This window comes from Pseudomonas sp. GL-R-26 (assembly GCF_019947365.1).
GTDB lineage: Bacteria > Pseudomonadota > Gammaproteobacteria > Pseudomonadales > Pseudomonadaceae > Aquipseudomonas.
Genome location: NZ_JAGYGI010000008.1, coordinates 169,285 through 212,836, shown reverse-complemented (window position 1 = coordinate 212,836; position 43,552 = coordinate 169,285). Strand labels below are relative to the sequence as shown.

The 43,552-nt window shown below is 60.5% G+C and carries 43 protein-coding genes (1 of these 43 cut by a window edge); 19 read left to right on the top strand and 24 right to left on the bottom strand.

The window, feature by feature from the left end; all coding sequences use genetic code 11:
- Positions 1-637 (top strand): GntR family transcriptional regulator (locus KGA96_RS11205; RefSeq protein ID WP_223512819.1); only part of this gene is annotated, 637 nt, incomplete at its 5' end.
- A 93-nt stretch (positions 638-730) separates the two neighbouring features.
- Here KGA96_RS11205 and yjiA read toward each other — a convergent pair.
- The 3 genes from yjiA to KGA96_RS11190 form a co-directional block, all read right to left on the bottom strand.
- Positions 731-1,705 (bottom strand): GTPase, encoded by a 975-nt coding sequence (gene yjiA, locus KGA96_RS11200; protein WP_223512818.1) that lies wholly within the window; start codon positions 1,703-1,705, stop codon positions 731-733.
- Between the two features lie 162 nt (positions 1,706-1,867).
- A complete protein-coding gene (locus tag KGA96_RS11195; protein ID WP_007895266.1) occupies positions 1,868-2,065 on the bottom strand; it encodes a YbdD/YjiX family protein in 198 nt (65 codons plus the stop codon).
- A gap of 15 nt (positions 2,066-2,080) precedes the next feature.
- Complete coding sequence (locus tag KGA96_RS11190; protein ID WP_046041755.1) at positions 2,081-4,147, bottom strand: carbon starvation CstA family protein; 2,067 nt, start codon at positions 4,145-4,147, stop codon at positions 2,081-2,083.
- A 160-nt stretch (positions 4,148-4,307) separates the two neighbouring features.
- Here KGA96_RS11190 and KGA96_RS11185 point away from each other — a divergent pair, with 160 nt between their 5' ends.
- Entirely contained in the window at positions 4,308-4,676 is a 369-nt protein-coding gene (locus KGA96_RS11185) for a PilZ domain-containing protein (RefSeq protein WP_223512817.1), read from the top strand.
- Positions 4,677-4,715: 39 nt separating this feature from the next.
- Here KGA96_RS11185 and radA read toward each other — a convergent pair whose 3' ends face one another.
- The gene (gene radA / locus KGA96_RS11180; RefSeq protein WP_057400505.1) at positions 4,716-6,083 is read right to left on the bottom strand and encodes a DNA repair protein RadA; all 1,368 of its coding nucleotides are present in this window, start codon (positions 6,081-6,083) and stop codon (positions 4,716-4,718) included.
- A gap of 640 nt (positions 6,084-6,723) precedes the next feature.
- On the opposite strand from radA, the gene mscL reads away from it, so the two are divergent.
- Positions 6,724-7,137 (top strand): large-conductance mechanosensitive channel protein MscL, encoded by a 414-nt coding sequence (gene mscL / locus KGA96_RS11175; RefSeq protein WP_046041752.1) that lies wholly within the window; start codon positions 6,724-6,726, stop codon positions 7,135-7,137.
- A 42-nt stretch (positions 7,138-7,179) separates the two neighbouring features.
- On the opposite strand, the gene KGA96_RS11170 is transcribed toward mscL, so the two are convergent.
- Entirely contained in the window at positions 7,180-7,956 is a 777-nt protein-coding gene (locus tag KGA96_RS11170) for a ferredoxin--NADP reductase (protein ID WP_223512815.1), read from the bottom strand.
- A 302-nt stretch (positions 7,957-8,258) separates the two neighbouring features.
- Here KGA96_RS11170 and KGA96_RS11165 point away from each other — a divergent pair, with 302 nt between their 5' ends.
- Both KGA96_RS11165 and KGA96_RS11160 read left to right on the top strand, forming a co-directional pair.
- Positions 8,259-8,972 (top strand): helix-turn-helix transcriptional regulator, encoded by a 714-nt coding sequence (locus KGA96_RS11165; protein WP_046041750.1) that lies wholly within the window; start codon positions 8,259-8,261, stop codon positions 8,970-8,972.
- Positions 8,973-9,147: 175 nt separating this feature from the next.
- Positions 9,148-10,272: a methyltransferase gene (locus KGA96_RS11160; RefSeq protein WP_046041749.1), complete on the top strand. Its 1,125-nt coding sequence runs from the start codon at positions 9,148-9,150 to the stop codon at positions 10,270-10,272.
- Positions 10,273-10,336: 64 nt separating this feature from the next.
- On the opposite strand, the gene KGA96_RS11155 is transcribed toward KGA96_RS11160, so the two are convergent.
- The 3 genes from KGA96_RS11155 to KGA96_RS11145 form a co-directional block, all read right to left on the bottom strand.
- The gene (locus KGA96_RS11155; RefSeq protein WP_080925332.1) at positions 10,337-10,504 is read right to left on the bottom strand and encodes a DUF2474 domain-containing protein; all 168 of its coding nucleotides are present in this window, start codon (positions 10,502-10,504) and stop codon (positions 10,337-10,339) included.
- Between the two features lie 88 nt (positions 10,505-10,592).
- Positions 10,593-11,600: a cytochrome d ubiquinol oxidase subunit II gene (gene cydB / locus KGA96_RS11150; RefSeq protein ID WP_046041748.1), complete on the bottom strand. Its 1,008-nt coding sequence runs from the start codon at positions 11,598-11,600 to the stop codon at positions 10,593-10,595.
- Between the two features lie 3 nt (positions 11,601-11,603).
- Positions 11,604-13,040, bottom strand: coding sequence for a cytochrome ubiquinol oxidase subunit I (locus KGA96_RS11145; protein WP_223512812.1), 1,437 nt, complete (start codon positions 13,038-13,040; stop codon positions 11,604-11,606).
- Between the two features lie 548 nt (positions 13,041-13,588).
- Between KGA96_RS11145 and KGA96_RS11140 the strand changes: the two genes are divergently transcribed.
- The gene (locus KGA96_RS11140; RefSeq protein WP_046041746.1) at positions 13,589-14,839 is read left to right on the top strand and encodes an MFS transporter; all 1,251 of its coding nucleotides are present in this window, start codon (positions 13,589-13,591) and stop codon (positions 14,837-14,839) included.
- A 12-nt stretch (positions 14,840-14,851) separates the two neighbouring features.
- On the opposite strand, the gene KGA96_RS11135 is transcribed toward KGA96_RS11140, so the two are convergent.
- Both KGA96_RS11135 and KGA96_RS11130 read right to left on the bottom strand, forming a co-directional pair.
- Positions 14,852-15,403 (bottom strand): DJ-1 family glyoxalase III, encoded by a 552-nt coding sequence (locus KGA96_RS11135; protein WP_046041745.1) that lies wholly within the window; start codon positions 15,401-15,403, stop codon positions 14,852-14,854.
- Between the two features lie 68 nt (positions 15,404-15,471).
- Entirely contained in the window at positions 15,472-15,918 is a 447-nt protein-coding gene (locus KGA96_RS11130; protein ID WP_046041836.1) for a DUF4879 domain-containing protein, read from the bottom strand.
- Between the two features lie 222 nt (positions 15,919-16,140).
- Here KGA96_RS11130 and KGA96_RS11125 point away from each other — a divergent pair, with 222 nt between their 5' ends.
- Complete coding sequence (locus KGA96_RS11125; protein ID WP_046041744.1) at positions 16,141-17,436, top strand: NCS2 family permease; 1,296 nt, start codon at positions 16,141-16,143, stop codon at positions 17,434-17,436.
- On the top strand, positions 17,433-18,512 hold the full coding sequence (gene trmA, locus KGA96_RS11120; RefSeq protein ID WP_102672598.1) for a tRNA (uridine(54)-C5)-methyltransferase TrmA: 1,080 nt from the start codon (positions 17,433-17,435) through the stop codon (positions 18,510-18,512). The genes KGA96_RS11125 and trmA overlap by 4 nt, the downstream gene beginning before the upstream one ends.
- Before the next feature lie 54 nt (positions 18,513-18,566).
- Here trmA and KGA96_RS11115 read toward each other — a convergent pair whose 3' ends face one another.
- The gene (locus KGA96_RS11115; RefSeq protein ID WP_046041742.1) at positions 18,567-19,013 is read right to left on the bottom strand and encodes a DUF2442 domain-containing protein; all 447 of its coding nucleotides are present in this window, start codon (positions 19,011-19,013) and stop codon (positions 18,567-18,569) included.
- Positions 19,010-19,438 (bottom strand): DUF4160 domain-containing protein, encoded by a 429-nt coding sequence (locus KGA96_RS11110; protein WP_223512810.1) that lies wholly within the window; start codon positions 19,436-19,438, stop codon positions 19,010-19,012. The genes KGA96_RS11115 and KGA96_RS11110 overlap by 4 nt, the downstream gene beginning before the upstream one ends.
- A 226-nt stretch (positions 19,439-19,664) precedes the next feature.
- On the opposite strand from KGA96_RS11110, the gene KGA96_RS11105 reads away from it, so the two are divergent.
- The 3 genes from KGA96_RS11105 to KGA96_RS11095 all read left to right on the top strand — a co-directional run bounded on the left by KGA96_RS11105 (position 19,665) and on the right by KGA96_RS11095 (position 22,017).
- Positions 19,665-20,576 (top strand): LysR family transcriptional regulator, encoded by a 912-nt coding sequence (locus KGA96_RS11105; RefSeq protein ID WP_046041740.1) that lies wholly within the window; start codon positions 19,665-19,667, stop codon positions 20,574-20,576.
- Between the two features lie 140 nt (positions 20,577-20,716).
- A complete protein-coding gene (aroQ, locus tag KGA96_RS11100; RefSeq protein ID WP_046041739.1) occupies positions 20,717-21,166 on the top strand; it encodes a type II 3-dehydroquinate dehydratase in 450 nt (149 codons plus the stop codon).
- Positions 21,163-22,017: a shikimate dehydrogenase gene (locus tag KGA96_RS11095; protein ID WP_223512807.1), complete on the top strand. Its 855-nt coding sequence runs from the start codon at positions 21,163-21,165 to the stop codon at positions 22,015-22,017. The genes aroQ and KGA96_RS11095 overlap by 4 nt, the downstream gene beginning before the upstream one ends.
- A 36-nt stretch (positions 22,018-22,053) precedes the next feature.
- Here the strand turns inward: KGA96_RS11095 and KGA96_RS11090 are convergent, their stop codons facing one another.
- Positions 22,054-22,731: a TetR family transcriptional regulator gene (locus KGA96_RS11090; protein WP_046041738.1), complete on the bottom strand. Its 678-nt coding sequence runs from the start codon at positions 22,729-22,731 to the stop codon at positions 22,054-22,056.
- A 102-nt stretch (positions 22,732-22,833) separates the two neighbouring features.
- Positions 22,834-24,735, bottom strand: coding sequence for a 3-dehydroshikimate dehydratase QuiC (gene quiC, locus KGA96_RS11085; RefSeq protein WP_223466833.1), 1,902 nt, complete (start codon positions 24,733-24,735; stop codon positions 22,834-22,836).
- A gap of 270 nt (positions 24,736-25,005) precedes the next feature.
- Here quiC and KGA96_RS11080 point away from each other — a divergent pair, with 270 nt between their 5' ends.
- The gene (locus KGA96_RS11080; RefSeq protein WP_223512804.1) at positions 25,006-26,343 is read left to right on the top strand and encodes an MFS transporter; all 1,338 of its coding nucleotides are present in this window, start codon (positions 25,006-25,008) and stop codon (positions 26,341-26,343) included.
- A gap of 63 nt (positions 26,344-26,406) precedes the next feature.
- Here the strand turns inward: KGA96_RS11080 and KGA96_RS11075 are convergent, their stop codons facing one another.
- From KGA96_RS11075 to KGA96_RS11060, 4 genes are all read right to left on the bottom strand, one after another.
- Positions 26,407-27,285 carry a DMT family transporter gene (locus KGA96_RS11075; protein WP_046041735.1) on the bottom strand — a complete coding sequence of 293 codons (879 nt, stop codon included), beginning with the start codon at positions 27,283-27,285 and terminating at the stop codon, positions 26,407-26,409.
- Between the two features lie 109 nt (positions 27,286-27,394).
- Positions 27,395-28,210, bottom strand: coding sequence for a sugar phosphate isomerase/epimerase family protein (locus KGA96_RS11070; protein ID WP_223512801.1), 816 nt, complete (start codon positions 28,208-28,210; stop codon positions 27,395-27,397).
- Between the two features lie 2 nt (positions 28,211-28,212).
- Positions 28,213-29,268, bottom strand: coding sequence for a Gfo/Idh/MocA family protein (locus KGA96_RS11065; protein WP_223466830.1), 1,056 nt, complete (start codon positions 29,266-29,268; stop codon positions 28,213-28,215).
- Between the two features lie 161 nt (positions 29,269-29,429).
- A complete protein-coding gene (locus KGA96_RS11060; protein WP_223512798.1) occupies positions 29,430-30,206 on the bottom strand; it encodes an IclR family transcriptional regulator in 777 nt (258 codons plus the stop codon).
- Between the two features lie 172 nt (positions 30,207-30,378).
- Between KGA96_RS11060 and KGA96_RS11055 the strand changes: the two genes are divergently transcribed.
- From KGA96_RS11055 to KGA96_RS11040, 4 genes are all read left to right on the top strand, one after another.
- Positions 30,379-32,127 carry an FAD-dependent oxidoreductase gene (locus KGA96_RS11055; protein ID WP_046041731.1) on the top strand — a complete coding sequence of 583 codons (1,749 nt, stop codon included), beginning with the start codon at positions 30,379-30,381 and terminating at the stop codon, positions 32,125-32,127.
- Positions 32,111-32,944 carry an aldo/keto reductase gene (locus tag KGA96_RS11050; RefSeq protein WP_046041730.1) on the top strand — a complete coding sequence of 278 codons (834 nt, stop codon included), beginning with the start codon at positions 32,111-32,113 and terminating at the stop codon, positions 32,942-32,944. Before KGA96_RS11055 ends, KGA96_RS11050 begins: the two co-directional genes overlap by 17 nt.
- 226 nt (positions 32,945-33,170) lie before the next feature.
- Complete coding sequence (locus tag KGA96_RS11045; protein ID WP_046041729.1) at positions 33,171-34,064, top strand: neutral zinc metallopeptidase; 894 nt, start codon at positions 33,171-33,173, stop codon at positions 34,062-34,064.
- Positions 34,065-35,024 (top strand): alpha/beta hydrolase, encoded by a 960-nt coding sequence (locus KGA96_RS11040; RefSeq protein ID WP_046041728.1) that lies wholly within the window; start codon positions 34,065-34,067, stop codon positions 35,022-35,024.
- A gap of 142 nt (positions 35,025-35,166) precedes the next feature.
- Here KGA96_RS11040 and KGA96_RS11035 read toward each other — a convergent pair whose 3' ends face one another.
- From KGA96_RS11035 to KGA96_RS11025, 3 genes are all read right to left on the bottom strand, one after another.
- A complete protein-coding gene (locus tag KGA96_RS11035; RefSeq protein WP_046041727.1) occupies positions 35,167-35,760 on the bottom strand; it encodes an HAD family hydrolase in 594 nt (197 codons plus the stop codon).
- Positions 35,757-36,626, bottom strand: a complete 870-nt coding sequence (gene tesB, locus KGA96_RS11030) for an acyl-CoA thioesterase II (RefSeq protein ID WP_046041726.1) — start codon at positions 36,624-36,626, stop codon at positions 35,757-35,759. Before tesB ends, KGA96_RS11035 begins: the two co-directional genes overlap by 4 nt.
- Positions 36,627-36,730: 104 nt before the next feature.
- Positions 36,731-37,300: a GNAT family N-acetyltransferase gene (locus KGA96_RS11025; protein ID WP_046041725.1), complete on the bottom strand. Its 570-nt coding sequence runs from the start codon at positions 37,298-37,300 to the stop codon at positions 36,731-36,733.
- Between the two features lie 79 nt (positions 37,301-37,379).
- Here KGA96_RS11025 and KGA96_RS11020 point away from each other — a divergent pair, with 79 nt between their 5' ends.
- Positions 37,380-38,300 (top strand): histone deacetylase, encoded by a 921-nt coding sequence (locus KGA96_RS11020; RefSeq protein ID WP_223512795.1) that lies wholly within the window; start codon positions 37,380-37,382, stop codon positions 38,298-38,300.
- Positions 38,301-38,580: 280 nt separating this feature from the next.
- Positions 38,581-39,822, top strand: coding sequence for a TIGR03862 family flavoprotein (locus KGA96_RS11015; RefSeq protein ID WP_223512792.1), 1,242 nt, complete (start codon positions 38,581-38,583; stop codon positions 39,820-39,822).
- A gap of 117 nt (positions 39,823-39,939) precedes the next feature.
- On the opposite strand, the gene KGA96_RS11010 is transcribed toward KGA96_RS11015, so the two are convergent.
- Together KGA96_RS11010 and yedA are read right to left on the bottom strand one after the other, a co-directional pair.
- Positions 39,940-41,280 (bottom strand): DEAD/DEAH box helicase, encoded by a 1,341-nt coding sequence (locus KGA96_RS11010; protein ID WP_046041722.1) that lies wholly within the window; start codon positions 41,278-41,280, stop codon positions 39,940-39,942.
- A gap of 78 nt (positions 41,281-41,358) precedes the next feature.
- Positions 41,359-42,291 carry a drug/metabolite exporter YedA gene (gene yedA / locus KGA96_RS11005; RefSeq protein WP_046041721.1) on the bottom strand — a complete coding sequence of 311 codons (933 nt, stop codon included), beginning with the start codon at positions 42,289-42,291 and terminating at the stop codon, positions 41,359-41,361.
- A 164-nt stretch (positions 42,292-42,455) separates the two neighbouring features.
- On the opposite strand from yedA, the gene KGA96_RS11000 reads away from it, so the two are divergent.
- Positions 42,456-42,908, top strand: coding sequence for an Lrp/AsnC family transcriptional regulator (locus KGA96_RS11000; protein ID WP_046041720.1), 453 nt, complete (start codon positions 42,456-42,458; stop codon positions 42,906-42,908).
- A 133-nt stretch (positions 42,909-43,041) separates the two neighbouring features.
- Here the strand turns inward: KGA96_RS11000 and KGA96_RS10995 are convergent, their stop codons facing one another.
- Positions 43,042-43,552: the 3' portion of a PolC-type DNA polymerase III gene (locus KGA96_RS10995; protein ID WP_046041719.1), read on the bottom strand. It continues 95 nt past the right edge of the window; the window shows 511 of its 606 coding nt (coding positions 96-606); its start codon lies off the right edge, out of view — the gene reads right to left on this strand; it ends in the stop codon at positions 43,042-43,044.

Sequence of the window (43,552 nt, the reverse complement as noted above, 5' to 3'; positions counted from 1 at the left end):
CCCGTCGGTGGATGATCTGTATTCGCGGGTCCTCGACGCCATTTTCGAACAGCGCATCCATTCGGCCAGTCGCTTTACCGAAGAAAGCCTGGCGCAGATGTTCGGTGCAAGGCGCAGCGACATGCGTGATGTGCTGACGCGACTGTCCCATCAGCAGGTCATCATCCTTCGGGTCAACCATCGTCCCCGCGTCGCCGAGCTTGATGTCGAGCAGACCCGGCAGACACTGCATGCCCGGCGCCTGGCCGAGATCATGTTGGTGCGGCTGGCCTGTCAACGACCCTGCGCGCAAGACCTGAAGCACCTGCGGACACTGGTCGAAAACGAGCGTCAATGCGTCGAGCGTGGCCGGGCGATTCGATTGTCGGGAGAGTTTCATCTGCAGTTGGCACAAATGGCGGGGAATGCACCGCTAGCGCATTTTCTTGAGAGCCTGGTTCCGCTGACTTCCTTGGCGATTGCGCAGTTTGATCTGCAGCAGAAGGATTATTGCGTGGAGCACATGGAGATTCTGGATGCGCTGGAACGAGGAGATGCCGCGACGGCGCAAGTCGCGCTCAACCGGCATCTGGATTATCTGGAAGATTTGTTGCTGAGCCCTGCATCGGCAATGGGCCAAAACTGTGCCGCAGGTTAGATCGCTTTCGCGAGCAGGCTCGCTCCCACAGGGGGAGTGCACTTCAGCGAGTCTGCTCGCGATGCGGCTCAAGGCTCGCTGCAACTTCTGACGTTACTCCGCCGCCACCCGCGCAAACCCCTCGCGAATCTTTTCTTCCGGCAAATCATCGGCAATGAACACGATCACGCTCTCGCGCACGTCGTCCTCCGCCCACTCGGTATCCCAGTCGAAACCATAAAGCTTCAGCACCCCCTGAAACACCATGCGACGGGATTCGCCGAGGATATTCAACACGCCTTTGTAGCGCAGCAATTGCTTGCCATGCTCCTCCAGCAGCTCGTTCATGAACTCACTGAGCTTGTCGATATCCAGCGGTTTTTCAGTGCGCAGCACCAGGCTGGAAATGCGGTCCATGGATGGAGCTGCCTGGCTGACCGGGCGCAAACTCACGCCACCACCGAGGTCGGCGTTGAGGTTGAAGCCGCGCACATCGAGCAACTCGGCCAGGTCGATCTTGCCGTGGTCAACCACGCGGATCGGGGCGCGGCGGTTGATGCGGGTCAGGCGCTCGCTCAACGCGGTGAAGGTCGCTTCGTCCACCAGGTCACGCTTGCTCACCAGCAAGCGGTCGGCGAATCCGATCTGCGCCTGGGCGATGGTCTGGGTCAGGTGCAAGTCGGCATGCGCGGCGTCGACCAGCGTGATGATGCCGTCGAGGATATAGCGCTCACGCAACTCTTCGTCGATGAAAAAGGTTTGTGCCACGGGCGCCGGATCGGCCAGGCCGGTGCATTCGATCACCAGGCGGTCGAAGGCGATGTCGCCCTGGTCCAGACGCTCGAGCAACAGATAAAGCGCTTTGGTCAGGTCGGTGTGGATGGTGCAGCAGACGCAGCCATTGGACAGTGTCATCACCTGTACCGGCTCATCGCCCAACAACTGGGTATCGATACCGGCGTCGCTGAATTCGTTTTCGATCACGGCGATTTTCAGACCGTGCTCGGCCTTGAGCAGGTGACGCAACAGGGTGGTCTTGCCAGCGCCGAGGAAGCCGCTGAGGATCGTGACCGGGATGGGAGAGGACAAACTGGATCTCCTTTTTCACACAGTGAAAAAACAACACAAAACAAATGTGGGAGCGAGCCTGCTCGCGAAGGGGCCGTCAGCTTCAACAAATATGCTGACTGATACACCGCTTTCGCGAGCAGGCTCGCTCCCACAGGTTTTGCTGTTAACCCGCAATCCGGATCAACAGCACTTCGGCCCACCCTTGCCACCGTAACGGGCTTCCTGACGCTCCCGGAAGAACATCTCATAGCTCATCACCGGTTTGTCCGGGTGCTTGGTCTGCATATGCTCGACGTAGTTGTCGTAGTCGGGCATGCCAACCATCAGGCGCGCGGCCTGACCGAGGTATTTACCGAGGCGACTCAAGTCATTGAACATGCTGCAATCCTCTGGTCACGCTTCCGGCAGCGCCTGGAATGGCGATTCTTTATCCGTACGTTCTTTGCTGCCCCAGGCGGAAATACCGACCTTGAGCGCATAGAACAGGATGCTGAACACCACGAACAGGAACAGTGCGGTCAGCGTTGCGTTGGTGTAGGCGTTGAAGATCACGTGCTGCATCTGGGTGATGTCCTTGGCCGGGGCGAGGATCTGGCCGTTGGCCAAGGCATCGCTGTATTTCTTGGCCAGCGACAGGAAGCCGATCGCCGGGTTGGCATCGAACAGCTTGATGAAGCCAGCTGTCGTGGTGCAGATCAACAGCCACACCGCCGGCAACATGGTGACCCAGACATAACGCTGGCGTTTCATCTTGATCAACACGACGGTGCCGAGCATCAGCGCGATACCGGCCAGCATCTGGTTGGAGATGCCGAACAGCGGCCACAGGGTGTTGATGCCACCCAATGGATCGATCACGCCCTGGTACAGCAACCAGCCCCACATGGCCACACAACCGCCAGTGGCGATCAGGTTGGCAGTCCAGGATTCGGTGCGACGCAGGGCCGGCACGAACGAGCCGAGCAAGTCCTGAAGCATGAAGCGACCGGCACGGGTACCGGCGTCGACTGCGGTCAGGATGAACAGTGCTTCGAACAGGATCGCGAAGTGGTACCAGAACGCCATGGTGTTTTCACCCGGCAGAACACTGTGCAGGATCTGCGCGATACCGACCGCCAGGGTTGGCGCGCCGCCAGCACGGGCCAGGATGGTGGTTTCACCGATGTCGTGGGCCACCGCTTGCAGGGCTTCCGGGGTAATGGCGAAGCCCCAGTTGCTGACGGCTGTCGCAACGGCCACCACATCACCGCCGACCACGGCCGCCGGGCTGTTCATGGCGAAGTACACGCCCGGCTCGATCACGGAAGCGGCAACCATGGCCATGATCGCCACGAACGATTCCATCAGCATGCCGCCGTAACCGATGTAGCGGGCGTTGGTTTCGTTATCCAGCAGTTTCGGCGTGGTGCCGGAGGAAATCAGTGCGTGGAATCCCGAGACCGCGCCACAGGCGATGGTGATGAACAGGAACGGGAACAGACCGCCCTTCCATACTGGGCCGGTGCCGTCGATGAACTGGGTCAGCGCCGGCATTTTCAGCTCGGGCATGGTCACCAGAATGCCGATGGCCAAAGCGACGATGGTGCCGATTTTCAGGAAGGTCGACAGATAGTCGCGGGGCGCCAGGATCAGCCACACCGGCAATACCGCTGCGACAAAACCGTAACCGATCAGCATCCAGGTGATCTGGATACCGGTAAAGCTGAATGCCTTGGCCCACACCGGATCAGCAGCGATCTGCCCGCCGAGCCAGATAGAACCCAGCAACAGCAGCACACCGATCACCGAAATCTCACCGATGCGACCCGGGCGGATGTAGCGCATGTAGATGCCCATGAACATCGCGATCGGGATGGTCGCCATCACCGTGAAAATCCCCCATGGGCTCTCGGCCAGGGCTTTCACCACGATCAGCGCCAGCACCGCGAGGATGATGATCATGATCAGGAAACAGCCGAACAGCGCGATAGTCCCTGGAATACGACCCATTTCCTCGCGGACCATGTCGCCCAGGGAGCGGCCGTTGCGGCGGGTGGACATGAACAGGACCATGAAGTCCTGAACCGCACCGGCCAGCACCACGCCGGCGATCAGCCACAGCGTGCCGGGCAGGTAGCCCATCTGCGCCGCCAATACCGGACCGACCAGAGGACCTGCACCAGCGATGGCGGCGAAGTGGTGACCAAAAAGAATGTGTTTGTTGGTTGGAACGTAGTCCAGACCGTCATTGTTGAGCACAGCGGGAGTGGCCCGTCGCGCATCGAGTTGCATGACATTGTTAGCGATGAACAGACTGTAGTAGCGGTAGGCGACCAAATAGATGGCCACGGCAGCGACCACAATCCACAAGGCGTTGATTGCCTCGCCTCGGCGCAATGCCACGACACCCAGGGCGCACGCACCTACGATTGCCAGCACCAGCCAAGGCAAATGGCGTAGCGGGCTATTATTATTTTTCATTTTATTATTCCAGCCAGAGTGGACAAGAAAGACAGCCACCCCGAGTTTAGCGCTCCTGACGGCAAAGACCATACCCCGACATTGGTCTAGACACCTGCACGCGCTGGCAGCCCTTGATCATGCGGGTCTATAGTCAGCGTACATTTCCGAGGATCGCGCCATGAGCGAGCACCCTGCCGAACGTCGCCGCTTCAAACGTATTGCGTTCGATGCCCGAACCGAGCTGAGTCAGGGCGAGTCCACTTGGCCGGTGAAGTTGATTGACCTGTCGCTCAAGGGGTTGTTGATCGAGCGACCCGAGCACTGGCAGGGCGATCGCCAGCAGGATTTTTCAGTGGATATTCATCTGAGCGATGAAATCGACATTGAAATGGATGTGCAACTGACCCACGAAGACCACGGCCAGCTCGGTTTCGTCTGCCGGCACATCAGCCTGGAGTCCATTGAGCGCTTGCGGCGATTGATTGAGCTCAACCTGGCTGATGAGGTCGAGCTCGAGCGAGAGCTGGGCGCCCTGATCGAGATCTAGCCATCCCCTCTCCCGCAGGGTTGTGCATTCACCTGAATGCTATTCGAACAACGCATCCAACGCCTGTTCCAGCCGCGTCACGGCAATGATCTGCAACCCTGCCGGCGCCTCTTTCGGCGCATTGCCCTTGGGCACGATGGCGCGCTTGAAGCCGTGCTTGGCAGCTTCCTTCAAACGCTCCTGACCGCTCGGCACCGGACGCACCTCACCGGAAAGCCCCACCTCACCAAACACCAGCAGGTCGTGAGGCAGCGGCCGGTTGCGCAAACTGGACATCACCGCCGCCATCAACGCCAGATCGGACGCTGTTTCCAGCACCTTGACCCCGCCGACCACGTTGAGAAACACATCCTGATCGTGGGTCGGAATGCCGCCATGACGGTGCAGCACCGCCAGCAACATCGCCAATCGGTTCTGATCCAGCCCCAACGTAACCCGACGCGGGTTGGCCAGGTGACTGTCGTCCACCAGCGCCTGAACCTCCACCAGCATCGGCCGCGTGCCTTCCCACGTCGCCATCACCACGCTGCCCGGGACCTCTTCCTGAGCACGGGTCAGAAAAATCGCCGAAGGGTTGGAGACTTCTTTCAGGCCCTTGTCGGTCATGCCGAACACGCCCAGTTCATTGACTGCACCGAAACGGTTCTTCACCGCCCGCAGCAGCCGCAGGCGCCCGTCGGACTCGCCCTCGAAATACAGCACGGTATCGACCATGTGCTCCAGCACCCGAGGCCCAGCCAGTGCGCCTTCCTTGGTGACGTGGCCGACCAGGAAAATCGCCGTGCCGCTCTGTTTGGCATAACGCACCAGCAACGCCGCGCTTTCACGCACCTGGGACACGCCGCCCGGGGCCGATTGCAGTTGCTCGGTAAAGATCGTCTGGATCGAGTCGATCACCATCACCCTGGGCTTTTCCTGACGAGCCGTGGCAATGATGGCTTCGATACAGGTTTCGGTCATCACCCGCAGCTGATCCTGAGGCAACCCCAGGCGTCGCGCGCGCATGGCCACTTGCTGCTGGGATTCCTCACCGGTGACGTACAGCGCCGGCATGCTCTTGGCGAGGTTGCACAAGGTTTGCAGCAGAATGGTCGACTTGCCGATGCCGGGGTCACCACCGATCAGCACCACCGAACCGTCGACCAGCCCGCCACCCAGAACCCGGTCGAGCTCGCTGGATGCGGTGGAGAAGCGCGGAATTTCTTCGACACTGACTTCAGCCAGGGTCTTGATCTGCGCCTGCTGGCCGGCCCAGCCGGTACGACCGCTGGGGGCGGCTGCCCCGCCGCTTTCCACCATGGTTTCGGTAAGCGTGTTCCAGGCCCCGCACTCACCGCACTGGCCGGCCCATTTGGGGAAGGTTGAACCGCACTCGGTGCAGCCGTACATGCGCTTGGCCTTGGCCATCGGAACTCCCGGAAAAAAACGCGATGATAGCTCAGCTGAAGCGCGCGAGTGCGACCAGATACTTCGCAGCCCTTTTGATAATTTTAAACAGCCCCATTAAACTCAGACATATTGATACACACTCACTTACAGGCCTTGTATAAGTTTTTTGTTCCACATAACCAATAAACTCTAGAGACAGACCTTACTATACAACTTGAAAACCTATACACACCTTATTCATTTACACGTTTAAAACTCAACCCCGAAAACACTTACACAACGCACGGTCATCAACCCAGAGAAGCACGTAACTTGCCACCCTCGAAACTAACCAAATAGTCCACATCACTACAACTCCAATAGACTTTCAGTACCGCACGCTGACCACTAACTGCCCGATCAACGTTCAACGTCCCGATTCAGGGATAGTCCCTCAACCTTGCTCGCTCACACAAACGAAGCCATATCGCTGAAAAAACATCGTATACAAAACACCGCAGAAGGCCTGGCCGCCCCACAATTGAAATCCATCGGTGAATTTTTCAACACCACCCGCTGTCGATTGCTGGCAAGCACGGCAGGCAGTTGATTCGAGCAGAATGTGATTTGCTGATTTACACTGCGTTCATCAATCTCATCTGTAACAAGGAAATAACCTATGGGCGTGCTAAATGAGTTCAAGGCCTTCGCGGTCAAAGGCAACGTGGTCGACATGGCAGTCGGCATCATCATCGGTGCGGCCTTCGGCAAGATCGTTACCTCGTTTGTCGGTGACCTGATCATGCCGCCAATCGGCATGCTGATCGGTGGCGTGGACTTCAGTGATCTGGTCATAACCCTCAAGGCAGCGGAAGGCGCGACGCCGGCGGTGGTGCTGGCTTATGGCAAATTCTTCCAGACCATCATCGACTTTGTCATTGTCGCCTTCGCGATTTTCATGGGCGTCAAGGCCATCAACCGCCTGAAGCGCGAAGAGGCCGTGGCCCCTAGCCTGCCGCCGGTTCCAACCAAGGAAGAAGAGTTGCTGGGCGAGATCCGCGACTTGCTCAAGGCCCAGAACAACCGATCTTGATGGCATTAGCAAAAAAACGGCGCCTTCTTAGCGCCGTTTTTTTTACCAGAAGTTTTCCACCGCCACCTGACCAGGTCGTCGGCTGAGGCTCAAGTGCATGCCCCGCTGTTTAAGCAGCTTGCGCGTGTCATCGATCATTTGCGGATTGCCGCACAGCATGACCCGAGAATGCTCAGGGGTCAGCGCAACACCCGCGGCGCGCTCCAGTTCGCCATTTTCAATCAGCGCTGTGATCCGCCCGTTCAATGAGCCGGGATGCTGTTCACGAGTGACCGTGGTGATCAATTGCAGTTTGTGTGCGTACTCCGCCAGATACTCACGCTTCGCCAGCCCGGCGATCAGTTCCTGATAAGCCAGTTCCCGGGCTTCGCGAACGCTGTAGACCAGGATGATCCGCTCGAATCGCTCCCAGACTTCGAAATCCTGAAGTATCGACAGGAACGGCGCGATGCCCGTGCCTGTGGATAACAGCCACAGATCGCGCCCATCGACAAACCGGTCCAGCGTCAGGTAACCGAACGCCTGGCGGTCGACCAGCAATGCATCGCCAACCCCCAGGCGACTCAGCTCGCTGGTGAACTCACCACCCGGTACGACAATGGAAAAGAACTCGAGGAACTCGTCAAAGGGCGAGGACACCATGGAGTAGGCGCGCCATACCGTGCTGCCGTCAGCCTTGGTGACGCCCAACCGGGCAAACTGCCCCGCCCGAAAACGAAACCCTGCGTCCCGGGTGGCCCGCAAGGTAAACAGGTTCGGGGTCAGCGGATGAACCTCGAGCAAGGTCTGACGGGTAAATTTTTCTTCACTGACGGACATGGAAGGCTCCAATCGAAAGATACCCCAGTGTCCCGCAAAGAAAGCAGCGTAACCACCGACAATTTGTAGTGGCATTAACGAGCACTACTGATCAAATATTAAACGTGACATACAACCATGATTGTAAAATGACATATGGCATTTCATAACTCATATATTGCCTAAGAACCTGAAACACACGTTTACAACAGTCAAAAGAGCAAAATTGTCGAACCATTGCCGTAAGAACTGCCCTACACTGCATGACGTGCCGCATTTCGGATCCAATCTTGTATCTGAACAAAAAACATGGAGATCACCCTATGGAGATCTGGAAGGAGTCACAGCTCAATCATTTGGCGCACACGCAAGAGATCAATACGGCCTATCGAATCGCGCTCAACTTTGCTAGAAACCTTGGATATAAATTTTGTGGTTTTTCAATTACTTCGAACTCAGTCGCGGCCGACGCCAATACGGTGAACCTGAACAATTTTCCCCATGAGTGGAACGATCAATATGAAAAAAACAACGCCACGCAAATAGATCCGGTAATAGCGCATTGCAATCACTCAACGTTGCCGGTTCTCTGGAGCGAAGAGCTTTTTTCCAGGACGCCATGGCTATGGCAGTTGCTACAGCAACAAGGTTTGCAGCATGGCTGGTCCCAGGCGATCCACGATGAGGAAAGCGGTCTGCGCAGTATTCTCAGCCTGGCCAGAAGCCATTGCCCGATTTCAGCCTATGAGCTGTACGAGCATCTTGGATTCTCGGTGTTCATCAGCCGCCATTTGCACGCTCTGGCGATCGCAATGCAACCGAGAAAACCGGCTCGCCCCCAGGCTCCCCCCTTGTCACGGCGGGAACTCGAGGTATTGAAACTGTCAGCCGATGGCAAGACGGCCTATGAAATTGCCAGGATCCTCAGTTTGAGTGAACGCACGGTCAATTTTCATGTGCACAGGGCTATCGAGAAGTTCGGCGTCAATAACAAGATTGCGGCAGTCATCGCCGCGGCCCGGTCCGGAGCCATCTGAAAGCGCCCGACTGCGGGAAAACCTGCGGGTAATCCAGGCAAAAAAAACGTACCATTTGCGGTCCTTCCTGAGTGATGGCGTGTAGACCTTCACGACGCATTACACTCGGACGGCTCCGCCCGCTCCAACGCCTTCGGGCAGCGGGACATCCGTTGATTACCCAGAGCCCCGCCCCATGCCTTTGCTCGAAACACCCTTCGCCAGCCTCGACCTGATCCGCCAGCCCGAACAGCAGAACGAACCGCTGCAAGCTTTCGATGCGGCCGATGAATACCTGCTCAATCATCTGGCCGAACAGCAGCCGGCGTCGGACACCCGGGTATTGGTGCTCAATGACAGTTTCGGCGCGCTGGCGGCCAGCCTGGCGGGCAAGGTGCAGGTGGTCAGCAGCGGTGATTCGTTCCTGGCCTTGCAGGGTCTGGAAAAGAACCTGGTGCGCAACGGCCTGGCCTTTGATGCGGTGCCGAGCGTACCCGCCAGCGAAACCCCAGCCGGGCCGTTCGACTGCGTGCTGATCCGTGTACCGAAAACCCTGGCCCTGCTGGAAGAACAACTGATCCGCCTGCAAGGCCAACTGGCACCTGGCGCCCAAGTGGTTGCCGCAGCCATGATCAAGCATCTGCCCCGGGCGGCGGGCGACTTGCTGGAGCGTTACATCGGTCCCGTGCAAGCCTCGTTGGCGGTGAAGAAGGCGCGGCTATTGATTGCCACGGCTCAGGACAAAACGCCAGCGGTGTCGCCTTACCCAACGCGATACAGACTCGACGAACCGGCCATCGAACTGCTCAACCACGCCAATGTGTTTTGCCGCGAAGGCCTGGACATCGGTACCCGGGCATTTTTGCCACACCTGCCAAAAAGCCTTGGCTCGGCGCGGGTCGCCGATCTCGGTTGTGGCAACGGCGTTCTGGCCATCGCCAGCGCCTTGCAAAACCCCGAGGCCCACTACACGCTGGTGGACGAGTCGTTCATGGCCGTGCAATCGGCCGCCGACAACTGGCGCGCAGCGCTGGGTGAACGGGAAGTGATCGTGCGCGCCGGTGATGGCCTGGCCGGCCAGGAACCGCAATCGCTTGACGTCGTGCTGTGCAATCCACCCTTTCACCAGCAACAGGTGGTGGGCGACTTCCTGGCCTGGAGGATGTTCCAGCAGGCCCGCGAAGCGCTGGTCGTGGGCGGCGCACTGTACATCGTCGGCAATCGTCACTTGGGTTACCACAGCAAGCTGGCGCGATTGTTCCGTGGTGTCGAGCAAGTGGCGGCCAATCCGAAGTTCGTGATCCTCAAGGCGCGCAAGTAACAGGCAAAAAAAACCCTCCGGTCGGAGGGTCGTAAAACCGTGCCCTGAGGCCACGGGAGAGATGTCAGTGCGTGGTCAGGCCGGCCGCGTTCATGAACAGACGCATCAGGCTGGCGACGATGAACAAGGCGCCCACGCTGCCGACCCAGATCAGGGCCAACCAGCCGAGCCGCTGCCACAGCGGCTTTTTTTCGGCTTCTTCAATGTCGTGCAGGGTGTGTTTGCCAGGCATGGCTCATTACTCCATTTAAGGTGGATGGCGTCTGTGAGGACGCCATCGCGAGCAAGCTCGCTCCTACAAAGGTTCGCGGTGCACAGGGCTAGTGGTAGCCGTCTTCATGGGTGACCTTGCCGCGGAACACGTAGTAGCTCCAGAAGGTGTAGCCCAGGATGAACGGGATGATGAACAGCGTGCCCACCAGCATGAAGCCCTGGCTTTGCGGCGGCGCGGCGGCGTCCCAGATCGAGATCGACGGCGGGATGATGTTCGGCCACAGGCTGATGCCCAACCCGCTGTAACCGAGGAAGATCAGCACCAGGGTCAGCAGGAACGGCGTGTAGTGCGCGTTGCGGGCCACGGCGCGGATCAGGCCGTACATCGTCACCAGCACCAGTATCGGCACCGGCATGAACCAGAACAGATTCGGCATGGTGAACCAGCGTGCGGCGATTTCCGTGTGGGCCAACGGGGTCCAGATGCTGACGATGCCGATCACCGCCAACAGCACGAAGGCCAATGGCCGTGCCAGGTCATGCATCTGCTCCTGCAACTTGCCTTCGGTCTTCATGATCAGCCAGGTGCAACCGAGCAACGCATACGCCACCACCAGCGCCGCACCACAGAACATCGTGAACGGTGTCAGCCAGTCCAGTGAACCACCGGCGAACTGCCGGTTGACCACTGGCAGCCCATCAATGAACGCGCCAAGCGCAACGCCCTGGAAGAACGTCGCAGTGACCGAGCCACCGATGAACGCCTTGTCCCACAGATGGCGCTTGTCGTCCCTGGCCTTGAAGCGGAACTCGAAGGCCACACCGCGGAAGATCAACCCGATCAACATCAGTATCAGCGGCAGGTACAACGCCGAGAGCACCACTGAATAGGCCAGTGGAAACGCGCCGAACAACGCCGCGCCACCCAACACCAGCCAGGTCTCGTTGCCGTCCCAGACCGGGGCGACGGTGTTCATCATTACATCGCGATCGGTCTTGCCCGGAATGAACGGGAAGAGAATGCCGATGCCCAGGTCAAAACCGTCCATGACCACGTACATCATGACGCCGAAGATGATGATCACGGCCCAGATCAGCGGAAGATCAATACCCATGATTCAAATCTCCTTGGTCAGGCTGTGGCCGGTATCGGTGTGATCGTCGTCGGCTGCGGACAGCGGACGGGCCGGTGTGCGTTTCTGGCCGGGGCCACCGTCGTTGGTTTCCTTGCCTTCGTCGATCTTCGGCCCCTTGCGCACCAGGCGCATCATGTAGCCAAGACCGGCGCCAAACAGCGCGAAATAAACCACGACAAACAGGATCAGGGTGATGCTCATCTGCACGAAGCTATGGTTGGACGACGCATCCGCCGTACGCATCAGGCCATAGACCACCCATGGCTGACGGCCGATTTCAGTGGTGAACCAGCCGGCGAGGATCGCGATCAGGCCAGACGGCCCCATCCACAATGCCAGGTACAGGAACGGCCGCGACGTGTAGAGGGTGTCGCGCTTGCGCAGCCACAGGCTCCACAAACCGGTGAAGATCATCAGGAAGCCCAGGCCGACCATGATCCGGAACGACCAGAACACGATGGTTGAATTCGGCCGGTCTTCAGGCGGGAACTCCTTGAGCGCCGGCACCTGTTTGTCCAGGGTGTGCGTGAGGATCAGGCTGCCCAGGTACGGGATCTCGACGGCGAATTTGGTTTTTTCCTCCTTCATGTCCGGCCAGCCGAACAGGATCAGCGGGGTCGCCTCGTTGCCCTTGTTTTCCCAGTGACCCTCGATTGCGGCGATTTTTGCCGGCTGATGCTCAAGCGTATTGAGACCGTGGAAGTCACCGATGACAGCCTGGATCGGCGCAACGATCAATGCCATCCACATGGCCATCGAGAGCATTTTGCGGATCGCCGGGTTGTCCTTGCCCCGCAGCAAATGCCAGGCCGCAGAGGAACCGACGAAGAAGGCCGTGGCGACGAACGCCGCCGTGGCCATGTGCATCAGGCGATACGGGAACGACGGGTTGAAGATAACCGCCAGCCAGTCGGTGGGTATGACCTGACCGTTGACGATTTCGAAGCCCTGCGGGGTCTGCATCCAGCTATTGGAAGCGAGAATCCAGAACGTGGAGATCAACGTACCGATGGCCACCATCACGGTGGCAAAGAAGTGCAGGCCACGCCCGACCTTGTTCCAGCCAAACAGCATGACGCCCAGGAACCCGGCTTCGAGGAAGAATGCCGTGAGCACTTCATAGGTCAGCAACGGCCCGGTCACGGAGCCGGCGAAGTCCGAGAAACGGCTCCAGTTGGTGCCGAACTGATAGGCCATTACCAGGCCGGAAACCACCCCCATGCCGAAGTTGACGGCAAAGATCTTCGACCAGAAATGGTAGAGGTCACGGTAGGTGTCGTTATGGGTTTTCAGCCACAGGCCTTCGAGTACCGCCAGGTAACTCGCCAGGCCGATGGTGATGGCCGGAAACAGGATGTGGAACGAGATGGTGAACGCGAACTGAATTCGGGCGAGATCAAGTGCCTCTAAACCGAACATAAGTCTTCCTCTGTCAGGTAGTACGGCTGCCGGCTTAAAGCCTGCACCCACGGCCCCCACGGATATGGAGTGTGGCGAATCTCTGTTTGTTCTTTTTTTTGCACGCATCACAACGCAGGGAGTCTGGCCTTGCGGCCGCCGGATCAATTCCTTTTGTGGGTTTTGATCTGGATCAATCAACGTTGAAAGAGTAGTCCCAATTTCGGGGAGGAACCGCGTGGTCTTTTGCCGCGTGACAAGTTGCCTCACAGTTGGCGAAATGGCCTGAAACAGATTTTGGATGAAGCAATATCGATGTGGTGAGGGGGCTTGCCCCCGTCAGGTTGCGAAGCGACCTCAGCCCCCGGCAAAAATTCGTTTTGGCAGTTACCCCCTGATCGATCGTTTTTACGGCTGCTGCGCAGCCGAACGGGGGCAAGCCCCCTCACCACAAGGTTTTCGGCGTTTGAAAAATCGATGTCTGGCTAACTAAATCTTTTGTCATGGCAACTTTCTGTTACAGGTTGGTGATAATCTCGTCGTTCCCCTCTCCCCAGATTTTCCCGCAGATGCCCAGCCAAGAGCCCTTGCTGTTACGTCACCATCGCCCTTTTCTCGCGTTCTGGCTGGCCCGGGTATTTACCGCCAGCGGCTTCCAGATGCTCACCGTGGCCATCGGTTGGAACCTGTACCAACTGACCGGCAACGTGCTCGACCTGGGGCTGGTCGGCCTGGTCGAGTTCGCCCCGCGCGTGCTGTTCATGCTGCACACCGGGCACGTCGCCGACCGCTATGACCGGCGCAAGGTCGCTGCGATCTGCCAGTCCCTGCAGGCATTGATCGCCCTGTCGCTGGCCATCGGCAGCGCCACCGACCATGTCACCCGGGAATTGATCTTTATCCTGGCCTTCCTGCTCGGTGCCGCTCGCTCCTTTGAAATGCCCACCACCCAGGCCCTGCTGCCCAGTATCGTGCCGAGCGCGTTGTTTCCCCGCGCAGTGGCCGCCGCGCAATCGGCCCAGCAATCGGCAACCATCGTCGCCCCGGCCCTCGGTGGTTTGCTCTACGCCTTCGGCAGCGTCTGGGTGTATGGCCCGACGGTGCTTTTGTATGTCATCGCCTGTTCGCTGATGCTCAACCTGCCGGCCCGGCAAACCCCGTTGAACAAGGGCAAGGCCACTCTGGATTCGCTGCTGGCGGGCATTCGCTTCATCCGCAGTCGTCCGGACATTCTCGGGGCGATCTCCCTCGATCTGTTTGCGGTGCTATTGGGTGGCGCCACGGCGCTGCTGCCGGTGTTCGCCAAGGACATTCTGCTGACCGGCCCGTGGGGGCTGGGCCTGCTGCGCTCGGCACCGGCGGTGGGCGCGCTACTGATGTCGCTGTTCCTGGCGCGCTTTGCCGTGGAGTGCAACGTCGGGCGGGTGATGTTCACCGCCGTAGGCATCTTCGGCGTGGCAACCATCGCCTTCGGCCTGTCGACCTCGTTCTGGTTTTCCCTGGCGGTGTTGGTGGTGTTGGGCGCGGCAGACATGATCAGCATGGTGATTCGCGCATCTTTCGTACAACTGGAAACCCCGGACGAAATGCGTGGCCGGGTCAGCGCCGTGAATGGTCTGTTCATCGGTGCTTCGAATCAGTTGGGCGAATTCGAATCGGGCCTGACTGCCCACTGGTTCGGCACCGTGCCCGCCGTGGTCATGGGCGGGATCGGCACGCTGGTGGTGACCGGGGTGTGGGTCAAACTGTTCCCGACTCTGGCCAGCCGCGATCGTATGCACGTGGCTAAAGATGACGAGAAGGAAGAGGCGAAAGTCTGACACTCTCTAAACCTAAACGAGCAACTCCCCCGCCACTGCCATGCGAGTGGCTTTACCGCAGAGTTGCTCCACCAGCGCCAGGGCAAACGCCAAAGCCGCGCCTGAGCCTTGGGCCGTGATGCAGTTGCCATCGACCACAACCGGTTGATCGACGAAGGTACAACCCGACAGTTGATGGCTGGCCGAGGGCAGGCAGGTCATGCGCCTTTGACGCAATACGCCAAAGGCTTGCAGCGCCACGGCGGGCGCTTCGGCGATGGCGGCGAACAGGCGACCGGCCGCTGCCTGATCCTTGATCAATTGTTGCAGAGGCTGGTGGGCTGACAGGTGCTGCGAACCCACCGCACCACCGGGCAAGGCAATCAGGTCGAAGGGTTGCGCCAGCAAATCCACCAGCATCGCATCGGACGTCAGGCGAGTGCCGCGAGCGCAGGTGAGCATGCGTCTCCCTTCGATACTGGCCACCACCACTTCTACTTTGGCGCGACGCAGTACGTCGATCAGGGTGACGGTTTGCAGGTCATCGGTGCCCTCGGCGAGGGCAATCAAGGCTCTAAAGGTCATCAGGGACTGTCCACGGAATGATCTTTTAAGCGTAGTCAGCTTTCCCGACCCTTGTTCGAGACCTGTGGTTACTTGATGTAAAGCTGCGTCGACATCGTGTTACCGGGCGCGTTGATCGAGGTATTGCTGAAGGTCAGCGTGCCTTCCTGTTTGCCCGCCAGATCGAGGGCATACAAATAGCCGACGGTTTTTTCCCCGGGGGTGCAACTGGTCAGGTTGCCGTTCTTGAACGCGCAGACCGGTGTCCGTGTGCCGTTCACTTCGAAACCGTCGAGGGCAACATGGGCCTCACGCCCGTAACCCACTTCCAGCACGTACACCATGATGTTCGGGCCATTGTGATCGCAGCGCGTCCGGGTTTGCCCTTCGTCGATGTTTTCGACACCACAGGACGGCGACGCGACCTTGAGCACTTTCAATTGCGTCAGCGGCGCAGCAGAGGCCGCCACGGCCACTTGAGCCCCGAGAAACAACGCCATCCATACTCCGAAGACGGCAACCAGACGCTTTTTCATGCAGGACCCATCCACCCCAGAAAACCAGCGCGCAGTATGGCGCACTTGGCTTTGTCGCAAAACTTCGACGACGATCACCGCCAAAGCAGCCATATTCCCAAGCTACTGGTATGATGCGCGGCTTTTTCCGGCCCACAGTAATTTCCAGGCGCGTTCTGCTGCCTGTGCTTTGCTGTTGAGGTCGATACATTCACGGCGCCCGGCGCGCCACGGGGAGCAGACATGCTGGAAAGGCTGTTTCAACTCAAGGCACACAACACCAACGTGCGGACCGAGATTCTGGCGGGTGTCACGACCTTTTTGGCCATGGCCTACATTCTGTTCGTCAACCCGAGCATCCTCGGCGAGACCGGCATGGACAAGGGCGCGGTGTTCGTCGCCACCTGCCTGGCCGCCGCCATCGGCTCGACGACCATGGGCCTGATCGCCAACTACCCGATCGCCCTCGCACCGGGCATGGGCCTGAACGCCTTCTTCACCTACACCGTGGTCCTGCACATGGGCCATACCTGGCAAGTGGCGCTGGGGGCGGTGTTCATCTCGGCGGTGTGCTTCTTCCTGCTGTCGATCTTCCGCATCCGTGAATGGATCATCAACAGCATCCCGCTGCCGCTGCGCTCGGCGATTGCCGCCGGCATCGGCTTGTTCCTGGCACTGATCGCCCTGCACAACGCCGGTATCGTGGTCAGCAACCCGGCGACCATGGTCGGCCTCGGTGACCTGAAACAACCGGCTCCGATCCTCGCCACCCTCGGTTTTGCCCTGATCGTCGCCCTCGAAGCCCTTGCCGTGCGCGGCGCGGTGCTGATCGGCATTCTGGTGGTGACCATCGTTTCGATCGTCATGGGCTTCACCCCGTTCGGCGGCGTGATGTCGATGCCGCCGTCCCTCGCCCCGACCTTCCTGCAACTGGACATCAAGGGTGCGCTGGACATCGGTCTGGTCAGCGTGATCTTCGCCTTCCTGTTCGTCGACCTGTTCGACAACTCCGGCACTCTGATCGGTGTGGCCAAGCGCGCCGGCCTGATGGGCAAAGACGGCCATATGCCGAAAATGGGCCGCGCGCTGATCGCCGACAGCACCGCCGCCATGGCCGGTTCCCTGCTGGGCACCTCGACCACCACCAGCTACATCGAATCTGCCGCCGGCGTGAGTGCCGGCGGCCGCACCGGCCTGACCGCCGTCGTGGTGGCGATCCTGTTCTTGCTGGCGCTGTTCTTCTCGCCACTGGCCGCCAGCGTTCCGGCCTTCGCCACTGCACCGGCACTGCTGTTCGTCGCCGTGCTGATGACATCCGGCCTGGCCGAAATAGACTGGGACGACATTACCGTCGCCGCGCCTGTGGTGATCACCGCGCTGGCAATGCCGTTCACTTACTCCATCGCCAATGGCATCGCCTTCGGTTTCATTTCCTGGACCGCCATCAAGCTGATGTCCGGTCGCGGCCGTGAGCTGAACCCGGCGCTGGTGATCCTGTCGATTCTGTTCGTGATCAAGCTGGGTTGGTTCAACGCATGACTTTTGATTCCCAGGCCTATGCCGTTCAGCTCGAAGAAAAGGTCACGCGTCTGCGTGACCTGCTGGCCCCGTTCGATGCACCGGAGCCAGCCGTTTTCGATTCGCCGCTGAAAAACTTCCGCCTGCGCGCCGAGTTCCGCCTGTGGCGCGAGGCCGGCGAGCGTCACTACGCGATGTTTTCCCAGGAAGACAAACGCACGCCAATCCTGATCGAAGAGTTCCCGATTGCCAGCCTGCGCATCAATCAGTTGATGCCGCAGCTGAAGGCAGCCTGGCAAGCGAGTGCGCCCCTGAGCCACAAGCTGTTCCAGGTGGAGTTCCTGACCACTCTGGCCGGCGATGCGATGATCACCCTGTGCTATCACCGCCCGCTGGACGAGCACTGGCATGCGGCGGCGTCGAAACTCGCGGCCGACTTGAACGTCAGCATCATCGGCCGCTCCAAGGGCAAACGCGAAGTCATCGGTCACGATTACGTGGTCGAGAAGCTGGAAGTCGGCGGCCGCACCTTCAGCTATCGCCAGCCCGAAGGCGCGTTCACCCAGCCCAACGGCACGGTGAACCAGAAGATGCTCAACTGGGCATACGATGCGCTTGGCGATCGCTCCGATGATTTGCTGGAGCTGTATTGCGGCAACGGCAACTTCACCCTGCCGCTCGCCACCCGCGTGCGCAAGGTGCTGGCCACCGAAATCAGCAAGACTTCGGTCAACGCGGCCTTGAGCAACCTCAGCGAAAACGCAGTGGATAACGTCACCCTGGTGCGTTTGTCCGCCGAAGAGCTGACCGAAGCCCTGAACGAAGTGCGTCCGTTCCGGCGCCTGCACGGCATCGACCTCAAGAGCTACGAGTTCGGCAGCGTGTTCGTCGACCCGCCCCGCGCCGGCATGGACCCGGACACCTGCGAGCTGACCCGGCGCTTCGACAACATCCTGTACATCTCCTGCAACCCGGAGACCCTGGCGGCCAACATCGCCCAACTGCACGACACCCACCGCATCTCCCGATGCGCAATGTTCGACCAGTTCCCGTGGACCCATCACATGGAATCCGGGGTGATGCTGACCCGGCGTTGATGGCGCCTGCCAGGCACAAAAAAGCCGTCTTCACGACGGCTTTTTTGTGGGCGTTTACAAGACAACATCGACCTTGCGCGGGCGCCCGCCTTTCCTGCCGTTGGCCCGCGCGGCTTCAGACTTTGCGGCGCTGCTCTGACGACCATTGCGCGAAGCGACGACCGAGGCCGCCATGGCCATCAGCGACTTGCTCGCAGAAATCATCCCGGCGATGGATACATGCAGGTCCTTGCCTTCATGGCATAGGGCAGTACCCGCATAGCCGACAGTCAGACTGGCGAAGTCCCCGCCCTCAAAATCATCGAACTCCGGATAGTTGGCCACGGGCAACAATACGCCGCTGCCGTCTTCGAAGCTGACAGCCAGGCAGGGGGGCTGGTAGGTAACCGCTGTCGCCTGCAGGCTATTTTTTCTACGTAATTCGCCACGTTCAATGGCTTTGTCCAGGCTACTTTCCGTTACGGGATTATCGGCCTGAACCTTGGCTTTTATCGTTTTCATAACTCGATCTCCACACCTTCCTGTGTGCCTATCAGGGACAGCAACGTCTTGTTCGATTCGGGTTCGTAGCAAGCCGATCCAATCATGTTGGTGGTACTGACAACCCTTTTCACCACAACGACTTCGTTGCTTTGCCAGGCCCACAATTGATTATCAAGACAGGCCGTTTGTAACTTTCGCCACCAGATGCCCCGGGCGCGCCGCAAATGGGCAGGTTGCTGGAGCGATTGGCGCAATCCCTCAAGCACCGCCAACGGTGGCCGACGCGAAAGCGGAACTACATCCCAGAGCTCGACACCGTTGTGCCAAAAGCAGAACCTGAATCTCGCACTCCACGTACCGGCCTCCACATGCGCATGAGGCGGACAATGCTCGTCTCGCAACATGATCACTACCGACAGTCCTTTGTAATTGCATACCTTCATGCTAACCCATCCGTTAGGTTAATGAATCCGAGGATTCGACATTCTCTGGAAAATCCGACCGTTGGCAATGGCCGTCGAATCACTTCTTCCGTCCTCAGACTAGTGTCCTGCCGTTACCCAGCCCTGCGGAACACCGCGCGCAATGGTAAGAAATCCTTTCATTACGGCGCTGGCACCTGATAAATACTAATCCAGGTACTTCATCTGATCCCCGGTGTAATCAATCATGCAGCGACAATTCGAAGATCTTCAGTTGGGCAGCATTGAGCTGTTTTGCCTGGCCGCCGAGGCCGGCAGTTTTACTGCCGCGGCGCTGGTGGCGGGTGTCACCCCAGCTGCCGTGAGCCGTTCGGTGTCGCGCATGGAGGAGCGCCTGGGCGTGCGTCTGTTTGCGCGCACCACCCGCAGCGTGAAGCTGACCGACAGTGGTCGTCGCTATTACGAGGAGTGCCGCCTGGCCCTGGCGCAACTGATCGAGGCCCAGCGCGAGGTGATGGGCCAGCAGCAAGTGCCGTCCGGCACCTTGCGCATCAGTATTCCGACCACCTACGCGCATCATCGAATCCTGCCTTTGTTGCCCGAATTTCGGGCGCGCTATCCGGCGGTGAAGGTCGAGTCGCACATCAGCAATCGCAACATCGATTTCGTCGGCGAAGGCTACGACATGGCGATTCGCGTGCGAGCCATCCCGGATTCCGGCCTGATCGCCCGCCCGTTGGAAGATGCTGCCCTGGTGATGATCGCCAGCCCCGACTACCTGAAACGGGCCGGCACTCCGCAAACCCTCGACGACCTCGAAAACCACGAGTGCATTCAGTACGAATTGCCCAGCAGCGGCCGGCGTATTGCCTGGTTGTTCAACGATGAAGGCGTACCCCGGGAAATTCTCGCCGAGGGCAGCCTCAGTTGTTCCGACGATGTACTGGGCGGTGTCACCTTGGCCAAACACGGGGCGGGGTTGTTTCAGACCTATCGTTTTATCGTGGAAAAGGAACTGGCCGACGGCTCGCTGGTGGAAGTGCTCAAGCCCTATGGCGGGCGCTCCCGGCCGTTTACCTTGCTGTACCCGCAAAGTCGCCATGTACCGCTACGCTTGAGGGCGTTCATTGATTTTCTGGTGGAGCATTTGCCGCGCTGAACACCGAAAGTGTCCGATCACCGCCCACAACCCGTCAGCGTGCCTTCACTCCAATTGACCAAATTAACTAGTTAGTACAATTTATCTCCACAGGCCGGGATCCTCGGCCGATTCCAAAAATAATAAGTGGAGAGATTCCGATGTCCCCTATCGTTCTGGTGCTCAACGGCCCGAACCTGAACCTGCTCGGCACCCGTGAACCGGCGACTTACGGCCACGAAACCCTGGCAGACATTTCGACCCTGTGCGCACGTAGCGCCGAAGAATTTGGCCTGGCAGTGGAGTTTCGCCAGACCAACCATGAAGGCGAATTGCTCGACTGGATTCACGCCGCCCGCGGTCGCTGCGCCGGGATCGTCATCAATCCTGCCGCGTGGACTCACACCTCGGTCGCCATCCGCGACGCCCTGGTCGCCAGCGAACTGCCGGTGATCGAAGTCCACCTGTCCAACGTGCACGCCCGCGAGCCCTTCCGCCACCACTCGTTCGTATCCGCCATTGCAACGGCGGTGATGGCCGGTTTTGGCAGTCATGGCTATCGCCTGGCGCTGGAACACTTCAGTCATCGTTTGAAGGGGTGCTCGCCGTGACTCAGACCCACGTGATACTGGCCGGGCTGATTGGCGCCGGCATCCAGGCTTCCCGCACACCAGCCATGCACGAGCATGAAGGCGATGCCCAGGGACTGCGCTACCTCTATCGCCTGATCGATCTTGATCAGTTGAAGCTCGACAGCAACGCCCTGCCCGACCTGTTGATGGCTGCCGAGCGCATGAACTACACCGGGCTGAACATCACCTTTCCATGCAAGCAAGCGATCATCCCTCTGCTCGACGAACTCTCGCCGGAGGCCCGCGGTATTGGTGCGGTCAACACGGTGGTGCTCAAGGATGGCAAACGCATCGGCCACAACACCGATTGCCTGGGCTTTGCCGAGGGTTTTCGCCGGGGCTTGAAGGGCGTTGCCGTTGAACGTGTCGTACAAATGGGCGCCGGCGGCGCAGGTGCAGCGGTGGCCCACGCGTTGTTGAGCGAAGGCGTACAACAGCTAAGCATTTTTGACGTGGACATCCGCCGCGCCCAGGATCTGGCTGACAATCTCAATCAGCATTTCGGCGTCGCTCGAGCGGTGGCCGGATATGAGCTGCCCAACGCCATGGCCCAAGCTGACGGCCTGGTGAACACCACGCCGATGGGTATGAAAAAGCTGCCAGGCATGCCAGTGCCGGTGGAGCTGCTGCGGGCCGAACTGTGGGTAGCGGAGATCGTCTACTTCCCGCTGGAAACCGAACTGCTGCGCAACGCCCGCGCCCTCGGTTGCCGGACGCTGGACGGCGGCAACATGGCGGTGTTTCAGGCGGTGAAGGCGTTCGAGTTGTTCAGCGGCGTGGTGCCGGATGCCCAGCGGATGCTTGAACATTTCCAGAGCATGAATGACTGAATGACTGAGGTGAGGGGGCAACCCCCTCACCTCGCCTCAGGCTTGCAGGTACCGCAGAACCGACTCGCAAATCATCTCCCGATGACGCTGCTTGATGCATTCATCCGGCAGGTCGATCTGAAAAATCTCACCAAAGGTGTGGCGGTTCGAGACGCGATAGAAGCAGAACGAACTGATCAGCAGATGCACATCCAGCGGATCAAGACCGGTACGGAACAGCCCTTGCTCGGCGCCGCGGCGCAGAATCTCGCCCAGTGAATCGAGGATAGTGTTGTTCATCGCCTTGATCGCATCGGAGCGCTTCACGTACTCGGCGTTGTGAATGTTCTCGATACTGACGATGCGCACAAAATCCACGTTGCGATCATGGTGATCGAAGGTGAACTCCACCAGCCGCCGAATGGCTTCGACCGGCGCCAGTTCCGCCAGGTGCAGGCGATTTTCGGTGTTGCGGATATCGCCGTAGAGTTTCTCCAGCACCTCGACGTAGAGCTGCTCCTTACTGCCGAAGTAGTAATAGATCATGCGCTTGGAGGTGTGGATGCGCTCGGCGATGGCATCGACGCGCGCCCCGGAAAGCCCCTGTTGGACGAACTCGACGATCGCCTCCTGCAGGATGTTTTCGCGGGTCTTTTCCGGGTTGTTCTTGCGACTCTTGCGCGGCTCGATACCAGGTTCTACGGAGGCTGCGGGGAGTTCTGAAGTCATTGTCATTGCGGGCTCACGGCCATCACTGCACAGGCTGGCGATTATGGGCTGCGCGGCACGGTGAAGGAAGCCGCGCGGCCCACGTTTAATCCCGCGTTTACGAATTTCCTACAACTTCGCCTGGCGCAATGCGCCGCTACGGGATTTGGCCATGGCCGCCAGGCGCACCGCGACGTTGGCCGCGCCGTAGCCGGCATAACCGTTTTTACGCTGGATGATCTCGAAGAAGAATCGCCCCTCGAACGGCTCGGTGTACACATGAAACAGCTCACCGCCCTGAGCATCGCGGTCGTACAACACATTGTAGTAGGCCAGTTCGCTGAGGAACTCGTCGTCGAAATCGAACCGCGCCGCCAGGTCATCGTAGTAGTTGAGCGGGATATCCAACAGCGGCACGCCCGCCTCTTTTGCACGGCTGACCTGGGCAAAGATGTCATCACAATCAAACGCGATGTGATGAACACCGGAGCCGCGATAACTCGACAGCGCATGTGAGATCGCGGTGTTGCGGTTCTCGGAAATGTTCAGTGGCAGGCGGATCGAACTGTCGCGACTGCGCAAGGCACGGCTCTTCACCAGGCCATAAGGATCCGGCAGCACGACTTCATCGTCCGCCTCGAAATCCAGCAGGCTCTTATAGAACAGTACCCAACTGTCGAGGCTGTCGGCCGGCAGCGCCATGGCCATGTGGTCGATGCGCTTGAGGCCACCGCTGACCGGCGCATCCGCCAGCAGATTGAAGTCGGTGCCGTAGACGTCGGCATCCTGGTCCACCAGATAGATCAGGCTGCCATCCGGCGCACGCACCGCCGCCAGTTCCAATTCATTGGGGCCCACCAGCCCGCGATAGGGCTGGCCCTTGTAGGCCACGGCGCGGGCCAGCGCGCTGGCGCTGTCCTTGACCCGCACGGCGGTAGCGCACAACGAAGGGCCGTGGGCTTCGAAAAAGCTGTGGCCGAACGAGTAAGGCTCGGAGTTGAGGATCAGGTTGATATCGCCTTGGCGCATCAGACTGACGCTCTTGGAGCGATGCTGCCCGGCCTTGACGAAGCCCAGTCGCTCCAGCCAATGGGCGAGCTTGGCGCCGAGGCTTTCGTCCACGGCAAACTCCAGGAACTCGATGCCGTTGTACTCACTGGCCTTGGGCGTTTCGAACAGAATCTCGGAGTTGGCCGCAGGCGTGGCCTCCTGCGCCAGACGCTCGCGGGTTTTCTCTTCCAGGTACAGCAACGAACGTAAGCCGTCGGCGGCGTTGGCCCGTGGCGGTGCGGCGCGGAAACCGTCGTTGAAGATCTCCAGCGACAGCGGCCCGGTGTAGCCGCTCTTGATGATCGGCGCGAGGAACCCCGGCAAGTCGAATTCACCCTGGCCCGGGAAGCAGCGAAAATGCCGGCTCCACTCCAGCACGTCCATGGCCAGGATCGGCGCGTCAGCCATTTGCACGAAGAAAATCTTGTCGCCTGGAATCTCGGCGATAGCGCTTGGATCGCCCTTGAGCGACAAGGTGTGAAAGCTGTCCAGCAACACGCCGAGGCTTGGGTGATCGGCCTGACGCACGATGTTCCACACCTGTTGCCAGGTGTTCACATGCCGGCCCCAGGCCAGCGCTTCGTAACCGATGCGCAGGCCGCGTCCCCCGGCGTGCTCAGCCAGCAGTCGCAAGTCGTCGACCAGAATCTGTTCATCACCGATGGACTCGGCCGATGCATTGCTGCACACCAGCACCAGGTCAGTGCCCAGCTCCTGCATCAGGTCGAACTTGCGCTCGGCACGTTCCAGGTTGCGCGACAGGCGATCGCGGCGGCAACCTTCGAAATCGCGGAACGGTTGAAACAGGGTGATGGCGATCCCGAGATCGGCGCACATCTGTTTAATTTCCCGCGGACTACCGTCGTAGTAGAGAAGGTCGTTCTCGAAAATCTCGACGCCGTCGAACCCGGCGGCGGCAATGGCTTCGAGCTTTTCCGGCAGGGTACCGCTCAAGGATACGGTGGCAATGGAACGCTGCATGTTTTCGGCTCCCGGTGGAGGCTTCGGCTACAGGGAATTTGCGCCGCTTTTAAAAGAGTGAGCGGATTATTGAGCTGGGCGATGCATTGAGCAATTTAAAGTGTACTACCCAGTTAGTTTTGTGTTCGATTATCGAACAAAATGGTGATTGGCGAATTGACGATTTTTTGTCCACTGCCCAACATCGTCCTCACATTAAGTCCGGACACGCAGCACCGGCCGCGATGTCCAAAACACCAAATAACAAATTCAAAAAAACGGGTGGTACACATGATTCCTTCCCAAAGCTCACGCATGGCTCCGGCCATGAACGTCACTGCCGGTGGCATCGGCAACAAAATCCGCGGCGCCATGGCAGTCGGCAAAACCCGTTGGGGCATGCTGGCACTGGTGTTTTTCGCCACTACCCTTAACTACATCGACCGCGCCGCCCTGGGCGTGATGCAGCCTATCCTGGCCAAGGAGATGAGCTGGACGGCGATGGACTACGCCAACATCAACTTCTGGTTCCAGGTCGGCTACGCCATCGGCTTCGTGCTGCAAGGCCGCTTGATCGACCGGGTCGGCGTCAAGCGCGTGTTCTTCTGCGCGGTGCTGCTCTGGAGCCTGGCGACCGGTGCCCACGGCCTGGCCACTTCGGCGGTCGGTTTCATGGTTTGCCGCTTCATCCTCGGCCTCACCGAAGCAGCGAACTATCCGGCTTGCGTGAAAACCACCCGCCTGTGGTTCCCGGCCGGCGAGCGCGCCGTGGCCACCGGCATTTTCAACGCCGGCACCAACGTTGGTGCGATGTTCACCCCCATGCTACTGCCACTGATCCTGCACGTCTGGGGCTGGCAGGCCGCGTTCCTGTGCATGTCGGCACTGGGCGGGATCTGGTTGCTGTTCTGGGGCCTGAAGTACTTCAATCCGGAAGACCACCCGAGCGTCAAACAGTCGGAACTGGACTACATCCAGAACGAAGTCGAACCGGAACAAACCCGCGTGCCGTTCTCGAAAATCCTGCGCATGCGCGGCACCTGGGCCTTCGCCCTCGCCTACTCGATGACGGCGCCTGTGTTCTGGTTCTACCTGTACTGGCTGCCGCCGTTCCTCAACCAGCAATACAACCTGGGCATCAACGTCACCCAGATGGGTATCCCGCTGATCATCATCTACCTCACTGCCGACTTCGGTAGCGTTGGTGGCGGCATCCTTTCCTCGTTCCTGATCGGTCGCGGCGTCAACCCGATCAAGGCGCGACTGATGTCCATGTTCCTGTTCGCCTGCTGCATCATCGGCGTGATCATGGCGGCCGGCTCCAGCAACCTGTGGGTCGCGGTGGCCGCCATCTCCCTGGCCATCGGTGCGCACCAGGCCTGGACCGCGAACATCTGGAGCCTGGTAATGGACTACACGCCCAAGCACATGATGAGTACGGTGTTCGGTTTCGGCGGCATGTGTGCGGCGATTGGCGGGATGTTCATGACCCAGTTGGTCGGCCACATCCTGACCGTCACCAACAACAACTACACCGTGCTGTTCACCATGATTCCGGCGATGTACTTCATTGCGCTGACCTGGATGTACTTCATGGCACCGCGCAAGATTCCGAAAACAGAAGACTGATGTTCCCTCGACGCAGGCCCGATCTCGGGTCTGCGCTTTTTTTTGCCTGCGTTTTACCGCAGCTTAGCGGCGGCTTTGTTGCCACGCGGCCACCAACCCGCTGCAGCAGATCACGGCAATGCCGAGCACGGTGGTCAGTGTCGGCGTGTGGGAAAACAGCAGCCAGCCCAAGAGACCGGCGAAGATGATCTGGCAATAGCTGAACGGCGCCAGCAGTGCCGGTGCCGCGAGGCGGAACGCCTGGGTCAGGAATAGGTGAGCCGTCATCCCGCAGGCCCCCAGCGCCAGCATCATCGCGCCATGCACCAGGTTCGGCGTCTGCCAGAAGAACGGCACCAGCGCACTCATCACCAGCGTGTTGCACAAGCCTGCGAAAAAGTTGCTGGTGGTCGGGCTGTCAATCTCGCTGAGCTTGCGCGTCAGCAGTTGATAGAAGCAGAAAAACAGCGCCGAGCAGAACGGCAGCAACACCGCCGGGGTAAACAGATCACCCCCGGGGTGAACGATGATCAGCACCCCGCTAAAACCGAAAATCACTGCCAGCCATTGCCCCCGCGTCACCCGCTCGCCCAGCAGCGGTACCGACAGCGCGGTGACCAGTACCGGAGCGAGGAAGTTGACCGACGTGGCCTCGGCCAGCGGGATGTACATCAGCCCCGTGGTGAAAAACAGACTGGTGCCCAACAGGCACAGCGCCCGGATCACCTGCAGCAATGGCCGTTTGGTACGCAGCACCCGCAGCCCGGACTGCGGCAGGAAAATCCCGGCCATCAACAAGGTGTGAACCACGTAGCGCGCCCAGACCACCATGACAATGGGATAGAAACCGGAGAGGTATTTGGAAAAGGCGTCGTGGCTGGAAAACAGGAAGGTTGCGACAACGATCAGCAGGATCCCTTTGAAGGGCTGATTGACGCCGGAAAGCGGGGTGCTGACGGTCATTGGGTTTCCTTACTTGAAATCAAAAGCATCACGGGCAAACCACGCTTCCACTCAGCCAGCATAGAACCTGTGGGAGCATGGCTTGCCCGAGACAGGTGCGCCGCACCGATTACAGCCGCGCCAACAACTCCCGGGTTTTATCCAGCGCCATCTGCGCCCGATCCAGTCCACTCACGCCCTGCTCCAGCAACTGCACGGTGGGAATCTCCAGGCTCAACGGAATGTCAGCCGGCAAACCGCGCAACAACCCCGGCAAGTCACAATCGCCATCGCCGGGGAAACGCCGTTCGTTACGCGCCTGGCGCAAGATCTCCGCCATATTGGCCGGCCGAGGTCCTGCGACGTCACACAACTGTGCATACCGTAACCGTGAGGGGGCAACTTTGGCCAGATCTTCCAGCCGCGATCCAGAGCGGTCGAAGTGAAAGGCGTCGACCAATACGCCGCCGTTTGCACGCCCGGCGTTTTCCACGATACGCGTGGCTTGTTGAAGATTGCGCGCATCGGTCCAGGGCATGAACTCCAGGTGCGGGTGCAGCCCATAGGCTGCCGCCAGATCACAGAGCTCGGCAAAACGCTGCGTCAGCCGCTGTTCGTCCGGATCGTTGCCGGCCACCAGCAACTCACTGGCGCCGAACTCGGCACCCACCGCGAGGATCTTTTCGAACTCGGCTACGACGGTTTCCGGCTTGAGCCGCAGGATTTCGACGTCCAGCACCCGAATACCGGTATCGCGCAGACGCGCCAGGGTCTGGCGCCGCAATTCGTGGTCGGCCACCAGGGCAAAATGGTGCTCCTCCGGGGTCGCCGGCACCAGACGAAAGCCGACATGGCTGTAACCGGCCCGCGCGGCGACCTCGACCATGTCAGGTGGTGACAACTCCAGCACGGTCAGGCTGGCCAGGGAGAAGATACGCTCGCTCATGCTCAACCCTCGATCAAGGATGGCGCGCAGGCACGCCCGGTTTCGGCAGCTTCGCGGATGGCTTCGATCAGCGCTAACGTACGCGCGGCATCGGCGGCACTCACCAGCGGCTCGACCTCCCGGCGCGCAACGCGCACGAAGTGCTGCAACTGCAAACGCAGGGCTTCATCGGCACTGAAGCTTTCCTGGGTTGCCAGCAACGGTTGATGCCAGCCGCCATCGACTTCGTTGTAGTGCCAGCGTTTGAGCTGCGGAATGCTCAGCGCCCCACCCGTTCCGGCCAGCAAGTAACACGGTTGATCAGGATGGCGCGGATACACCGGGTTCTCCCCCGAATCCAGCTCCCAGCTCCAGGGCGCGGCCACCGCATCGGAGCCGGTCAGGCTGCCCAGTGTGCCGTTGTCGAATTGCAGCAACACCGCCGCGCAATCCTCATTGGCAAACCCGCGAATGGCATTGCTGGTGATGGCCTGCACCTGACGCACTTCACCGCATAAGTGCCGCAGCAGATCGAGGTCGTGGATCAGGTTGGTCAACAACATCCCCGCACCGGCCTCGCGGCGCCAGGGTGTTTCGAAATAGCTGTCGGGCTTGCGCAACTGCCAGAGCGCTGTGACCGTGGTCAACCGACCCAGTGCGCCGCTGTGGACAAGTTCGTGGGCGCGGGCGATCAGCGGGTTGTGCCGACGGTGATGTCCGACCAGTACCGGAACGCCACTGGCCTTCGAGGCAGCCACCAGCTCCCTGGCTTCATCCAGGTGCACGCCAACCGGTTTTTCCAGCAGTACCGGCACGCCGGCCGCGAGGCAATCGAGGGCCGTGCTGACGTGCTGCGTGTTCGGGTTGGCGACGATGACAGCGTCTGGCTTCGCCTGCTCCAGCATCTGACGATGATCGGCGAAACAGGCTACGCCCCATTGCGCCGCAAGACTGGTCGCCTGCGGTCCGGGATCGGCCACGGCGCACAACGTCGCTTCAGTCAGGGATTGCAGATGTTGGTAGTGCTGCTGGCCCATGTTGCCAGCACCGATCAGGGCGATGCGAAGTGGCGAATTCAAGATACGGTCCTCTTGTGAGTGTTATTGGAGCGATGAATTCCAATAATTTAGAACCTGGTTCCAGATTCTTACACAGACCTGTCCTGAAAGTGTTCGAACAGCGCACAGCTTCTCAAGCTGTACATAGAGCTCGCTCCTACAGAGGTTTTTTTGCGAGGGTCTTAAGCAAACAACTCCGACGCCAAACTTGCCGCCGACAACTCCTCGGTATATGCCAGCAACAACGGCGCCAGCTCATGCAGCCGCGCCCCCGGCATCCGTGCGCTCGGTCCGGCGATGCTGAGCACGCCGATCACCCGCCCATCGGCGGGATGGCGCACCACTGCCGCAATCGCCGAAGTGCCGACCGCCGAGCTCTCCTCGACCCAGGCGTAGCCCTGCTTCCGCGCCAGACGCAGGCGCTCGAGCAATTCGATGTTCGAGCGCGGCGCGTTCGGTCCCACATGTTCCGGCACCTGCGCGCCCTGCCGTTCCACCAGCGACAAGGCCTCGGCATCGCTCATGCACGCCAGCCACGCATGCCCCGAGGCTGTGTAGAACAACGGCGCATCGCGGCCCATATCCGGGTCGTAACGCAGACCGGAACGCGCGCCCTGGGACTTGGCAATCCAGGTCTGACGCTCACCGTCGATCACCCCGAGACGTACCAGTTCGCCGGTTTCCTGCGCCAGGCGGTCAAGCACCGGCTGCACGATGTCGGCACCGCTGCTCGACAGGTAACGGAAGCCCATCGCCACCAGTTTGGTCGAGAGGTGATAACGCAAATTATCCGGATTCTGCCGCACATAACCGAGGCGGATCAGCTCGGCCAGCAGGCGATGGGTCGCGCTCTTGGGGATATCCAGTTGCTCCGCCAGGGTCTGCATCGGCAGGCCACGGGGATCGCTGGTGAGGCTTTCGAGCACACTGAAAACACGTTCGATCTGACTGCCGGCCATGGTCGGTTCCACGCAAAATTTGCTCGATTCTAGAAGACAACCGCACGAATGCGAAATCTGGAACTGACCGTTCGATAACCGCCCGCTTTACCCCCTCAAGACTTGTCCGGCCTCACCTGATTCTTATATTTTCCGGAACCAGATTCCAAAAAAAACACACCGGAGTTCAACAATGCCTGCCGAAGCGCACTTTCTTCCCGACATCGACTGCGATGTGCTGATCGTTGGCTCCGGTGCGGCGGGACTGTCGGCGGCTGTGACCGCCGCGTGGCACGGGCTGAAAGTCATAGTGGTGGAAAAGGACCCTGTGTTCGGCGGTGCCACGGCCTGGTCCGGTGGCTGGGCCTGGGTGCCCTGCAACCCGCTGGCCCGGCGCGCGGGCATCGTCGAAGACGTTGAACTGCCGCGCACTTACCTGAAACACGAACTGGGCGAGCGTTTTGACCCGGCGTTGATCGACGCTTTCCTGGAGGCCGGCCCGCGGATGGTGTCGTTCTTCGAGCAGCACACCTCGCTGCAGTTTTCCGATGGCAACGCCATTGCCGACATTCATGGCGACACGCCCGGGGCCGGTACCGGTGGACGCTCGGTGATCGCTGCCCCTTACGACGCACGAAAAGTCGGCACACTGCTCAAGCGCCTGCGCAAAACCATGCGGGAAACATCGTTCATGGGCATGCCGATCATGGCGGGAGCGGACCTCACGGCATTCCTCAACCTGACCCGTTCGCTGTCGGCGGCCTGGCATGTTACGCGGCGTTTCAGCCGTCACCTGTTTGACCTCGCCATGCATGGCCGGGCGATGCAACTGGTCAACGGCGTGGCCTTGGTGGCACGCCTGGCGAAATCCGCCGAAGACCTCGGCGTGTTGCTCTGGGAATCCGCGCCGGTGAGCCGATTGCTGCGCGAGAATGATCAGGTACGAGGTGCCGTGGTCATCACCACCAAAGGCTCGGTGCGCATCCATGCACGCAAGGCCGTGGTGCTCGCCGCGGGTGGTTTCGCCAATGACATAGAACGCCGCAAGGCACTGTTCCCCCGCACACCGACCGGGCATGAGCATTTGGCCTTGCCGCCCCTCGGCGTTTGCGGCGATGGCCTGCGCCTGGGGGAAAGTGCCGGTGCCCGGGTCAATAGCGACATGGCGTCCGCCGTCGCCTGGGCGCCGGTGTCGCAGGTGCCGCACAGCGACGGCAGCACGGGACACTTCCCGCACATCATCGAGCGGGGCAAACCCGGCATCATCGGTGTGCTGAGCAACGGCCAGCGTTTTGTCAATGAAGCCAACGGCTACTACGACTACGTCACGGCCATGGTCGCCGCCGCCCCGCCGGGTGAAGAAGTGGCGTCGTGGCTGATCTGCACCCATGGCTTTCAGCGTCGATATGGCCTGGGCATCTCTCGGCCATTTCCGGTGCCGCTGTCATCCTTCATCCGCAGCGGCTATCTGAAAACCGGCAACACCCTTGAGGAATTGGCTGCCGCCTGCGGCATCGACCCGGTTGGCTTGCGCACCACCGTGTCGAACTACAACCGCCACGCGCGCAACGGCGAGGACCCGCAGTTCGGTCGTGGCTCCACGCCCTACAACCGCAAGCAGGGTGACGCACGGCAACAACCCAACCCATGCGTCGCGCCGATCGAACAAGGCCCCTTCTATGCCGTGAAAGTCCAGCCGGGCTGCTTCGGCACCTTCGCCGGACTCAAGGTGAACCAACACTCCCAGGTCCTGGATGACGCGGCGCAACCCATCGCCGGCCTGTACGCGGCGGGCGGCGACATGGCCAGCATCATGGGCGGCCACTACCCCGCTGGCGGCATCAACCTCGGCCCGGCGCTGACCTTCGGCTACATCGCTGCGCGCCATATCGCAGGCGTCACTGCGTATGAAAAGGAGATCGACCATGCAGCACATCGTTAACCCACAGGGTTTGAACATGCCGAAACTCGGCCTCGGCACCTGGCCAATGCTCGGCGAAGAATGCACCCGTGCCGTGGAGCAGGCTCTGGCCCTGGGTTACCGGCACATCGACACGGCTTCGGCCTACAACAACGAAGACGCTGTCGGACAGGCGCTGGCGAACAGTCCGACACCCCGCGAGCAGATCCATGTCACGACCAAAGTCTGGTGGGACCAACTGCAACCCGACGCCATGCGCCACTCCATGGACCGTAGCCTCAAAGCCCTGCGCAGCGAATACGTCGACCTGTTCATGCTCCATTGGCCAACCACCGATTGGGACTTGCCGCGCACCATAGAAACCCTGGTATCGTTCAGGGAGCAAGGCCTGGCGCGCAACATTGGCGTGGCGAATTTTCCACTGCCCTTGCTACGCAAAGTCGTCGAAGAGCTGGGGGCGCCGCTGTCGGCGATCCAGGTCGAGTACCACGTGCTGCTCGGACAAAACGCCCTGCTCAACTACGCCCGTCAACAAGATCTTGCGCTGACAGCCTACACGCCACTGGCGCGCAACAAGGTGTCGCAGATTCCGGCCATCCAGCAAATCGCCGCGAAACACGGCGTACTACCGACCCAGGTCGCGCTCAAATGGCTGCTCGATCAACCCAACGTGGCCGCGATCCCGAAGGCCAGCAGCGAGTCCAATCAATTGGCCAACCTCGCGGCGCTGGATGTGCGACTGGATGATGAAGACCGTGCCTTGATCGCCAACCTGTCCAAACGCGAGCGTCAGGTCAGCCCTGACTTTGCGCCGGTATGGGATGCATTCGACGAATAATCCGCAGGACCGGCGATCGCCCTCACAATAAAAACCCATCGCCCGACGGAATTCGATGGGTTATCTGTGTTCAATACAAGCCTGAAACCTTCTCGGCAGCCCCTCGCGGGGTGCCGGGAATCAGCCTGTGCGCAAGAAAAAGACGGACGACCGGACTGGCGCCGCTCCCACTTGGCAGCAACACTCATCGCACGGAGCTTTACCCGGAACAGAAGAGGATTCCCACATGCTATGGAAAAAAGGCCGACGCAGCGACAACGTGGTCGACGCCCGTGGCGATGATGTCGGCGGCGGTGGCGGCGGCATGCGTTTTGGCGGTGGCAAGGGCTTGAGCCTGACGGCGATCCTCCTGATTGTCGGCATCGGCTGGATCACCGGCCAGGATCCGCTGCAGATCCTCGGACAACTGACCGGGCAAATGGAGCAGCAATCGGCGCCCGCCACCAACCAGAGTCGCCAGGCACCGCCGGCCAACGATCAGAGCGCGGAATTTGTGCGTTCGATCCTCGGCGACACCGAAGACACCTGGGGCGCGATATTCCAGCAGGCCGGCCGTCAATATAAGGACCCGACCCTGGTGTTGTTCAGCAACCGCGTGAATTCGGCCTGCGGTCTGGCCACCTCGGCGACCGGCCCCTTCTATTGCCCGGCCGACCAGAAGGTCTACCTGGACATGGCGTTCTTCCAGGAAATGTCCCAACGCTTTTCCGCCGCGGGCGACTTCGCCCAGGCCTACGTGATCGCTCACGAAGTCGGACACCACGTGCAGACCTTGCTCGGGGTTTCCGCGAAAATTCAGGCAGCGCGCCAACAAGGCCGGCAAATGGAAGGCGACGGCGGTTTGCTGGTTCGCCAGGAACTGCAGGCCGATTGCCTGGCCGGCGTCTGGGCCAACAATGCGCAGAAGCGCCTGAACTGGCTGGAACCGGGCGACATCGAAGAAGCACTGAACGCAGCGAACGCCATCGGTGACGATCGTTTGCAACAGCGGGGACAGGGCCGTGTAGTCCCGGACTCGTTCACCCACGGTACGTCGGCGCAACGGGTGCGCTGGTTCAAAACCGGTTTCGCCCAAGGCCAGGTTGGCCAGTGCGATACCTTTGCGGCGAAAAATCTGTAAATGAAGAAGTGGTTGTTGGTTGTTCTGTTTACTTGCGCAACGTCCCAGGCCGCCGAGCATGGGGTCAAAGACCTCAGCTCAGGGCGCCTGTTGTTGAAATCAGGTGAAATCGCGGTGGGCATCAGCCCCGCCCCGGCAAAAATCGAACGGGTGCTGATCATCCTCCACGGTCGCTTGCGCAACGCGCAAACCTATCTGCAGAGCGGTGAGCACGCGGCCGAACTGGCCGGGCAAAGCGCTACGACCCTGGTGATCGCCCCGCAATTCCTCAATGAAACCGATGTTGCTGTCCATCCGGTGGCCGACTCCGTTTTGCGCTGGCAAGGCAATGAATGGATGGCCGGCGGCGAATCCACGGCACCGTTTCGGCTGAGTTCCTACGCGGCGCTCGACGAAATCATCGCCCGCCTTGGTGACCGCCAGCAGTTTCCGGATGTGAAGAAAATCGTCATCGCCGGGCACTCCGGCGGCGCGCAGGTGGTTCAGCGCTATGCGTTGCTCGGTCACGCGCAATCCGAGCTCGATGCGGCCGGCGTGCAGGTGCGCTACGTAATCGCCAATCCGTCCTCCTATGCTTATTTCGATGAGCGTCGGCCCGTGGCGTTCAGCCACGCCGGTTGCCCGAATTTCAATCGCTGGAAGTACGGGCTGACGGATTTACCGGCCTACGCCGAAGGACAAACCGCCGCGCAGTTGCAGGAAAGTTACCTCAAGCGTGAAGTTGTTTATCTGCTGGGGCAGCAGGACATCGATCCGAATCATCCGGCGCTGGACAAGAGCTGTGAGGCCAGGGCGCAAGGGCCGTATCGATTGGCCCGCGGGCGTTACTACTTTGATTATCTGAAGCGGCTGCAACCGCAAGGGTTGAAGCAGCAACTGATTGAAGTACCCGGGGTCGGGCATGACGGGGATGGGATGTTTACATCGCCGGAGGGGCAGAAGGCGTTGTTTGGGCAGTAGGTTATGCAGTTCCTGATCTGACGCCATCGCGAGCAAGCTCGCTCTCACAGTGGTTCTCTAGTGATATTCGATATCGAGTCCACACAGACCTATTGTGGGAGCGGGCTTGCTCGCGAAGGCGTCGGATCAGACAGCCTATTCTTCAAGCCAACAGCATCTGCCGCAACTCAACACAATCCGCCGCATGCCAATCGGTCAATTCCGGCCATGGATTATCCGGCAGATTCACCAGCACCGTGCGTGCACCCGCCGCTCGCCCGCAATCGAGATCGAAGCGGTAGTCACCCACCATCACCATCTCGCTCGCCGGCACCTTCCACGCTTCGGCCAGTTTCAATAGCCCGCCCGGATGCGGCTTGGGCGGCGCATCATCACGACCCAACACATCCTCCAGCGCAAAGCAGTCGGCCAGGCCAATGGCCTCCAGTGTGACATGTGCCAGCTCCCGGGCATTGCGCGTGAGAATGCCCAGGCGATAACCGCGCCCGGCCAGTTCGCGCACCAGCTCCACCGCGCCCGGTGCCGGTTGCGAACCGAGGGCCAGGTCCCGCTCATGCTCCAGCAGCCACGCATGTTTGGCCGCAGCCTCCTCGGCCGGCAGTGCGGCGAGGTGGGTCAGGATGTCGTGTTCGGCAGGGATCGCCAACGCCACGCGAATCGCCGCGAAGTCGTGCACGGCCACCGTCAGGGTACCGTCCATGTCGAACACCCAGTGACGCACGTCGGCCAGGCTCATGCCCAATCCTTGCGGTGACGGATCAAGCCTTCCTGGGTGACCGAGGCCACCAGTTGTCCGGCGCGGTTGAACACGCTGCCACGGGAGAATCCACGGGAGTTGCCGGCCCACGGACTGTCCATCGCGTAGAGCAACCAGTCATCGGCGCGCAGATCCTGATGGAACCACAACGCGTGATCAAGGCTGGCGACCTGCATGTCCTTGTGCCAGACCGATTTGCCGTGGGGTTGCATCGAGGTGACCAGCAGACCGAAGTCCGATGCATAGGCCAGCAGGTATTTATGCAGCGCCGGCGAATCGGCCAAAGCCCCATCGGCGCGGAACCAGACGTACTTGACCGGGTCGGAGGGCAGCGGGTTGTAGGGATCTTTCTCGGTCACCGGGCGAAATTCGATCGGCTTCGGGCACAGCAGTTTTTCGCGCATTTTTTCGGGGATCAGGTGTGCGCGCTGCTGGGTGATCTCCAGCTCCGATGGCAGGTTTTCCGGGCCGACCACTTGCGGCATTTCGGTCTGGTGCTGGAAGCCTTCTTCGTCGTACTGGAACGACGCACTGCATGTGAAGATCGGGTGGCCCTTCTGGATCGCCGTCACCCGACGCGTGCTGAAACTGCCACCGTCACGCACCCGGTCAACCTGATACACCACCGGCAACCCGGCATCGCCCGGACGCAGGAAATAGCCGTGCATCGAATGCACATGGCGCGCCTCTTCAACCGTCTGACTGGCCGCCGACAGCGACTGACCGAGCACCTGACCACCGAACAACTGACGAAAACCCAGGTCCTGGCTACGGCCACGGAACAGGTTTTCTTCGATCGGCTCCAGGGTCAGCAGGTCGACCAGATCATCCAACACTTGGCTCATTCAGATGCTCCTCACGCAAAACATTGTCGCGCAGCCTTGGCTGCAACGCTCGATTCAGTTTCTGGACTCTGCCCACGAGGGCCATTGTAAACGTCCGTGTCAGGTTATCCATGCAAGGTTTGCAGCCATTGCTCGCGGCTGATGCGATACAGCACATGCCGCCGCAACGGATGATCGGCTTCGAGTCGCGGGTGATCGAAGTCATTTTCCGGATCATGGTGCATGCCGATGGCCTGCATGACTTTCTCTGACGGCAGATTGGTTTGCGTCGTGAAGGCCACGACCTCTTTCAGCGGCAAGCGGTCGAACCCGCAGCGCAGAGCGGTCCACGCCGCTTCACTGGCGTAACCGAGGCCCCAGTGCTCGCGGGCCAGGCGCCAGCCGATTTCCGTGGCGGGGGTAAAAGGCGCGTCGAATCCGACCACGTTGAGCCCGGTAAACCCGATGAACTGGCCAGAGTCCTTTCGCTGCAAGGCCCAGAGACCATAACCGTGCTCGGCGAAATGACCACGGATTCGCCCGATCAATGATGCGCTTTCCAGCCGGCTCAAGGTTGCCGGGAAATAGCGCATCACCTGCGGATCGGCACACATCGCCGCAAAGTCCGCTAAATCTTCGTCGCGCCACTGGCGCAACAGCAGCCGAGCGCTTTCAAGTTCCAGTATTGGCTCCATCGTGCCCCGCCCCTCCATTTCAATGTCGCCAGTCTACAACGCTGGTAGGATCCTTCTCTCATTCCTACATGAAATGACCATGCCACTGCCGCTGATTTATCACGAAGACTACAGTCCCGAGTTTCCGGCGGACCACCGCTTCCCCATGGACAAGTTCCGCCTGTTGCGCGATCACCTGGTGGACAGCGGCCTGACCCTCGACGCCGACCTGTTGCGCCCGGAACTGTGTCCGGCAGAGATTCTCGCCCTCGCCCATGACCCTTCGTATATCGAACGCTACATGAGTGGCGAATTATCCCGCGAAGACCAGCGCCGCCTCGGCCTGCCCTGGAACGAAGCCCTGGCCCGGCGTACGGTGCGGGCGGTCGGCGGTTCGTTGCTGGCGGCCGAGCAGGCACTGGAGCATGGTCTGGCCTGCCACCTGGCGGGCGGCACCCACCATGCGCACTACGACTACCCGGCCGGGTTCTGCATCTTCAACGACCTGGCGGTGATCAGCCATTACCTGCTGGAAAGTGGTCGGGTGAATCGGGTGCTGATCTTCGATTGCGACGTGCATCAGGGCGACGGGACCGCACGAATACTGCACAACACTCCGGAGGCGGTAACCGTTTCCTTGCACTGCGAGAAGAACTTTCCCGCACGCAAGGCCGAAAGTGATTGGGACATTCCGCTGCCCAACGGCATGGGCGATGCCGACTACCTGAAGGTGGTGGACGATGCACTCAACTACCTGCTGCCGCTCTACCAACCGGACCTGGTGCTGTATGACGCCGGTGTCGATGTGCATAAGGACGACGCCCTGGGTTATCTGAAGCTGACAGACGAAGGCGTCGCCGCCCGCGATGAAAGCGTGATGCGCCATTGCCTGGGCCGTGACATTCCGCTGGTCGGGGTGATCGGCGGCGGCTACAGCAAGGACCGCCAGGCCCTGGCCCGCCGTCACGGCATCCTCCATCACAGCGCGCAGCGGGTCTGGCAGTCATCAGGTTGTCATTGAGCTGTGGATGCTTTACCCACAATGCCTGTGGAACTGCCTGTGGATAACCTGAGTGAAAGGGCCTGCAGCCCACACGGTGTATAGGCTACAGTGATGTGGTCGTTTTTTAACCACCCTTCAAAGACACCTCTAAACCCTGTAGGAGTGAGCCTGCTCGCGATAGCGGTCTGTCAGGCCCACAGATGTTGAATGTACCGTCGCCATCGCGAGCAGGCTCGCTCCTACAGGGGGCGGGGCTGATAGAATGCCCGGCTTATCCCGTCAGACCGCAGCGCATCCCATGACCCAATCCTCGTCAGCCCTCCCCCCTCACGTCGCCATCATCGGCGGCGGCCCCGCCGGTCTGATGGCGGCCGAAGTGTTGAGCCAGGCCGGGATCAAGGTCGACCTGTACGACGGCATGCCCTCGGTCGGGCGAAAATTCCTCCTGGCCGGCGTCGGCGGCATGAACATCACGCACTCCGAAGCCTACCCGGCGTTTCTCTCGCGCTACGCCGAACGTGCCCCGCAGATCGCCCCGCTGCTGCGCGCCTTCGGCGCCGAAGCGTTGTGCCAGTGGATTCATGACCTGGGCATCGACACCTTCGTCGGCAGCTCCGGCCGGGTATTCCCCACCGACATGAAGGCCGCACCGCTGCTGCGCGCCTGGCTCAAGCGCCTGCGCGACAGCGGCGTAGTTATCCACACCCGCCACCGCTGGCTCGGCTGGGACCAGCGTGGCGGATTGCGCATCGACAGCCCGGAAGGCGAAACAACCGTGCAAGCCGATGCCACCCTGCTCGCCCTCGGTGGCGGCAGTTGGTCGCGGTTGGGCTCGGACGGCGCGTGGATGCTGACACTGGAGCAACACGGCGTAGGACTGGCGCCGTTGCAACCCAGTAATTGCGGCTTCGAGGTGCAGGCCTGGAGCGAGTTGATGGTCAGCAAATTCGCCGGCGCGCCGCTGAAAAACATCGCCATCGGCCTTAACGATGACGTTCCGCGGCTCGGCGAATGCGTGATTACCGCCACCGGAATCGAGGGCAGTTTGATCTACGCCCTGTCGGCACCGATCCGCGAGGCGATCAACCAGCACGGTTCGGCAACCATTCATCTGGACCTGTTACCGGGCCGGCCTGTGGATAAAGTTATGGCGGCGTTGAGCAAACCCCGGGGATCGCGCTCCATGGCCAAGCACCTGCACAGTCAGTTGGGTATCGATGGGGTCAAAGCGGCGCTATTGCGTGAACTGACCAGCGCCGACTGCTTTGCCGACATGGCCTTGCTGGCCAACGCGATCAAGGCATTGCCACTGACGCTGGTGAAAACCCGCCCACTGGACGAGGCCATCAGCAGCGCTGGCGGTGTGTTGTTCGAGGCGATGGATGAGCGATTGATGCTCAAGCAACTACCCGGCGTGTTCTGCGCCGGGGAAATGCTCGATTGGGAAGCGCCGACCGGCGGCTATCTGCTGACCGCGTGTTTCGCCAGTGGGCGAGCGGCCGGACTTGGAATGATTGAGTGGTTGCAGCGTAAGGGCTGAAAACCGAGGTGCCGCCATCGCGAGCAGGCTCGCTCCTACAGGGGGTCTGCGTTGTTCACAAATCCCCTGTAGGAGCGAGCCTGCTCGCGATGGCGGCTTAACAGACGCCGCAGTTAATCAAGGTTTACGCTTACGCGGCCCGGTATTGAACACCGGCACCTTGCGCACAGGCTTGATCGAAGGCTCCGCCGGCGCAACCTCTCCGCTATCAACCCACCGACCCAGATTGCGTTTACCACCACCGCCACCGGAAGCCTTGGGCTTCTTCGGTTTTTTCGGTTTCTTGACGACCTGGCCGCTGGCATCGGTGTCCGGTACGCGGTGCTCAGGCTCAAAGTCAGGCTCGTTCTGCCGCTTCAAGGTCTGGCGGGTCAGCATCTCGATGGCCGACAGCAGATTCACTTCATCAGCACACACCAGGGAAATCGCCTCACCGGTCGAACCTGCGCGGCCGGTACGACCGATGCGGTGGATGTAGTCTTCAGCGACGATCGGCAAGTCGAAGTTGACCACCAACGGCAAGTCTTCGATATCCAGGCCACGGGCCGCCACATCGGTAGCGACCAGAATCTGCACTTCGCTCGCCTTGAAGCGGTCCAGTGCGCGCTGACGAGTCGCCTGGGGTTTGTCGCCGTGGATGCCGTCGGCATTGATGCCCAGGCCCTGGAGTTTATCCACCAGCGCATCCACGCCGTTGCGGGTCTTGGCGAACACCAGTACCTGCTTCCACTTGCCCTTGCGCATCAGGTGCACGAACAGCTCCGGCTTGCGCTTCTTGTCCACCGTCACGATCCATTGCTTGACCGTATTGGCCGCAACGTTGCGCGGGCTGACTTCAATGCTCAGCGGGTCGTTGAGCATCTGCCCGGCCAGCAGGCGGATGTCGTCGGAGAAGGTCGCGGAGAACAGCAACGTCTGACGTTTCTTCGGCAGCGCGCGGTAAATGTTCGCCAGCTCCTCGGAAAAGCCCAGGTCGAGCATGCGGTCGGCTTCGTCCAGCACCAGGGTTTGCAGCTGGTTGAACTTCAGCGCGTTCTGGCGGAACAGGTCGAGCAAACGGCCCGGGGTCGCCACCAACAGGTCGACACCGCTGCGCAGCTTCATCATCTGCGGGTTGATGCTGACGCCGCCGTATACCGCGTAGGTGCGCAGCGGCAGGTTTTCGGCGTACTGGCGCACGGCTTCGTGAACCTGCTCGGCCAGTTCGCGGGTCGGCACCAGGATCAGCGCACGGACCGAGTTGGCGGTGACTTTCGGCCCTTCCATGGCCAGCAGTTGCAACAGCGGCAGAGCGAAACCGGCGGTCTTGCCGGTGCCGGTCTGGGCGGCGGCCATCAGGTCGCGACCGGCCAGCACCGCCGGAATGGCTTGCGCCTGAACCGGCGTCGGAGTCTGGTAGCCGAGCGTCTCGAGGGAGCGCAGCAAGGGTTCGATCAGGCCAAGGGTGGCGAAAGTCATGGGAGTACCGTAGGAAAATTCAGCGCGGGTTTTTCAAAACAAGTGTGCAAAACAAGATGCAATGGCGCGCAGTTTACCCTAATTCACACGGGATTCTGTCGGTACTGCCGTCGCCACCACTGGCCGCTCTGGCGTGCGACGCCATTGTGGCAAGCCGATCAACACCACGGCGCTGATGATCACCGCCATCGCCAGGGCTTCTTCGATACCGATGGTTTCGCCGACGAACACGATCCCCAGCAACACCGCCACCGCCGGGTTGACGTAGGCATAACTGGTGGCCGCGGCCGGACGCACGTGCTTCAACAGGTACATGTAGGCGTTGAAAGCGATGATCGAACCGAACACGGTCAGGTAGGCCAGCGCGGCCCAACCTTCGATCGGCGGCACCTTTTCCAGGTGTTCACCGCTGACCGCGCTGGCGATCAGCAACACGACGCCGCCCACCAGCATTTCCACGGCACTGGCCATTGCGCCTTGAGGCAACGGCAAATGTTTGCTCCACACCGAGCCAAAGGCCCAGGTCGCCGCCGCGAATATCAGCAACGCCGCGCCCAACGGGCTCGATTGCAGGTTGGAACCCAGGTTGAGCATGGCGATGCCGATCAAGCCGAGCACAATCCCGGCCCATTCGAGACGGGTATTGCGCGCGCCCCAGAAATATCCGCACAGCAAGGTAAACAGCGGCACAGTCGCCACCGCCAAAGCCGCCACCCCGGAGGCCACGCCCGTATGCTCGGCCACGCTCACCGCGCCGTTGCCGCACGCCAGCAGCAAAATCCCGATGATTCCGGCGGCTTTCCATTGCGTCCAGGTCGGCGCTGGCGCCCCGCGCCAGCGCAGGAAGGCGTACATCAAGGTCCCGGCGATGACGAAGCGGATGCCGGCGAGCAACAGTGGAGGCCAATATTCCACGCCGATGCGTATCACCAGGTAGGTCGAGCCCCAAATCACATACAAGGCGAAGAAGGCAGCGATCAAGGGTAAGGGAAAGCGACGAAGGCCGGACATGGGGCAGCTCACAGGCAAGGACAAGTGAACGGCTATTCTAGAAAGGCCAGCGCCGGAAAATAAGTTACAAAACCTGTTTAAAGCGCCGGTACACTTTTCAAAACACGGAGTTCAGCGCTATAAACCGTGTTTTCGAAAGTCGGCCATTTTCAGGAGTTTCCCCGATGGATAAGTACGACCGCATGCTGCTCAGCGCCCTGCTGGAAAACGGTCGCGCGTCCTACGCGGACCTGGCGCGCAAGGTCAACCTGTCTGCCCCGGCCGTAGCCGAGCGCGTGGCCAAGCTCGAAGCCAGCGGCGTGATCACCGGCTATCAGGCGAAAGTCGACATGGCCAAGCTCGGCCTGCCGATCCAGTGCGTGATCGAACTGCGCCTGAACCAGCACGGCAACCAGAAAGCCTACGACGACCTGATCAAAATCCCGCAATTGACCGAGTGCCATCGGGTGACCGGTGACCCGTGCGTGATCATGCAAGCGGCGGTGGGCTCGATGCCGGAGCTGGAGGACCTGATCAACCGGATCGCCACGTTCGGATTCAGCAAGACGTCGATTGTGTTGTCGAGTGCGATAGAGAAGCGGGTGCCGTTGGGGCATATCGAGGGGAATGGCAAGTAACCCAAGGACACAGCAGCCCCCCTGTAGGAGCGAGCCTGCTCGCGATAGCGGATTAGAATTCACAGGCGTGTTGACTGACACTCCGCCATCGCGAGCAGGCTCGCTCCTACAGGGATTTGCGGTGTTTGCGGGATCAGCGATAGCGTTTGAGGTGTTCGCCCACTTTCGCCGCCGGGACCTTCTGCAACTTGCACAGCAAGTCATGGGACAGCTCGCGCAAGCCATGCTTCTGGCGCAACTCTTCAGCCAGGTGCGCGGTCAGGTTGGCCGCCATCTCGGCATCGGCCATGGCCCGGTGGGCCTTGCCGGTGTGGGGCAGGTTGGCGAAGGTTGTGAGGGTGCCGAGTTTGTGGTTCGGCGCGGCGGGCATCAGGCGGCGGGCCAGCAGCAGCGAGCAGGCAAAGTTCTGCAAGCGGGTGCGTTTGATTCGCCCGAGTTCGAAGTCCCAGAACTTCTGGTCGAACGCGGCGTTGTGCGCGAGTAACGGGGTGCAGCCGACGAATTCATTCACTTCGTTCATCACCTGCTCCGCCGACGGCGCGGTGCGCAGCATGGCGTTGCTGATGCCGGTGAGTTGCTCGATGAAGGCCGGGACGCGCACGCCGGCGTTCATCAGGCTTTGGTAACGCTCGACGATGCGCCCC

What these genes read in the sequence shown, in the direction of transcription:
- quiC (WP_223466833.1), bottom strand. Translation starts at nt 24,735, where the DNA reads ATGCAGCGTTCCATTGCCACCGTATCCTTGAGCGGTACCCTGCCGGAA.
- KGA96_RS11055 (WP_046041731.1), top strand. Translation starts at nt 30,379, where the DNA reads ATGCCTGCCGAAGCGCACTTTCTTCCCGACATCGACTGCGATGTGCTG.
- KGA96_RS11130 (WP_046041836.1), bottom strand. Translation starts at nt 15,918, where the DNA reads ATGAAAAAGCGTCTGGTTGCCGTCTTCGGAGTATGGATGGCGTTGTTT.
- KGA96_RS11050 (WP_046041730.1), top strand. Translation starts at nt 32,111, where the DNA reads ATGCAGCACATCGTTAACCCACAGGGTTTGAACATGCCGAAACTCGGC.
- trmA (WP_102672598.1), top strand. Translation starts at nt 17,433, where the DNA reads ATGACTTTTGATTCCCAGGCCTATGCCGTTCAGCTCGAAGAAAAGGTC.
- KGA96_RS11025 (WP_046041725.1), bottom strand. Translation starts at nt 37,300, where the DNA reads ATGGAGCCAATACTGGAACTTGAAAGCGCTCGGCTGCTGTTGCGCCAG.
- KGA96_RS11160 (WP_046041749.1), top strand. Translation starts at nt 9,148, where the DNA reads ATGCCTTTGCTCGAAACACCCTTCGCCAGCCTCGACCTGATCCGCCAG.
- KGA96_RS11140 (WP_046041746.1), top strand. Translation starts at nt 13,589, where the DNA reads ATGCCCAGCCAAGAGCCCTTGCTGTTACGTCACCATCGCCCTTTTCTC.
- KGA96_RS11170 (WP_223512815.1), bottom strand. Translation starts at nt 7,956, where the DNA reads ATGTCCGTCAGTGAAGAAAAATTTACCCGTCAGACCTTGCTCGAGGTT.
- KGA96_RS11185 (WP_223512817.1), top strand. Translation starts at nt 4,308, where the DNA reads ATGAGCGAGCACCCTGCCGAACGTCGCCGCTTCAAACGTATTGCGTTC.
- KGA96_RS11165 (WP_046041750.1), top strand. Translation starts at nt 8,259, where the DNA reads ATGGAGATCTGGAAGGAGTCACAGCTCAATCATTTGGCGCACACGCAA.
- KGA96_RS11010 (WP_046041722.1), bottom strand. Translation starts at nt 41,280, where the DNA reads ATGACTTTCGCCACCCTTGGCCTGATCGAACCCTTGCTGCGCTCCCTC.
- mscL (WP_046041752.1), top strand. Translation starts at nt 6,724, where the DNA reads ATGGGCGTGCTAAATGAGTTCAAGGCCTTCGCGGTCAAAGGCAACGTG.
- KGA96_RS11015 (WP_223512792.1), top strand. Translation starts at nt 38,581, where the DNA reads ATGACCCAATCCTCGTCAGCCCTCCCCCCTCACGTCGCCATCATCGGC.
- KGA96_RS11125 (WP_046041744.1), top strand. Translation starts at nt 16,141, where the DNA reads ATGCTGGAAAGGCTGTTTCAACTCAAGGCACACAACACCAACGTGCGG.
- KGA96_RS11145 (WP_223512812.1), bottom strand. Translation starts at nt 13,040, where the DNA reads ATGTTCGGTTTAGAGGCACTTGATCTCGCCCGAATTCAGTTCGCGTTC.
- KGA96_RS11190 (WP_046041755.1), bottom strand. Translation starts at nt 4,147, where the DNA reads ATGAAAAATAATAATAGCCCGCTACGCCATTTGCCTTGGCTGGTGCTG.
- KGA96_RS11080 (WP_223512804.1), top strand. Translation starts at nt 25,006, where the DNA reads ATGATTCCTTCCCAAAGCTCACGCATGGCTCCGGCCATGAACGTCACT.
- KGA96_RS11115 (WP_046041742.1), bottom strand. Translation starts at nt 19,013, where the DNA reads ATGAAAACGATAAAAGCCAAGGTTCAGGCCGATAATCCCGTAACGGAA.
- KGA96_RS11075 (WP_046041735.1), bottom strand. Translation starts at nt 27,285, where the DNA reads ATGACCGTCAGCACCCCGCTTTCCGGCGTCAATCAGCCCTTCAAAGGG.
- KGA96_RS11020 (WP_223512795.1), top strand. Translation starts at nt 37,380, where the DNA reads ATGCCACTGCCGCTGATTTATCACGAAGACTACAGTCCCGAGTTTCCG.
- KGA96_RS11195 (WP_007895266.1), bottom strand. Translation starts at nt 2,065, where the DNA reads ATGTTCAATGACTTGAGTCGCCTCGGTAAATACCTCGGTCAGGCCGCG.
- aroQ (WP_046041739.1), top strand. Translation starts at nt 20,717, where the DNA reads ATGTCCCCTATCGTTCTGGTGCTCAACGGCCCGAACCTGAACCTGCTC.
- KGA96_RS11045 (WP_046041729.1), top strand. Translation starts at nt 33,171, where the DNA reads ATGCTATGGAAAAAAGGCCGACGCAGCGACAACGTGGTCGACGCCCGT.
- KGA96_RS11155 (WP_080925332.1), bottom strand. Translation starts at nt 10,504, where the DNA reads ATGCCTGGCAAACACACCCTGCACGACATTGAAGAAGCCGAAAAAAAG.
- KGA96_RS11135 (WP_046041745.1), bottom strand. Translation starts at nt 15,403, where the DNA reads ATGACCTTTAGAGCCTTGATTGCCCTCGCCGAGGGCACCGATGACCTG.
- cydB (WP_046041748.1), bottom strand. Translation starts at nt 11,600, where the DNA reads ATGGGTATTGATCTTCCGCTGATCTGGGCCGTGATCATCATCTTCGGC.
- KGA96_RS11070 (WP_223512801.1), bottom strand. Translation starts at nt 28,210, where the DNA reads ATGAGCGAGCGTATCTTCTCCCTGGCCAGCCTGACCGTGCTGGAGTTG.
- KGA96_RS11060 (WP_223512798.1), bottom strand. Translation starts at nt 30,206, where the DNA reads ATGGCCGGCAGTCAGATCGAACGTGTTTTCAGTGTGCTCGAAAGCCTC.
- tesB (WP_046041726.1), bottom strand. Translation starts at nt 36,626, where the DNA reads ATGAGCCAAGTGTTGGATGATCTGGTCGACCTGCTGACCCTGGAGCCG.
- radA (WP_057400505.1), bottom strand. Translation starts at nt 6,083, where the DNA reads ATGGCCAAGGCCAAGCGCATGTACGGCTGCACCGAGTGCGGTTCAACC.
- KGA96_RS11110 (WP_223512810.1), bottom strand. Translation starts at nt 19,438, where the DNA reads ATGAAGGTATGCAATTACAAAGGACTGTCGGTAGTGATCATGTTGCGA.
- KGA96_RS11105 (WP_046041740.1), top strand. Translation starts at nt 19,665, where the DNA reads ATGCAGCGACAATTCGAAGATCTTCAGTTGGGCAGCATTGAGCTGTTT.
- yedA (WP_046041721.1), bottom strand. Translation starts at nt 42,291, where the DNA reads ATGTCCGGCCTTCGTCGCTTTCCCTTACCCTTGATCGCTGCCTTCTTC.
- KGA96_RS11090 (WP_046041738.1), bottom strand. Translation starts at nt 22,731, where the DNA reads ATGACAATGACTTCAGAACTCCCCGCAGCCTCCGTAGAACCTGGTATC.
- KGA96_RS11000 (WP_046041720.1), top strand. Translation starts at nt 42,456, where the DNA reads ATGGATAAGTACGACCGCATGCTGCTCAGCGCCCTGCTGGAAAACGGT.
- KGA96_RS11035 (WP_046041727.1), bottom strand. Translation starts at nt 35,760, where the DNA reads ATGAGCCTGGCCGACGTGCGTCACTGGGTGTTCGACATGGACGGTACC.
- KGA96_RS11040 (WP_046041728.1), top strand. Translation starts at nt 34,065, where the DNA reads ATGAAGAAGTGGTTGTTGGTTGTTCTGTTTACTTGCGCAACGTCCCAG.